This is a genomic window from Bacillus sp. FSL R5-0603 (genome assembly GCF_038050295.1).
Lineage (GTDB): Bacteria > Bacillota > Bacilli > Bacillales > Bacillaceae > Bacillus > Bacillus subtilis.
Map to the genome: position 1 here is coordinate 2,912,135 of NZ_JBBOYP010000001.1, position 57,671 is coordinate 2,969,805.

Genomic DNA, 57,671 nt, shown 5'->3' on the forward strand with positions numbered 1-57,671 from the left:
TCTCTATCAATCGCTCTCAAAAGAAAGAAGAGAGATCAAAAAAGCGGAGAAACTCGATAAACCGAGAAGTCCAAGAGTGAAAAAAGCATATTAACAAAAAAGATCTTTCCGTGCCTGCGGAAAGATCTTTTTATTTGCGATATAAGATAAGGGCGGAAAAACAGTAAAGCTGCTCGCCGTCTGGGTCGCACGCTGCCGAAACCGTATATTTGATATCAATCAGCTGCTCCTCCGATATCCCTTTTAAAAATGAATTGATTTCCGTTTGTAAGTCTTTTTCATGCTCTTCATCAAATACCGCTACCTTCAGCATTTTATCCACTCTCCTTTCTCTATCAATCTATTCCGTTTGGAACAGCGTTATGATAGAGAAATGATGATTATCTCGTTTCCGGATAAAAAGCTTTCCGTATATGGGATTCCCTCTGTGGCTCGCCGCCTTGCTGCTCCACTTTCAGCAGCACGGCATAAACAATCCGCATATGGAAGTAGCTAATAAGGCTGACGCTGAAAAAAGGGACAATGCCGGGCAGGTAAGCAAGCAAGAAAAAGAGAGCAACAGTCAGCGCAAGCATAGCAAGCGTATATTGCAAATACGCCACACTGAGCAAGAGCGAAAATTTCACATACAGACGTTTTTTCCAGTCAAAATGGACAAGCAGCGGAAACACATAAAAAAGCATGGATACGAACAAAAAGCCAAATATCATAATGGCGAAGCGCAGGATGTGCAGAAGGAAATGACTTGGATAAATGAAGGCCAAATCAATATAAATAATCACTCCGATGAGCGCCAGTACAGCGCCGAGCAGATTTGAACGAAAAAATTCACCCTTGTATTCCTGCCAAAACGTTTTGAGCACCGGAACGTTGTCCTGCCCCTGGATCCACTTCCGCATGACAGCGAATAAAGCCGTGGTCGCGGGCATGATGCCAAACACACCGAGACCGAGCAACGTAAAAAACAGCCACAGCAAGTTTGTATACGCAAATCTCATAATCCATTCGCAAAAGCGCAGCATCCGCCCCAGTGAACTATCATGTTCCATGGCGCCCCCTCCTTTTTTGCATTATACATTCTGCATCTGAAAAAGCTCTTTCATGCCAATCGGCTTCTTTTCGGCAACCGAGCGCCACATTCCCTCACCAACCGCGATGGAGTAGGCTCCAGCTTCAGCTCCGGCTAAAATATCATAGCGGCGCAGCGGGTCTTTCCCTAAAAAAAGATCCTCAAGCAAAAGCGGATCACCTCCGCCATGCCCCCCTTCATTTTTGACTACTTGTATCGTCTGCTTTGATTCAAAAAGCGGATAGTATTCGATTGTCTGCTCAGGAAAAGCAAACGGAATTCTGGAAGGTTCGTGAAATTCATTTGATTCAATACGCCCTTTTGTGCCGTTGATCGTCAGCCGGTAGCCTTCATACGGGGCCGAAAAAACAATCGAGTAGCTTAACAGTGCGCCGCCATCATATTTGACTGCCGCCACGTACGTATCCTCGATGTCAATTTCCTCGTCAAAAATACACGCGTCAGGCCTGTATGCAGTATATAAGCTAGACTGGTCTCCTGCTTCGAGATGATCATCTTTTATAGAAGCTTTAGAGGAACGGGGATGCCACCTTGAATAGTAGTGGCATTTTTCTTTAACACGGCACGTCCCGCAAAAACGCCCGTCTTCTTCGGGCAAGGGGTTCCACTCACTGTCCGGCCCATAGTAATTCAAGGCGCCATAAGCAAATACCTCTTCCGGATTTTGTCCGAGCCACCAATTAACGAGATCGAAGTGATGTGTTGATTTATGGACAGAAAGACCGCCGGAAAACTGTCTCGACCTGTTCCAGCGTTTAAAATAGCTGGCGCCATGATACGTATCAATATACCAATTTAAATCAACGGAGGTGACCCTGCCTATTTTTCCGTCCAGAATCATTTCTTTTATTTTCCGATGAAACGGGCTGTAGCGATAGTTAAACGCGACGGTGACTTTCCCTTCGCTTTTGGCCTCAGCTTCAAGCACCCGATTCGCATCCTGCACTGTTGTCACCATTGGTTTTTCAGTAATCACATCTGTATTCCACTGAAGACTTTTTACAATATATGTGACATGCGTATCGTCCCTGCCTGCCACAATGACGATATCAGGCTTTGACACGCGCATCATCTCGTCAAAAGCATCCTCGCTAAACTCGGGCACGTGGGCCAGCTCGGGAAATTTCTTTTTGCAAACGGCAAAACGTTTCGGATCGGCATCCAGCAGTCCCGTAATCTCATAATGAGTTGAAAACCGCTCCATCAGCGGTTTGATAAACATACTGAATGCTCTGCTGCTCAATCCGCAAAAGACGATGTTCTTCAATATCCTCACCTCTATCGGGCTTCAGTTAGTTGAGAAATCAGCTGCAGCGCTTCCTCTGTTTTTTCAGCATACACAGGGATAAACGCCGCCATATCGCGATTCAATCGAAAAGAATAGCCGTTCAGCTGCTTTTTCCCTTTTTCGATCTGAACGGCATAGATCGTTTTTTCTCCTGATTTTTTATTAACAGTTGTATAAGGAGATGTTTTTCCAGGAGGCAATCCATTTAACGGCTGAAAATTTTCCGGATCATCGTAAGCTTGAAACATGTCTTCAGGCACGATGAAAACATCTCCCTCATGGGCAGTAATTTCAGTCAGCAGTTTTTCCTGAAAAGCTGGAAAGATATCGACCTTCCCGGCATTCTGCTCGGCGGCCTTTTTTATTTTTTCCTCTACGCCAGCCTGCATATCAGAAAAGAGAATGACATGCATTCCGTCCGGCCTGCTTGAGCATGATGCCAAAAAGAGGACTGAGACAATCACACACAAAGCCGTACGTATACCTGTTATCATTTCTCCGCTGACCTAAAAAGAGTCTCCAGCTCTGTCATAGCTAAAATAAACGCGCCGGCTCCGTGCAGATCGTTTGTGCTTCTTTCGCGGCTGACATAATAGTCATAGAAACCTGCTGACGTTCCGACACATATGTCTTTGACGAGAAACGCTCCGTCTTCCGATGTTTCGGTTTTATGCTGAATCAAGCCTTGATACGCTTTTAGTAGTGTTGTTTCGTAAGCTCTGTCTAGATAGCCTTTATTGATTCCCTTCGCAAATGCGTACATGTACAGGCAGGATCCTGAGCTTTCCAGCCAGTTATCAGACCTGTCTCCCTTATCAACAATCTGATACCATAGCCCCGTCTCTTTGTCTTGATAGCAGCAGATGCTTTCCATCATGTTCTGCAGCGTGTTTTTCCACACATGACGGTTTGGATGCTTCTTCGGCAGCTCTTCAATCATGTCAGCAAGAGACATGACGTACCAGCCGATGGAACGTGCCCAAAATTCCGGTGAACAGCCTGTCTCTTCATTGGCCCAAGGCATTTTTTTCGCTTCATCCCAAGCGTGATAAAAAAGTCCGGTTTTTGCATCCTTCGTATGCTTTCTCATTAATGACTCATGCAGCACGACCTGATCAAACAGCTCCGGCTCCTGCTTCAGATTGGCATATTTCAGTGCGAACGGCCCCCCCATGTATAAGCCGTCAAGCCACATTTGGTAAGGATAACCGTCTTTGTGCCAAAAACCGCCCTCAGACGTCCGGTTCAGTGTTCCATATAAGCCGCGTAGCCTTTTTGCCGCTTTGACATACCGTTCATCCTTCGTCTGCTCGTATAATGGAAAAAGAATGAGACCCGCTTGAATGGCGTCCAGTTCATCTCTTCTAAATAATAGATTGCCATAATCATCGATTAAGAGATCTGCATAGGCCTTCGCATACTCAAAATACCGCTTTTCCCCGGTTGCTTCCCACAGCCGCAATACACCGCATAAGAAAACACCCTGATGGTAGTGCCAGCGGTTTGCAGGAGGCAGCTCCTCGACTGTGTACGTATTCATAATGGTGTTTGCCAATGCCTCCGCGTACGTAAGAGGCGATTTTACAGCGATTGATTGATCCATTGATCCCATCCCTTTCTTAATAAATTCCTTCCTCGCCAAATTTCTTCGCCAAACGATTCGCAAGCATGACCAAAATCAGCCCGACCGCCGCTTTAAATACGCCGACTGCTGTACTGTAGCTGAATTGGCCCTGTTTCAGCCCTGCAGTATAAACATACGTATCAAAAATTTCCGCCACTTCCCTGTTAGTCGCATTTAACAGCAGATACACATGCTCGAAGCCAAGCTCCAGCGTGTCTCCGATTTTCAAAATCAGCAAAACGACGATAACGCTTTTAATGGCGGGCAGCGTAATATGCCACATTTGCCGCAGCCGTCCCGCTCCGTCCATTTTCGCCGCTTCATACAGCTGGGGGTCAACCGCTGTAATGGCCGCCAGATAAATGATCGTCGACCAGCCCGCTTCCCTCCAGATAACCTGAAGAATATACAGGGGCCGGAACCATTCTTCGTTCAGCAGAAAATTGATTTTTTCACCGCCAAAAAACACAATCAGTTCATTAATCAAGCCTCCGTCTACCGTTAAAAGCACAAACGAAAGCGATACAACAATGACCCAAGACATAAAATGCGGGATATAAATCAGCGTCTGAACAAATTTTTTAAAGAGAGCAATCCGCACTTCGTTCAATAGAAGCGCCAGCAGTATCGGCACCGGGAAAAATATGGCCAGGTTCAAAGCAAATAACACGAGCGTGTTTTTTAACAAGAGAAAAAATGTAGGCTCAGTAAACAGCCTGATAAAATGCTTCAGCCCCACCCACTCACTGCCCAAAATGCCGAGGAACGGCTGATAATCCTGAAACGCAATCACAATTCCCCACATCGGGACATACTTAAAAAGCAAAAAATAAATACACCCTGGCAAAATCATCAAGTACAAATATTTTTGCTGAATCAGCTTGCTTAGTAAGCGCTTTCTTTTTTCTTTTTTAAAAATGACTGCATCAACAGCCGGCGCTTGCGCTTCTGCTGTTTTCATTTTTTCTTAGCCTCCTTTCACGGGTTCTTGCATTCACTGTAGCGCAGCAGGCAAAAGCCCGTCTACAATCATATGATCACATCCTGTTTTATCCCTTTATAATCAAGGGTTCAGCAGGTCCACCTGAAAAAAAGACACCGATATTAGAAAATGATTATTGACAATATCTATCAATCTTTGGATTAATTGTATTAAGGTGAAGTGGATGTTATGAAATGGGGGGTTTTATGAAAAGAAGCCAATACAAGTTTTACTACAAACTGATCACGTTTTTCTGCCTGCTCAGCACCATTCCGGTTATTTTGGTCGGATTGTTTTCGTACGAGCACTCTCAGAAAACGGCTATTTCCAACGTTTCGGAGGAAAAATTCGACACACTCCAGCAGACCCAGCAAAGCATCGAGCATATATTGAAAACCGTCGATCACTCTTTAACCCACTATGTGAGTTCGCCGCCTCTCCTTCGCACATTGTCCGAGCCTTTGCACTCAGACCAATTTCAAATCTATAACCAAGTGAACCAAGAGCTCAATTATCTGCAAAGCTTTGATACCGATCTGTCCAACATGACGTTAGTCAGTTATACGAAAAAATGGTACATGAACAATTCCGGTTTGTACCGTTTGAATACAGACACTCTTCATGAAGCAGCCTCAGCGTACACGAAACACAAAGCGAGCCGCTCCTATTGGACGCTTGAGGAAAACAATCATTTGATTTCAACCAAAGAAGGCACATCAGACAACTGTCGCTACAATATCAATTTAATTAAGCAGCTTCCTTTGAACAGCACAAATACAAAGGGATTGGCCGCCGCAAGCATCCCGAGCTGTTCGCTTGTCAAAAATATGCCTGGCTATTCAAACGCCAACAACCTGTTTATCATCGATGAAAAAGGCCGCATCATCCTTCATAACAACATGTCTGACATTGGTGAATCTCTTCATAACGACGCCTTTGTCCAACAAGTGCTGGCGCAAACCGCCAATAGCGGACAGTTTGAAACAGTTATTGACCGGATTCATTATAAAGTCACCTATCAAAAATCTGACTATAATACATGGACTTATTTTTCTCTCGTTTCCCTGCCTGAGCTAAAAAAAGAAGCCAAATCAATTGGCTGGATCACTTTTGCAGTATGCCTTATTTTGTTAACGCTTTCATTATTGTTCTCTTGGCTGGGCTCCCGCCATTTTTACAAGCCGATCAGGGTGCTTTACGAATCATTCGCAAGACATGGAGCCATACAAGAGAAACAACAGCCTCCTCAAAATGAATTTGAGTTAATTGAACAGAGCTTTAAGCAGCTGAAGGACAGAAATGACGACCTTGAAGAAACGATGAAGCAGCAGGCCACTCATCTGCAGCAATATTTTATGGTCAGGCTTATGCTCGGAAAACTGACGGATGAGGAGGTCGATAACCGCTTTGAAAGCCTCGGCTTAAAGCAAAATTGGCGGCACCTTGCCCTGCTTGTGCTCCAAATTGACACACTGAATCATACGCCTTATGAGAAAAAAGATATGGATCTGCTTTTGTTTGCCGTCAACAGCATGATTGAGCGCAACATTCCGACGGACAAACATCTTGCCCCCGCTGTAGTTGACAAACAGCAGGCGACGATTTTAATCAATCAAAGCGGGACAAAGGAAGAATTCATGGCTGAGCTGAATGAGACTGCAAGGATGATTCAGGAAAAAGCGGAAGCTGAACTGCAGCTGTCTGTCAGCATCGGCATCAGCCAGCCGTTTGATGTGCTGACAAAAGCGAAAACAGCCTATGCGGAAGGCTCAGAAGCGTTGAAATACCGGCTTAAAGCGGAAAACAAGTCGATCATCTTTTACGAAGACCTTGACCAGAAAAAAACCTTCAAAACCCATTTTCCAAAGCAGCTTCAGCATGAGCTGTTCGATGCCGTTAAAGCAGGAGACAAGGAGAAAGCGGATAAATGCCTGCACGCGATTTTGCAAGCCATTTTCACCCAGAACACCAACCCGTATCAATTTCAAATCGCCATCGCCCGTTTTTTGAACCATGTGATTGAGCTGATGCATGTGCTCGGGATCGAATTGTTTGAGCTTGAAGAAAACAAAATGCTGTATGACCAAATTTTTGAGCTGAAAACGTTCGAGGATACCGAAAACTGGCTAAAGAATGAGTTTATTGATCCGATGACAGACAAAGTGAACGCCCGCGCGGATGCCCAGTACAAAAATATTTCCGACAACATCATTCATATCATCCATCATGAGTTTGAATCCGAATTGACACTGGACGAAATCGCGCGCAGGCTGCATTACAACCCAAATTATTTAAGCAGCATTTTCAAAAAAGAAATGGGTATTTCATTCAGCGAGTATGTCTCAAGCTACCGACACCATATGGCGAAAAGCTGGCTTGCCGAAACAGACATGGCGGTCAAGGACATTGCCGAAAAGCTGAAATATAAAAACTCGCAAAATTTCATCAGATCATTTAAGAAGCTGGAGGGGATTACACCGGGAAACTACCGCCAGCAAAAAAGAAGCATGTAAAAAACCCAAAACCGCTTGCGCGTTTTGGGTTTTTCCAACATTATTTTGTTTGTTTAAATGCTTCTTCGTATTCCTGAATAATTTGTTTTCCTCCGCTTGACTCCCATTTTTCCACTTCTTTATCGAACTGGCTTTCTGTGATGTCTCCAATCATATATTTATAAGTCGCATCATCAATGATTTTCTTCAGTTCATCCCCCCGTTCCGACTCCGATGCGGAATACAGGCTTTCAGCCGGGTTTGAGACGATAATCTTTTCATTGTCCTCGGTCAGCTCCTCGTACGCCGTCCGAAGCGGATCTCCAGTGTTTTTTAAGTAGGCTTTATCAATGGCAATTAAGGCGGACAGCGGCTGAATATCAGTCTGCCAGTCTTTTACCTGACTTTCTTTGCGTGTGAACGTTTTGTCCTCACCTTTGTTGTAATGAACGCCGTCAATGCCATAAGTCATCAGGCTATAGACATCTTCTTCGGCAATTCGGTCAAAAAACGCCAAGATCCGTTTAAGCTCAGCTTCCGTTTTCACACTCGTTTTCGGGAAAGCAAACACGCCGTTATGGCCTCCTGATGCCCATACCCGCTCTTTCCCATCTGGGCCTTTTATACGGTTGACGATCTCGAGCTTCATCGATTTATCAGAGGCATGGTCGCGCAGATTGACCGCATCTACCATATTGCCAATATAAATTCCGGCTTTTCCTTGAGAAAAAAGCTCCTGCTGCTGGGTTTTGCTTGTGACGGGAAAATCCTTATTCATATACCCGTTATCACGCAGCTTTTTCATATAGTTCATCGTGTCTTTGTATTCCAGTGTCATGAAATCAGGCGTGAATTTGCCGCCCGATTCCTTCCAATCTGTCGGCATGCCTTCATACGAGCCAATCGTTTTAAACGCGCCGTAAATCAAGTCATTACGGTCTGCCAGCCCGATCGTATCATCTTTCCCATCCTTGTCCGGGTCGTCCTCCGTAAATGCTTTGGCCACTTCATAAAGCTCATCCAACGTTTTCGGGGTTTTCAAATTTAAATTGTCCAGCCAGTCCTTCCGAATGACGATCCCCTGTCTGGAAAGCGGGCGCTCTCTGTATATCCCGTAGAGCTTGCCGTCAATTGTCACATTTTTATTAATGAGTTTGTTCATTTTGTTTAAGTTGGGATAATCCTTGATATAATCGCCGATTTCCCAAAACATTCCTGACCGGAAGGCATTCATGACTGACGAATTTTTAATATCCTGGATGGTCACGATTTGCGGAAGATTGCCGGCTGCAAGCGCTGCATTCAGCCTGTCTTCTTTCACCGCGTCTGGAACCCAGGTGATGTCGAGTTCTGTATTTGTCAGCTTTTCAATTTCTTTAATCGCCCTGTCTTTCGGCGGCTGCTGGTGATACAAAATCGCCATCCAAGACAGCTTTACCTTTGAATCCGGGCCAGCTTTGCCTTCAGCCGAAGACTGATCAGCCCCTTTACAGCCCGCCAGCACTCCGCCGAGTGCCAGTACAAGCACAATCAAAAGCACCCTCCATTTGTTTCCCATCGTACCCCTCCGTTTCATATTTCTTTATCCTTTGACAGATCCCAGCAAAGCTCCTTTTGCAAAATGCTTTTGTATAAACGGATAGACAAGCAGAACCGGGATGGTCGCCACCACTATGACCGCCATTTTAATAGTTTGCTCAGGCGGCGGGCTGCCCGACCCCATTTCAGACATATCCCCCTGCATACCGCTTGATACAATGACGATTTGGCGCAGAAGCACCTGAATCGGCCATTTTGCTGAATCATTTAAGTACAAGATCGCTGTCATATACGTGTTCCAATACGTGACCGCATAAAATAGTGAAATCGTTGCGATCGCAGGAAGAGACAGCGGCAGCACAATTTTAAAGAATATGCCCAGATCATTGCACCCGTCAATTTTCGCGGACTCTTCCAAGCTTGACGGGATATTTTGAAAGAAATTTTTCAGAATGATCAGGTTAAAGGCATTAATGGCAGTCGGCAAAATAAGCGCCCAGTAAGAATCGAGCAATCCAAGCGATTTGACCACAAGGAAAGTCGGAATCATGCCGCCGCTAAACAGCATCGTAAATACGACGAGAAACATGAGCGGCTGCCGGCCGATTAAATCACGGCGGGATAACCCGTAAGCCATCAGTGACGAAAGAAACATGCTGACCGCAGTGCCTATCACTGTCACAAACACAGAAACAAGCAAACTCTTATAAATAATATCTGTTGAAAAAATGTAGCGATAAGCATCTAGCGAAAAAGTGGTCGGTATTAAAATAAATTTTTTCGACACGACTTCTTCTACTGTGGCAAAGGATGCTGCGATAACATGAATGAACGGAAGTACGCATATTAAAGCGAACATCAGCAAGAAACCATAAATCAACATATCAAACAGACGGTTTTTCAGTGAATGTGCGATAGCTCCCACCTCTCTTTGTAAGCGTTATCATATTTTGGAAACCGAGCTCAGCATGTGACGATATCGTGTCTAAAATGTAGCAAATCTGTGATTGCCATGTCTATAATCATTTGAACAGTGTCCCCGGCCGGGCGGGGGCTGCCGCGAATTGAGACCGATAACAAAAGAAAAAGAGCATAATCTTAGAAAATGATTATGCTCCGTTCTCCTCCTCGTTCAAAAGTTCAGCCGTATTGATTTGTGGCGAAAACCCAAGTTCATTCACGGCAGATTCAATGGACCATGGCCGGCCCGGATTATCAGAGACGGCGTAATAAGTGCCGTACCGGATATTGGTCTCAATAGCGGCTTTGAAAATCGACAGCAGATCGGGGTGAGAAAGCAGTGTCTTTTTCGTCCGTTCTTTTTCATGCAGCGTATCCATTTCATCTGTGACGACTGTTCCGATTCGCAGGTTGATTACTGATAGCTTATTTTCCAAATAAAACAAATGGCCGATCTGTTCAGAGGTCAGCTTTAATACACCGTACAAGTTTTTTGACAGCGGATAATCGCTTGTTGTGATTTCCCGTCCTAAGAGCGAGCGCCCGTCTTTTTCGTATACATCTGTGACATGATTACTGCTGGCGAACACGAGCTTTTGAATGCCGAGTTCCGCTGCCGCACGGCACAGATAATAGCTTGCCCTATAGAAAACATCCGTCATTTTTTCAAACTCAGCGATGTCCATAATATCGTATTTGATTTTAACAGCGAGTAAATTCAAGATGACATCCGTATCTTTTGGAATCTTCTTCAACAGCTCCTCATAATTTGCCGCGTCAGCCTGAATGGAAGAGGCTTTGCCATCGAAATGATCTTTATCAAGCACAGTCACTTCATAGTCTGAAATCAGCCCTTCAGCAAGCAGTCTCCCAATCACACCATTTCCGCCGGCGATCAGCACTTTTTTCACGATGTTCACTCCCCTTTTTTATAGATTGCCCATTTTCGGCGGGGCTGACACTTTTTTGGCACTCATATTCTTAGGCTTATTCAAAAGTCACCGGCAGCTCCTCAAGCGCCCGAAATCCAAAAAGCGGCCGATACCGCCATTCAAAATCCGCGAGCTTAAGGCTGGGCATTCGCTGCAGAAGAGTGTTAATCGCAATTTGCGCTTCTAATCGTGCCAGCGAGGACCCTAAACAAACATGATGGCCATGACCGAATGAAAGGTGCGGATTAGGACTTCTCGTAATATCGAAGACATCGGGGTTCGTGAAAATGCTTGGGTCTCGATTAGCCGCCCCTAACAAAAGATAGACTTGTTCTCCTTGACGGATCGTCACCCCGCTGATGTCAATATCCTCTGACGCAACTCTGGCTGTCATTTGCGTGGGGCTTTCATAGCGTAAACATTCCTCGACTGCGGTATCAATAAGATCTGGATTTTCTCTCAGTTTCAAAAGCTGTTCTGGATGCTGCAGCAGACAAAGGACTGAATTGCTGATGAGATTGACCGTTGTCTCATGTCCGGCGATCGCCAGCAATATGCACGTAGATGCCGCCTCCTCTTCCGTCAGCTTATCCTTTTCTCTCCCCTTCAAGAGCATGCTGATCATATCCTGTTGAGGGTGGCGTTTTCGCTTTTGAATCAGCTCTTTGAAATATGCCATAGCCTGCACAGCCATAATATTGCCCTCTGTTAATGCCTTTCTTGACCGGGTAAAATCAATCGTTTGAATGAGACTCGCAGCCCACTCCTTTAATTGCTCCCTATCTTCCTCCGGTACACCTATAATGTTAGCTATGACAAAGCTTGCTAAAGGAAAAGCAAAGTCCGAAATGACCTCCATCTTTTTTTCACCTTGCACTTGATCAAGCAAATGATGGACAGTTTCAATGATATACGGCTGATAACTCTCTGTCGCTCTCGGCGTAAACGCTCCGCTGGCAAGCGTCCGCAATCGTCTATGATCAGGCTGGTTCTGAAACAGCATCATTTGATTTTGCACATGTGAAAGGTTCTGATATTTGGTTGAGCTCTCGGGCAGCGGGGTGCGGACTTTGAATCTCGCATCTTTCAAAATAGCAGCTGTTTCTTCATATCCTGTGACATACCAGCCCGGGTATTTTAAGAAACTCCCTTTATAGATAGGATGAACAGCTCGCAATGTGTCGTAAAAAGAATATGGGTTTTTCAAAAACTCAGAAGATGCAGTTGACGATGCAATTGTCACGTGATTTTCTCCTTTCTGTTCAAAAATAAAAGCAATCGACATCATACCGATTGCTTTTATTGATTCTTTCAGCTTTTCGCACTTAAACTGGCCTTCATTTCTTCGACTGATTCAACTTCAAAGCCTAAATCACTCAGCATTTTATGATCCTCCGTCTCCTCTTGCCCTGCAGTTGTTAAGTAGTCTCCGACAAAAATGGAGTTTGCGGCGTAAAGCCCTAATGGCTGCAATGAGCGGAGATTGACCTCTCTTCCTCCGGAAATGCGAATTTCTTTTGATGGATTGATAAAACGGAACAGCGCCAGCACTTTTAAACAATACAGCGGGTTTAATTCGTTGACGCCTTCTAATGGCGTGCCATCAATTGCATGCAAAAAATTCACAGGAATGGAATCCGCGTCAAGAGCCTTCAAGCTTTTGGCGATGTCAATGACATCCTGTTTCGTCTCCTTCATCCCGATAATGGCGCCTGAACACGGAGACAGCCCCGATTCTTTTGCGATTTCAACCGTATTGACTCTGTCATCGTATGTATGTGAGGTCGTGATGTTTGAATGGTTTCTCTGTGACGTATTCAAATTATGATTATAGCGGTCTACTCCGGCATCTTTGAGACGCTTCGCCTGCTCTGGCTTCAACAGTCCGAGACACGCACAAACCTTCAGTCCATACGTCTCTTTAATTTCCTGAACCGCATCTACGACCTGATCCACTTCTCTGTTAGACGGCCCTCTGCCGCTTGCCACGATACAATATGTGCCGATATTCAGATCGTGCGCCCGCTTCGCGCCTTCAAGCAGCGTTTCCTTATTCACCATCCGGTAAGACTCAATTGGCGCTTTTGAAATCGCAGACTGTGAACAATAGCCGCAGTTTTCCGGGCAGAGCCCGGATTTCGCATTCATAATCATATTGAGCTTTACTTTTTTTCCATAAAAGTGTTTTCTGATATGAAAAGCTCCATGCATTAATAGCAAAATATCTTCATCAGGACAATGTAATATTGATAGCGCCTCTTCGTCAGTCACTTCTGCTCCAGCCAGCACCCGGTCTGCGAGTTCCATCCATTGATTCATTCTCATACCCCCACTTGATTCATCAGTAATGATAGATTGATATGGTCTTTTACCATATGTAGAACCGTTTCTTTCGTAACGTTGGCAAGCTTTGGCGTAACCCCTAAAATCGGAACACCGCATAAGCGCTCAATCATCTCAGGATTGGTTTTTTCATCTTCATCAGGAGAGTCACTTATTCCATTGATGATAATTCCGGCAATTGGAAGCCCCATGCTTTCTGCATATTTGACAGTTAAAAAGGTATGATTAATGGTTCCAAGGTGAGGACGTGCCACAATAATCATGGGAAGCTGCAACGCTTTTATGACATGACTGACCAAATAGTCCTCTCCCAATGGCACAGAAATACCGCCTGCACCTTCTACGATGAAGCATTCATGTTTTTCTCTAATCCGTCCCCAATGGCTTAAAACCTCTTCCATGGTGACAGTCTTTCCCTCAAGTTTCCCTGCAACGTATGGTGCAAGCGGCGCTTTGAAGGCAAAAGGCGTAATGTCTTCATGAGAAAGACTGGTCTGCGACATGTCTTTCAGCAGACTAGTATCACTATCTGGATGATGACGTGATATCCCACTTAAAAATGGTTTATACACCCCAACATCTCTATTATGTTCTTTCAATAAAGCAGCAAGACCGCTGGATATAACCGTTTTCCCCACTTCTGTATCTGTTCCTGTCACAAAAAAACCCCTCAAATGATGTGCAGCTCCTTTCCGATTGAATGAAATGTTTTCAGCAAATGATCAATATCACCCATACTGTGGTCAGACGTGATTGTAATTCGAATACGGCTTTCACCCGGCGCAACGGTTGGCGGCCGAATGGCAGGAGCATAAATTCCGTTGCCCTGCAGTTTTTCAGCAAATATGACCGTTTTATGGGCATCGCCAATGACTACAGGAATAATCGGTGTGTGATCTCCTTTCACCACATAACCCATATTCTTCAGACTGGTTCTGATCATGCTGATATAAAAAAATAAAAGCTGTCGTTTTTCCCTGCTGGCTTCAATGATGTTGAAAGCCTCATGAGCAGCCGCACAGCTGGCTGGCGGAATAGCGGTTTGAAAGATAAATGTTCTGGCATGGTTCAGCAAAAAGTCGATGAAGACCGCTGATCCTGCCGCAAAACCTCCTTCCGCGCCAACAGCTTTGCTTAAGGTGCCGATCACAATGTCAGGACAAACACCAAAGTATTCACTCGTTCCTCGTCCCGAATCACCCAAAACTCCTGTTGCATGGGCATCATCAACGACCACGAAGGCATGATAGCGTTGCGCAAGTGAGATGATCTGATCAAGAGGGGCAATCGTGCCATCCATGCTGAATACCCCGTCTGTTACGATAAAACGGCGCTGATAACGCTGTGTTTCATTCAGCTTGTTTTCAAGATCATTCATATCACTATGCCGATAAACAACTGTATCAGCCTTAGAAAGTCGGCAGCCGTCGATAATACTGGCATGATTGAGCTGGTCACTTAAAATGACATCTTCCTTTTCTGGCAAGGATGAAAGGACACCGACATTGGCCAAGTAACCGCTCGAAAACAGCAGGGTCGCTTCTGTCCGTTTAAAGCTGGCAATCTTCTTTTCTAGCTTTTCATGCCAGACCGAATTGCCTGTCGTTAAACGTGAACCGCTGCTTCCTGTCCCAAATTGCTGCAATGCTGTTTGGGCTGCATCGATCAAACGTCTATCGCTTGCGAGCCCTAAATAATTGTTTGAGGACCAGACCGTTTGATTTTCGCCATCAATGTTCCTCTCTGGAACCGGTGCCCCATTCATTGACCGCAGGTTACGGTGTACGCCGGCTTCCTTTGCTCTGTCTAACCGCTCGTTTAACCAAGAATCAATCTTCAAGGCTCGTAACCTCGTGGATGGCTTGTTTCATAATGGCAACCATTTCCGTGAGCTCCTCAGCAGTACTGGCGAGAGGAGGAAGAAATGCAACCACGTCCCCAAGCGGCCTTGTCAGCATTCCCAGCTCTCTCATTTTTAAGGAAACTTTGTATCCAACCCGCCGATCAGCCGGGTAAGGTTCTTTGGTTTCCTTTGACCGGACAAGCTCTGCACCGCACATAAAGCCAAGCTGCCGAATATCCCCAACATGAGGAAGAGCGTGCAGATCTTGAAGAAGAAAATGGAGCTTTTTACTTTTTTCCGCTACTTGTTCCACAATGTTTTCAGATTCAAATAATGCCAGATTTTCAAGCGCAACCGCACAGCCAAGCTGATTGCCTGTATAGGAATGGCCATGGAAAAAGGTTTTTAGGTTTTCATAATCATCATAAAATGCCTTATAGATGTCTTCAGTGGCAAACGTAACGGCAATTGGCAAATAGCCTCCTGTAATGCCTTTACCGGCAGCCATCAGATCAGGCTGGACATTCTCGTGCTCGCACGCAAACATTTTTCCTGTACGGCCAAAGCCTGTAGCGACTTCATCAACGATCATTAAGACATCGTATGTTGTACATAGCTCGCGCACCCCTGCCAAATATCCTTCCGGCATCACGATCATACCGGAAGCCCCTTGTACCATTGATTCAATGGAAAGCGCGGCAATTTCCTCGTGATGTTCCTTAAGCAGCTGTTCAAGCTCTCGGAGGCACTGATCACGGCACTCATCAGGATCACCGCTTTCAGAGCGATACACATAAGGAATCGGAGCCTTGTAACTCTCGAACATCAACGGGCCGTATACGTGGTGAAAAAGCTCAATTGAACCGACACTGACGGCGCCAATCGTATCACCGTGATACCCGTTTTTCATTGCGATGAATTTTTGTTTCTCGGGCTTCCCGATGTTCTTCCAATACTGAAACGCCATTTTTAGGGCTATTTCCATCGCTTCTGCGCCGCTGTCAGAATAAAAGACCCGCGTGAGCTTTTTTGGGCTGATGTCGATTAATGTTTCGGCAAGCTGGGTTGCTGGAACGTTGGTCATGCCCAATAACGTGGAGTGCGCAATTTTTCCGAGCTGTTTTTTTATGGCGTTATCTAGTTCTTTTTTGCGGTGTCCGTGGACATTAAGCCAAACTGATGAAAAACCGTCATAGTATTCCTTGCCGTTTATGTCTTTGACTTTGATTCCAGTCCCGCTTTCGATGATTAAGGGGTTTTCATCATAATCTTTCATTTGGGTAAATGGCAGCCAGAGGTGCTTTTTACTTTTTTCTATCAAATCATGAGTCATGATCTTCCTCCCACTCTATTAAAATAGGCTTCTTCTCCAGCTCATGTATGTATGTGGTTACATCTTTGGAGCCATCAATAAAAAAGACTCGGCAGCCCGCTTCAGTCCCATATTCTTTCATTGCTGTAATACGCTGATAGCCCATTTTCTTACCCGCAACATAGCCTGTTATGTAATCTGGATCGTCCGACCAGCATAATTCTGCAACGGCTGCCGGGTGCCGGCTTACCTTTGAAGCGAGCGCAAGGGCCTCTTTTATTCTTGAATGAGCCGGCACGTGACTGTGAAGCGCCCATTTTTCAAAATTAGCGTCCGGCCAGTCCATTCTGGAGACCCGCACCCCTTTTTCTTTTGTTTGATCCATTCGCTTGCCTGTATGAATATCAAACAACACCGCACCCCTGACATCTGACCATTCAGGGATTTGTTCATATGCTTTTTCAATCACGTCTCGTGAAACGCCTTCTTTTTCCAATAACAATCGGGCCAGCTTTTGTCCTTCTTCCGGGCAGTTCACTTCATTCGTATGCACAGGCAATGGCTGAATGGTTTTTATCGATTCATATACCTCTTCAAATTGAATTTGCATAAAATCAGGTTTTCCTCTTGAATGGGATAACCCTTTTTCTAATAAAGCATTGACTGTATGCTTCATCTCATGGAAAGGAATAAGCCGTTCTCCGCCGGATATATGCTTTCCGCCGTCTTCATGAGATCCATTCATAGAAGCCCTCATTCTGACACTATAAAAAGTTTCTTCTTGCATCATTTCTCGCCCTTTCACTGATAACTGAAGAACGTGTAGTGCTTCTCACTTTAATTGTTAACCAATCATTTTTAAAGGTTAACAATTAGAATATATTATTCTCTCCTGTTTCTGTCAATAGAAGAAAGCATCGATTTATGGCAGTTGGTGAAAAGGAAACAAAAAGACCGTTTTCACATAAAACGGTCTTTTTCGATTTCTTTTAACAGTCACAGCCACTTTTGCAAAAACCGGACAGCTTCATGCCTCATAACTGCTGTTTCGAAATGTCCCGAAGCAGAACGGACCACTCGGTAGCAATCAGAAGCTCCCTGTCCAGCATAGACAGCTGTCAATTCTTTTTCGATTTTGTCCACGCCCTCGGCCGGCGTTAACCGATCGTGTACACCAACAAGACTAAGGTGCGGGCGCGGCGCGATCAGGCCTTGGATCTCCGATGCGGAAAAATGCTTTGCAAGCGATGGGACGTAATAATAAAAGCCGTGCCTGTCAAGATTCTGTGTTTTGATCAGCACGTGATGATCCACCTGGCTGCACAAATCCACACACACCTTAATCCGGTCATCGAGCGCCGCTGTCCACCACGCCATCAAACCTCCCATAGACATGCCGATGGTTCCGATCCTGTCAGGCTGAACATCAGAGCGTGACTGCATATAGTCCAACGCACTTAAACTGTCATAAATCATCATCCCCCACATCACTTTTCCGGTGAGAAGCATTTCTTTAAATATCTCGCTTTCCGCTTTTCCCCGCCGATCTCCAAATCCCCAATGATCAATCGCAAGAACGCCGTATCCGAGTGAAGTAAGCTCATCAGAAAAAGAAGGCGTTTTCAAATAATCCGCTCCCTCAATCAGCTCACTTTTTCCCCTATCATACTGGCCCCCATGCGAATGCTGAAACAATACGGCTGGGCACGGTCCTTCTGTTTTCTTCGGCTTCACAAAATAAGCGGGCACCTTTTCATGTCCATTTAAATCGAGCAGGAGCGTTTCAACGATATTTTCTTCTCTTTCTTCAATACGTAATGTCTCAACACTGATTGGCCTCCGATCAGGCAAATCACCAAGCAATCGAAACAGTTGCTTTCTTCTTTCGGCTCTCATCCCATCACCCTTCCTAATTCGCTTACTTCACATTTACGAGACAGATCTGGGTTCCCCTTTATTTTTCCAACATAAATCACATCATTTACTAAATATTTAGTAAATATAACGAAATATTCCGAAAATAATTATTGTAACCGCTTACTTTTATATGATAGTATCAATTTATCAAAAACAGATGAGTTAATATTTTACTAAATAGATGAGAGGGATACCCATGGTTCGTATTAAAGATATCGCCTTGAAAGCTAATGTTTCCAGCGCAACTGTGTCCAGAATTTTAAATGAAGATGAGTCGCTTTCTGTTGCGGGCGAGACGAGACAAAGAGTCATCAACATCGCTGAAGAGCTTGGTTATCAAACCGTTGCCAAACGCCGAAAATCCCGCGGGCAAAAACAGCGGGCTCAGCCGCTGATCGGTGTGCTGAGCTGTCTGTCCCCTGATCAGGAAAGGCAGGACCCTTATTTTTCTTCCATTCGGAAAGGCATTGAAAAGGAATGCTTTGAACAGGAAATTTTTATTACAAATTCGATTCATCTCGGCTCATTTCAGGAACATATCTTTCGGGAATTGGATGGTGTCATTGTCATCGGCCGTGTTCATGATGAAGCGGTTAAGCATATCAGCGGAAGGCTGGAGCATGCCGTATTTATCAATCATTCACCAGATCCGCAAGCATACGATTCGATTGGAATCGATTTTGAATCGGCTTCACGCCAGGCGATTGATCACCTTTTCGACTTAGGCTACAAACGGTTAGGCTACATTGGCGGACAAGAAAAAGAGCATACGCTGAAGGACGGCCAAAGCATTCGCAGAACGATTGAAGACAAACGCCTGACCGTTTTTTTGAAATCAGTCGCCCCCCAGCCTGAGCATGTGCTGATCGGAGAATACAGCATGCGTGAGGGCTATCGCCTGATGAAGAAAGCAATCGATCAAGGCCATCTGCCGGAAGCATTCTTTATTGCCAGCGATTCTATGGCGATCGGCGCATTAAAAGCGCTGCAGGAAGCCGGACTGCAAGTGCCGCGGGATACTGCAATCGTCAGCTTTAACGGCATTGAGGAAGCTGAATTTGCCAGCACGCCTTTAACAACGGTGAAGGTATACACAGAGGAAATGGGCCGGACAGGCGTAAAACTGCTGCTTGACCGTCTCAATGGCCGAACGCTTCCTCACCATGTCACCCTGCCCACAACATTAATCGTAAGACAAAGCTGCGGATGTATAGCAAAGGAGGTGACATAAGCAAAGATTCATCACGATGATAAGGAGGAAAAGATGAAACACACTTTTGTTTTATTTCTCTCTCTTATTCTGCTTGTTCTGCCCGGGTGTTCAGCAGAGAAAAGCTCAGCAGATACCGCAAAAAAGACGTTAACCATTTATTCTACAATGTCAACCGACAGTGAAAGAGATACGTTCAGAAAACTAGCGGCAGCATTCGAAAAGGAACACAGTGACATTCATGTCAGCCTTCATTTCCCAGGCAATGACTATGAAAATATGATGCGTGTCAGAATGGCGGCCAATGATTTGCCAGATCTATTCGATACACATGGCTGGGGGAAAATCAGGTACGGAGAATATACAGCGGATCTCCGGGATATGGAATGGACTCAAGATCTTGATCCTAATTTAAACAGCATCCTCAAAAATAAAAGCGGAAAGGTGTATGCCTATCCGATCAATCAGGCAAAAGACGGTCTGGCGTATAACCGCAATATTTTAGACCGTTACGGCATTGCTCCGCCGGAAACCATGGATGACTTTATCAAAGCACTGAGAACGATTAAAGAAAAGAGCAAGGGAAGCATTGTTCCCTTCTGGTTTGCCGGCTATGACAAAAGCTCATTCGCTCAATATTACGACCAATTCGCTACACCTCTTCTCATCACAGACCCTGCCCATAATGAAAAAAAACAGCTCATCAACGGTTCTTTTAAATGGAATAAATTCACTTACTTATCAAAAATCCTCAAACAAATGCAGAAAGAAAAATTGATCAATATCGACGCCGTCACGGCAAAAAAATCACAGCTCATTGAATTAATGGCCCAAAACAAAATCGCCTTTACAATGCAAGGCGGCACACTCGGCCAAGACGTTGCCCAGATCAACCCGAACGTCAAGGTCGGCATTATCCCGACACCTGCCATCCATCCCGGTGATGACCCGATATGGATCGGCGGTGAACGCTACACCCTTGCAGCATGGAAAGATTCGCCTCAATTAAAAGAGGCAAAAGAATTTATCACATTTATGGCCCGCCCGGCCAATGCTAAACAAATGGCTGAAGCCACATCGCTTCCTTCAGGGCTGACCAATGTGAAAGCTGATATTTTCTACGCAAACGATTATGAGCATTATCAAGATGTCAAAGTCGAGCCTTACTTCGACCGTTTATACTTGCCAAACGGAATGTGGGATGTCCTGGGCACGGTCGGACAGGAGCTGGCGGCTGACATTTTGGCGCCTCAAGACATTTCGCAGAAGCTGGGAAGAGAATATAAACGACTCCGGGAGCAATCGGAAACACAGGGAGCTGAAAACAATGAGTGAGATCGCAAGGGACGTTCATGTGAAACAGGTTAAGCCAAAAAAGCAGTCCTCACTTTGGTGGATGTACATTCCTGCTTTGCTCTCCGTTCTGGTCTTTATGATTTATCCGTTTGTGAAAGGCACATTGATTACCTTTACAAACTGGAACGGCTTTTCACAAGTTTACCAATGGGTTGGATTCGCGCAATATGAAAGGCTGTTTTCTGATCCTGACACTTGGCATATCTTAAAAAACACTCTGCTTTACGGGCTTGGCAGCACCTTTTTTCAAAATGTGGTCGGGCTTCTGTACGCTCTGCTATTAAATCAAAGCATTAAAACGAAAGCGGTAACAAGAACAATTGTGTATTTGCCGGTGATGATCAGCCCGCTCATTATGGGTTACATTTGGTACTTTTTCTTCTCCTATGACGGAGGCGCGCTCAACGATTTGCTCGGGGTCTTCGGCATCAGCCCTATTAATGCGCTCGCCAGTCCATCGCTCAATCCATGGATCATTGTCATGATTAACACCTATCAATATGTCGGGATCGCTATGGTTGTCTACTTAGCCGGTCTGCAAAGCATTCCGAAAGACTACTATGAAGCGGCGCAAATGGATGGCGCGAAACAAGGCCAGCAGTTTTTTACCATCACGCTGCCGCTGTTAATGCCCTCCATTACCATTAATATGGTCATCAACATTATCGGAGGCTTAAAGCTGTTTGACGTCATTATTGCACTCACCGCTGGCGGCCCCGGAAATGCGTCACAATCCATGTCCACATTTATGTATGATTTGTATTTCAAACGGCAGGATGCCGGCTATGCCGCAACGCAAGGCATATTTATGGCATTTGTCATTTTGATCATCAGCTTTTGCGCGCTTGCGTACTTTAAAAGAAAGGAGACGGAAATGTCATGAGAGCCGCCCGTACAAAAAGCATGCGGATCATTACGCTTCTTGCAGCCATTGTGGCCTGTGCGCATTTTATTCCTTTTTATATCCTGCTGACCACTTCATTGAAAGCAAAAGGAGACTACAGTTCGAAATGGATATTTCCAGCCGACATCTCCTTTCATAATTTTTCAGAGGCGTGGGAGCGCGCTTCGCTAGGAAACTCTTTTATAAACACCATGATCATCACAGGTTTTTCTGCCTTGTTATTAATTATATTCGGCTCACTTGCCGCCTACCCGCTTGCCCGGCGGGAAACGAAACTGAATAAAGCCGTTTTTGCCTTGCTGATTTCCATTATGATCATCCCTCCGTTAACGTCCATGGTTCCTTTGTACCGAATGGTTGTGGACGCCGGAATGGTCAATACACACGCAATCGCCATTTTCATCAATACAGCGGCTTACATGCCGTTAACCGTATTCTTGTATTCAGGCTTTATCCGATCGACCATTCCAAAAGAGCTTGAAGAAGCCGCAAGAATTGACGGCGCAGGCATGCTGAAAATCTTTTTTACGATTGTGTTTCCTCTGCTGAAGCCGATCACTGCGACCATCTGTATTATTTCTTGTGTCTTTATTTGGAACGACTATCAATTTGCCATTTTCTTTTTACAAGATCAAAAGGTTCAGACATTAACAGTAGCCATGGCAGGTTTTTTCGGAGAAAACGCAAACAACCTTCATTTAGTTGCCGCAGCGGCACTTATGGCAATGCTGCCGATGGTTGTTCTGTTTTTGGCGCTGCAAAAATACTTTATTGCCGGCCTGTCTTCCGGAGCGGTAAAGGGTTAACACTAAAGGAGGAAGCAATATGAAAAAGATTACATTTATCGGTGCAGGGAGCACGATTTTCGCCAAAAATGTTTTGGGAGACTGCCTGTTAACAGAGGCACTGAATGGATTTGAGTTCGCTCTTTACGACATTGATCCCAAACGCCTGCAAGAATCCCAGCTCATGCTCGAAAATCTAAGAGACCGTTATAACCCAAGTGTGGCCATCAACAGCTATGATGACAGAAAACTCGCCTTGCAAAACGCAGGCTATGTCATCAATGCGATTCAGGTTGGAGGATACAAACCAAGCACAGTCATCGATTTCGAGATTCCTAAACGGTATGGGCTGCGCCAGACGATCGCCGATACAGTCGGCATCGGCGGGATATTCAGATCTCTCAGAACAATCCCGGTCTTATTTGATATCGCAAAAGATATGGAGGAAATGTGCCCTGATGCATGGTTCTTAAACTATACAAATCCAATGGCCACTCTTACAGGCGCCATGCTCCGCTATACCAATATCAAAACAATCGGGCTCTGCCACAGTGTTCAAGTGTGCACGAAGGATTTATTTAAAGCTCTCGAAATGGAGCATGACGGAATTGAGGAACGCATCGCAGGCATTAATCATATGGCTTGGCTTTTGGAAGTCAAAAAAGACGGCACAGATTTATATCCAGAAATCAAAAGGAGAGCGAAAGAAAAACAAAAAACAAAGCATCATGATATGGTGCGGTTTGAATTAATGGATAAGTTCGGCTATTATGTCACGGAATCGTCCGAACATAACGCAGAGTATCACCCATACTTTATTAAACGGAATTACCCTGAACTGATCAGCGAGCTGCAAATCCCGCTCGACGAATATCCGAGAAGGTGCGTCAAGCAAATTGAAAATTGGGAGAAAATGCGGGATGATATCGTCAACAATAAAAACCTTACGCACGAACGCTCAAAAGAATATGGTTCAAGAATTATAGAAGCAATGGAAACAAACGAACCATTCACCTTCGGAGGAAACGTCTTGAATACAGGGCTGATCACCAACCTTCCTTCAAAAGCGGTTGTGGAAGTGACATGCGTCGCCGACAGAAAAAAAATTACACCGTGTTTCGCCGGAGAACTGCCTGAGCAGCTTGCAGCCTTAAACCGGACGAATATTAATACACAGCTGATGACAATCGAAGCGGCTGTCACACGGAAAAAAGAAGCGGTTTACCAAGCTGCAATGCTTGATCCGCATACAAGCGCGGAGCTTTCCATGAAAGACATCATCTCCATGTGCGACGATTTATTTGCAGCACACGGCGATTGGCTTCCGGAATACAAATAAAAACTAGGGGACCGCTTCCCCCCTAGTTTTTTGGTTTTGTTTCGCCTTCCCAGGCCATCATGCCGCCTTCAACATTGACTGTTTTAAAGCCTTGCTCATCCAGGTACTTGCAGACGTTCATGCTGCGCATTCCTGAGCGGCAGATAAATACATACTCTTTGTCTTTATCAAGGGTTTCCATTTTTTCAGGAATATCCCCCATGCGAATATGAACGGCTTGCGGGATCATGCCTTCCGCTACCTCTTCATCTTCTCTGACATCAATTAAATATAATTCTTCGTCCGCCTCAATTTTTTCTTTCAAAGCGGCTGTGCTGATTTCTTTTATTTCCAAAGAAAACACTCCTATTCACAGTGATCATGTTCAGTATATCAAAGTCAGCTGAACGATTGCTATTCTGAGACTGATGAAAAAAATCCCCTTTTGGCAAAGGGGATTTTTTTTAGGCTTAGTTTGCCACAATATTGACAAGCTTCCCAGGCACCGCGATGATTTTCCGAATCGTTTTGCCTTCAAGCTGCTCTTTGACCTTTTCATCTGCTTGAGCAAGCTGTTCCAGCTGTTCTTTCGTTGCATCGGCAGGAACCTGTAATTTCGCTTTTACTTTTCCGTTCAGCTGAATAACGATTTCAACTTCATCATCCACAAGTTTTGTTTCATCATATACAGGCCAAGCTTCGTAGGCAATTGTGCCGGAATGGCCAAGCTTCTCCCAAAGCTCTTCCGCTAAGTGTGGCGCGATAGGAGAAAGAAGCTTCACGAAGCCTTCCATATATTCTTTCGGCAGTTCTGATGCTTTATAAGCTTCATTAATAAAGACCATCAGCTGGGAAATACCCGTGTTGAAACGAAGGCCTTCATAATGGTCTGTGACTTTCATGACCGTTTCATGGTAGACGCGCTCCAATGTTTCACCCGCGCCTTCAACGATTTTGCCATTAAGCTCACCGCTGTCTTCAATAAACAGGCGCCATACACGGTCAAGGAAACGGCGCGCACCATCTAATCCTGATTCAGACCAGGCGATTGAAGCATCAAGAGGTCCCATGAACATTTCGTACAATCTCAGCGTATCAGCGCCGTGAGAGGACACGATTTCGTCAGGGTTGACAACGTTCCCTTTAGATTTACTCATTTTTTCGTTATTTTCGCCGAGAATCATTCCTTGGTTGTACAGCTTTTGGAACGGTTCTTTCGTCGGCACTACGCCGATATCATAAAGGAACTTATGCCAGAAGCGGGCATACAGAAGGTGAAGCACGGCATGCTCTGCACCGCCGATATACATATCGACCGGAAGCCATTTTTCCAATTTTTCTGGTGATGCCAGCTGATCCAGATTGTGCGGATCAATATAGCGCAAGAAATACCAGCAGCTTCCCGCCCATTGCGGCATTGTATTCGTTTCTCTTCTTCCTTTTTTCCCTGTCTCAGGGTCTGTGACTTCCACCCACTCTTTAATGTTCGCAAGCGGTGATTCGCCCGTTCCGCTCGGTTTGATTTCATCCGTTTTCGGCAAAATCAGCGGCAGCTCCTCTTCAGGGACAGCTGTTGACGTTCCGTCTTCCCAATGAATGACCGGAATCGGCTCGCCCCAATAACGCTGGCGGCTGAAGAGCCAGTCACGAAGACGGTACGTCACTTTCTTCTCACCGTTTTTCGTTTCTTCCAGCCAAGCGATCACTTTCTCAATCGCTTCCTGTTTGTGAAGGCCGTTCAGGAAATCAGAGTTCACGTGCTCGCCGTCGCCAGTATAAGCTGCTTCCTCAACGTTCCCGCCTTTTACGACTTCCTTCACCGGAAGGCCGAATGTTTTGGCGAATTCAAAATCACGCTCGTCGTGGCCTGGAACTGCCATGACAGCACCTGTTCCGTATGATGCAAGAACATAATCTGCAATCCAAATCGGCAGTTTTTCTCCGTTTACAGGATTGATCGCATACGCTCCTGTGAATACGCCTGTCTTTGTTTTCGCAAGATCTGTGCGTTCTAGGTCACTCTTTGATTGAATTTCTTTGATATAAGCTTCAACAGCTTCTTTTTGCTCAGCCGTTGTGATGTTTTCCACCAATGCGTGTTCCGGGGCAAGTACAGTGTATGTAGCGCCAAACAGCGTATCTGGTCTTGTTGTAAACACCGTAAAGGATTCATCATGTCCATCTATAGCAAAATGAACGTGAGCGCCTTCCGAACGGCCGATCCAGTTGCGCTGCATATCTTTAATGCTTTCCGGCCAATCAAGCTCTTCCAAGTCCTCAAGGAGCCTGTCCGCATAAGCGGTGATTTTCAGCATCCACTGCTTCATTGGGCGTCTCTCTACCGGATGGCCGCCGCGTTCGCTCTTGCCGTCAATGACTTCTTCGTTGGCAAGAACAGTACCGAGCGCAGGGCACCAGTTTACAGGCACTTCATCAACGTAAGCAAGGCCTTTTTCGTATAGCTTTAAGAAAATCCATTGCGTCCATTTATAGTATTCAGGGTCAGTCGTATTGATTTCGCGATCCCAGTCATATGAGAAGCCAAGCGCTTGAATTTGGCGGCGGAAGTTATCGATATTCTGCTTCGTAAACACAGCGGGGTCGTTCCCTGTGTCAAGCGCGTATTGTTCAGCTGGCAGGCCGAATGCGTCCCAGCCCATTGGATGAAGGACATCATAGCCCTGCATGCGCTTCATGCGGGACAGAATATCCGTAGCTGTGTATCCTTCAGGATGGCCGACGTGCAACCCAGCTCCAGACGGATAAGGGAACATGTCCAGCGCGTAAAATTTTTGTTTTTCATTATTATCAAGAGTGGCAAAAGTTTTGTTTTCAAGCCAATATGTTTGCCATTTCTTTTCTATCTCTTTGTGCTGAAAACTCAAAGTAAAAACCTCCTTCTGATTGAATACGGCGTGTATGGTTCAAGTATTGACGGGAAGGAGAGGATTATATTCAGAATATTCCCAAACTAAAAAAAACTCCCTCATCCCAAAAAGGGACGAGAGACTTTCGTTTTCCCGCGGTACCACCCTCGTTAGCGCGGCATACGCCGCACTCACTTGATACTTTTAACGCAGTTATGCGTCAGCGGCTTTTCACCGCTGCAACTCTGAGGTGAGTTCGGAAACAAACTTGATTGACTTTCACCAGCCGTCAACTCTCTGCAACAATATCTGTTTCTTACTGCTCCTCTTCATTGTTCTTATCGCAACCGTAATCTAACTGTATTTTATAGAATTCTGTTCATAAGTGCAAGCAGGTTTGTATACAATGGGAATGTACCCTGAACGGGCGAAGATTGAGGACAATTATTCGGGTGGAGTTTTGGTTTGACGTTTGGACTCGGCCGGTTCGCCGCCGCTGTTCAGTTCTCTCACAAAGTCAAAACTTCTGAGAACAGCTTCACCGCCGTAGCCTGAGATAATGGATAAGATGACAAGTTGAATTCCTGAATCGGGGTCAGCGGATAATACAAGTAAAATGGAAGCTGTCATTCCGATAAACCAATCTTCCAAAAATCCAAGGTAGATAAACCGCTTCGTCATTCTGGGCTTCTCCAGCCTGCCTCTCTTTTTCACATGACCGAGAATCCCCATGATTCCTCCAATTACACAAGCAATAAGTACCTGATGCAGCATCTTCATCATCACCTTCCTAAAGCCCTTATTTCGTAAAGCGACTTCAGGCCATCCAGCCCCCTTAAACGATTCCGATGATTTTCGATATCTACATACCGGCAAATCTGTAAAAAGCTTGTTTCTTCCATTATATGTGAACACATGATCGGTAAGCTTGATGCATTGGATTCATTTTTCACCCAGTGACATTTACCTAGTCACCTATTTAGCATGTAGAAAACCTTTCCGTTCATATGTTCATATTCTGTTCTTATTTTTAGTGTATACGAGGACAAGCCCTAATGACAAACAACAAACTGCACTTGCTTGAATCAGAACATGTGTTGTGCTACGGTTACTGTAGAATTCATTTTAAAAAAGGGGAATATCAGGCTTTCGCATAGCAAGCTGACGGCCTAAGGGGGATTTATATGGCTAGTTTTCAATCATTTGGGATACCAGGACAGCTGGAAGTCATCAAAAAAGCGCTTGATCACGTGCGAGTCGGTGTGGTAATTACAGATCCCGCACTTGAAGATAATCCTATTGTCTATGTAAATCAAGGCTTTGTTCAAATGACCGGCTACGAAACCGAGGAAATTTTAGGAAAGAACTGCCGCTTCTTACAGGGAAAACACACAGATCCTGCAGAAGTGGACAACATCAGAACCGCTTTACAAAATAAAGAACCGGTCACCGTTCAGATCCAAAACTACAAAAAAGACGGAACGATGTTCTGGAATGAATTAAATATTGATCCAATGGAAATAGAGGATAAAACGTATTTTGTCGGAATTCAGAAAGACATCACCAAGCAAAAAGAGTATGAAAAGCTTCTCGAGGATTCCCTCACGGAAATTACTGCACTTTCAACTCCTATTGTCCCGATTCGCAATGGCATTTCAGCTCTTCCGCTAGTCGGAAATCTGACAGAGGAGCGATTTAATTCCATTGTTTGCACATTGACGAATATCTTATCAACATCCAAAGATGATTATTTGATCATTGATTTATCCGGATTGGCCCAAGTGAACGAACAAACGGCCGACCAAATTTTCAAGCTGAGCCATTTGCTGAAATTGACCGGAACTGAGTTAATCATTACCGGCATTAAGCCTGAATTGGCCATGAAAATGAATAAACTAGATGCCAATTTTTCGTCGCTGAAAACATATTCAAATGTAAAGGATGCCGTTAAAGTGCTTCCGGTTATGTAAAAAGATCCCGCTCATCCGGCGGGATCTTTCAGATTGTTGACAAAATCCTAAAATGGTTTTCATTTTAGGATTTTGTCATCTTTTCAGCGTGATTGAAAACCCTTGAAGTCTAGGAAGGACGAGCATAGGAGCGGAGCGAATGTTCTAATTCGTGAGCACCGAAGCGCAGGCCTGACAACGAATGCGAGGGTTTGTCGACACGCTGAAAGATCCCGCTCACCCAGCGGGATCTTTTATTTATGAAGAGATTGATGCCTGCTTATTTGTTTCTTTAGCTGATTTTAGCCGTTTGTCATATAGAAGCGTTGTGGCAATACTGATCAGCAGCAATACCAACAGAGATAAAACAAGGGCCTTAATGCCGTAATGATCGACAAGCACTCCTCCGAACAGGGGACCAATCATTCTGCCGCCTGTCGCCGCACTGTTGACAAAGCCTTGATAAAAGCCTTCTTTCCCTTTAGGGGCAAGCTGATTGGCAATTGTCGGCACAGCAGGCCAAACAAGCATTTCTCCGATCGTCAGGATCACCATCGCAGCGAGAAACATCGGAAATTGCTTTGCAGTCAGCAGCATGCTGAAAGACACAATAAAAATGATAAAGCCGATGACCATTTGCGCTTTTAGCGACTCGGCCCATTTTTTCACCACAAAACCGACAAGCGGCTGGCCAAGCACAATGAGAATTCCGTTAACCGTCCACAGCACGCTGTATAAGGAAAGAGATATTCCAATGCTTTGTGTGTACGAAGCAATTGTGGTGGACCATTGAGAATAAGCCAGCCATCCGAGTACATAGCCTCCGCTTAAAATGATGAGCGCGGCAAATTTTGCTTTGCTGTTCACAGCATCATAATCAAGCACGGATGTTTGGGATGCATCGCCCGTCTGAATATTTCGAAATCCGAAATATACAATAAAGAAAAAGACCAGATACAGCGCGGCATTCGCCAAAAATACATATGAAAACGAGAAAGATGCCACGACACCGCCAAGCGCTGAACCGACGGCCACACCCGCGTTTTGCGCGACATATATCGCATTAAATGCCTTCCTCCCCCCTTCAGGCCATACTGATCCCGCCATTGCGTAGCTGGCCGGAAAAACAACACCGGAGCCAAAGCCCACAATCGTCAGCAGCACAATATAGGCTGGCCAATCATGAAAAAAGACAAGACCCATCAGGCTTGCTAACGTAATGGCTATCCCAAGCATAATCGATTTAAAACCGCCGATTTTATCAAACAAAAAACCTCCGCATAAATTACCAGCCACACTGGCGCCGGAATTCAGCATCAGGACAAGTCCGGCTACTGTTAACGACTTTCCTAAATGATTATGGATATAAATCGTATTCAGCGGCCATAAAAAAGAAGCACCCGTCACATTGATAAACATTCCAATGACTAAAATTTTAAGAGCACGCGGCATACTCATCCCCCTTTCTTACCTAAAAAAGCTCATGAAAAAAACGAAACCTAAAACGGCTCCGTACGAATCCAGTTATCATAGCACATTCATTCTATCTGTCTCTCTCACAGTTTTCAACTGATGAGCGTGAAAAAATCTAACAAATATTGTTTGAAAAATGTAAAATAAATAGAAAAAGGGGTCATATTATGGAAATGGTATTAGCATTCTTAGGTTTTCTGGCATGTCTCATTTCACTGGGCTATGGATTATATCACCTTGTCAGATATGTACTGAAAAAGGAAAAACGTTTCTCCAAGAGACTTTTTTGGCCGCTTTTCATTGGAGGCCTTGTGCTGCTCTTTACCGGGGCAGCATTGGCAGAACCTGACACTTCCGCAGCAAATGCCGAGAAAGAATATTCAGCGCTAAACGCCGAATATAAAAACCTCACAAAAGAGCATGAAGAACTTGAGAAAGAATATAAATCTATCAGCTCTGAAGCAAAGAAATTAAAAGACAACAAAGAAGATCAAGACAAGCTTGAGAAGCTTAAAAACGAAAATAGCGATCTAAAAAAGACTCAGAAATCATTAAAAGCTGAGATTAAAGAGCTTCAAGAAAATCAAAAGCAGCTCAAAGAAGATGCAAAAACAGCAAAGGCTGAAAACGAAACACTCCGACAAGATAAAACAAAGCTTGAAAATCAATTAAAAGAGACGGAAAGACAAACCGCCAGTTCTCATGTAGACACTGGAAGTTCTTCAAGCAATACGAGTGAAAGTGATGAAACCAAAACAGCTGACAAAGCAGAAGGCTGTAATATCAAAGGAAGCAAAAACGGCATCTACCACACGCCAGGCAGTACATACTACGACCGGACAACCGATCCGGCTGAAATGTTTTGCTCAGTTGAAGAAGCTGAAGCCGCCGGTTATCGGGCGCCAAAACGATAAACAAAAAGCTCCAGAATGTCTGGAGCTTTTTCTATTTCACAACGACGATTTAATGACCTTCTTATAATAAAGAACTGACAGAAAACCAAAAATGGAGTAGAGCGCAGTATATAACACCATCACCATAATCATAGGCGCCCATACCTCTGATCCGAATAAGAACCAGCCGGATTGGACGGCAAAGTAACTGTGGAAGAGGCCGACAACGAGCGGAATGCCGAAGTTGTACATTTGTTTGATGCGTATCCCCTTTATCAAGTCGCCCTGCGTAAAACCGAGTTTTCTTAAAATCGTATAGCTCGGTTTTTCATCTTCACTTTCACCCATTTGTTTAAAATAAAGGATACAACCTGATGTAATCAGGAACGTTAACCCTAAGAAGCCGACGATGAACATCACCATACCAAACAGTGATTTTTGCGCAGCGCTTGTATCCAGTCTTGATAAATGCTCGTTTTTCTTGTTCACCTGTTGAAAAAGCTCATTTGCTTTTTCCATTTGATCGTCATGTTTCACATTGACGCCGATAAAGGTAGATTGCGCCAGCTGAATGCGGGGGTCCTTATCCTTGTTCAGCTGTTTAAACAGGCTGTCATCCACAATGACAGCGGGCATGCCCCCGCTTGTAAACGTGTAGGATACAAGAAACTCTTCTCTTAATCCTTTATATTTTAATGGCTGCGTCTCATGTTTGCTTTTTATTTTAATAACACCAGAGTCCTTGAAAACCATTATTTTTTGCAGCAAGTCGGTGTATCCTGAGAAAACGGCTTCTCCAGCCGCCACATCGACTCCTTTTACATCTTTGTCGCTAACAACAGCAAGCTGCATATTGCTGGGATCGCCCTGCATCTCTTTCGGAGTTCCATCCATAATATTTGCAATGTCAACATTTGCTTGCAGGACAGGTGTTGCCTTTTTTACAAACGAGATGTTGCTTTCCCTCAATCTGTTTTCAAATAACGTGGCATCTTTCTCATTCATGAATGAAAAATCAGCCGCTACATTTTGTTCAGCGGTCTTTTCTGACGAGTAATACGAGATGTAAGCAAGAGATAACAGCCCGATGGCGAGCGCTGAAACGGTTGTAATAATCGTCAGCAGCAAGGCGTTCGATTTCATTCTGAACATGATCGATGACAGTGACAGGACCTCAGAAATATTTAAGTAGCCGCCCTTGCTTTTTCGAATGATATTCGAGATAAACGTAACTGATCCTTTATAAAACAAAAACGTCCCGATAATGACGCTCCCCAGAATGAAGCTCATCGCAACAAACAGTTCATTAATGGTCTTAAATTTTCCGCCAAACAGCTCAGAAGACACATAGTATCCTGTCAAAATCAACACGATGCCTAAAGCGCCGATTATCATTTGGAAAAATGATATTTTCTTTACTTTGTCTTCAGTGGAGGACGTTACTTTAAACAAAGATAAAATACTCTGTTTTTTGATAAACGTATAATTCATGATCATGATCAAAAGGTAAATGCCGCAGAACACAATGACCGTTTGGACCAAGGCCTGCTCAGAAAAATGCAGTTTCGCATCCGCTTTGACATCGACAATTTTGAACAGAATCATCAAGACAAGCTTCGATATCGAAAACCCGGCCGCTACCCCGATCGCTAATGAACCGAAATACAGCATGACATTTTCTGCACTTAAGATGCGAAAAATTTTATGCTTCGTCATTCCAATTAATTGAAACAGCCCAATTTCTTTACTCCGTCTCTTAATAAAAATCGTATTGGCATATAAAATGAAGATCGCCACTACAGCCACAAGCAAAATCGAAGCGGTTTTAATAGCCGCGGCTCCCTTGATTGAAGCCTTCACTTCGTTAATTGCTGGGTCATACTGCAGCGTGACAAAGGCGAAATAAAGCGCCACACTAAAGATGAGCGCAAACACATACAAATAGTAATTCCGGAGATTCTTTTTCAAATTTCGCAGGATGAGCTGATTAATGTTCATGCTGCACCCCGCCTAACACGCCTTGCGTTTTCATAATATCCTGGAAAAACGTTTGCCTGTCCTGGCCCCCTTTATTCAGCTGTGTATACATTTGCCCGTCCTTAATAAAAATGACTCTGCCGCAGTAGCTGGCCGCGACAGGATCATGGGTGACCATAATAATCGTGGCGTTGCGTTTTTGGTTGAGCTGGCTCAGCTTATTTAATAGATCAGAGGCCGATTTCGAATCAAGCGCGCCGGTCGGTTCATCAGCAAAAATAATGCTCGGGTCATGAATAAACGCTCTTCCGGCGGATGTTCTCTGCTTCTGGCCGCCGGAAATTTCATTCGGGTACTTATCCCGCAATTCATATATTCCCAGTTCCTTTGCAACTTCCTCAAACTTGCGATTGGCTTCCTTTTTTGATAGTTTCGTGATCGATAAAGGCAGAAGGATATTCTCTTTCACTGTCAATGTGTCTAACAAATTGTAATCCTGAAAGATAAAGCCTAAATGCTGTTTTCTAAATTCAGCCAGCTGCTTTTCCTTCATAGCCGTCATGTCATTTCCATTAATATGAATGGTTCCGTGACTGACCTGATCGATTGAGGACAGAACGTTGAGCAAAGTGGTTTTTCCCGACCCGGAAGCACCCATAATACTGACGAATTCGCCCTTTTCAATGTGAAGATCAATGCCCTTCAGCACTTCCTGTTTATTCAGCTTGTTTCCATAACTTTTTCGAATTTTATTCGCTTCTAAAATCACCATTTACGCAGTCTCCTTTATATTGGATAATCTCATTATAAAAAGGAATGCCGGGCTTTTCCTTCGATACGGCGAACAAAAAAGAAAAGCATGTGACATTTTCGTCACACGCTTATGACATGTTCAAATTGATTCCGTCTTGGAAAGGTTAATGTAAAAACTGTCCCCGCACCGAACTCCGACTCAACATCAATAAGGATCAATAACGGCGCCGCTGCTTTTTTTGCCAAGTACAGCCCCATGCCAGTTGACGCTTGATCATGGTGATCCGTTGTGGATGTAAACCCTTTATCAAAAATACGCGGTACATCTTTTGGATCAATGCCCCTGCCACAGTCTTTCACTTGGAGCTGCGTCTGTTCCCCTTTTTGAAAGCTTTTGATCTCGATTTCAGAGGCTGCGCTGTATTTCACCGCGTTTGTCAGCAGCTGCCTGATGATAAACGCCAGCCATTTTGCATCGCTCAGCACTTCTTTGGCCTCGAGCTGTATGTCAAAACCGATCCCTTTTTGGATACACCACGATTGTAAATCTTTGATTTCTTTAAAGATCAAAGGCTGAAGCTGAATGAATTCTACAGACAGATCGTTTTCAATAAATGATATCCGTTTTTGATGAAGCTGCTGATCAAGAAGCAGGTGAATACGCAGCCATTCATATGACAGCTGGGATTTCAGTGCTTTTTCTTCCATTCTATCAATGATTAAATGCATCGCTGTTAATGGGGTTTTGACCTCATGGATCCATGCCATCAGCTCATCTTTTTCATTTTCCAATGCTAAGCGATGCCGTGCTGCGGTCTGCTTCAAGTGTTCTGTTTGCCCGGCAATGCTTCTTTCAACCATTGCTTCAAACGGCGTTTCCGGTTCATTTATGGCTGTCACATCGAGATTGTTCTCCCATGTTTTCAAGCTTTTATAAAACGCTGTTTCTTTCCGATAGCGGAACCAAAGGAATATGATAAAAAACAAGATGCACAAATACACCATATAAAGTACATTCCCAAATGATATGGAAGGATCGACAAAAGCAATGAACAGCATCAAAGCCTGCTGCAACAAAAACGCTGCAATCCAGCTCCGCCTTTCGATAAGGAATGCTTTAATCATAGAACTTGTCCTCTTCCTTCGCGATGTAGCCCTGGCCCACCTTTGTCTCGATATATGCACCAAGCTGCAGGACGTCCAGTTTTTTTCGCAGGCGATTGACATTGACGGTCAGCGTATTATCACTAACAAAACGCTCATCGTTCCACAAGCTTCTGATCAGCTCTTCCCGGCTGACGATCTTGTTTTTTTGCTCTATTAATTGTTTTAGAATGAACATTTCATTTTTGGTCAGTTCAACAGATCCTTTGTCATTGCTGACGAGGTTCTGCTCCGCGTCTACAGCAGCGCCGCACCACGTTTTAATCGTATTCGGCTCCGTATTATAATGGTGCACACGCCGGAACATCGCTTGGATTTTCGCGATCAGCACATCAAAATGAAATGGCTTTTGAATAAAGTCATCTGCCCCGAGCTGCATGGACATCACCATATCAGCAGGATGATCCCGGGAGGATAAAAAGAGAATCGGAACATTTGACCGGGAGCGGATCAGCCGGCACCAATGAAAGCCGTCAAATTTAGGCAGCTGTACATCAATAATGACACAATCAGGATTAACTGCCGCAAATTCCTGCAGCACCTGACTGAAATCCTGAATGCCGTATACATCATAGGACCATCCCGTTAAACGATCCTTGATTTCATGAAACAGCGATTCATCATCTTCAATCAGCAAAAGTTTAAACAATCAACTCACCGCACTTTTTCCTTTTTTATCAAGTGTATAGCAAAACGCTATCATGCGCTATAGAAAAAGCCGGCTGTCTCAGCCGGCTCGTTCGCATTATAGTTCTCTTCTCAACGCTGTCAGCACGTTGGTTTTTGTTGCTTTTCTCGCCGGGTTCATTCCGGAAATGACTGCGACCCCTCCGCAAATCACAACGGCAATGATCACAAGACTCGCCGGGATGTAGGAGAATGTGTAATTCAAGTCGCCCGCATCGCTTCCGCTTGTGGCCGCAAGAATCATCGGAACGGCCAGGTTGACAAGGTAGCTCACGCCGTAAGAAATGATAATCCCAATCACACAGCCTAAAATTCCGATATACGCGCTTTCCATCAAGAACATTCGGCGAATGATTGACGGGCTCGCCCCAATCGCTTTCATAATGCCGATCTCTTGCGTTCTCTCTGTCACCGCCATCGTCATCGTGTTAAAAATGCCGATCGCTGAAATGATAACTGCGATACATCCGACAAAGATCAGTCCGATTTTGAAGACCATGAAGAAGGTATTGGCTCCCTCAAGTTCGGTAGTCACTGATGTGACATAGTACCCGTCATCTGTTAGATCATTTGTCAGCTGTTCCACATTCTCAAACTTATCAGCAAAAACGCCAATGTTCGTTTCAACATTTCCGCCTTTGAAATCTAAGAATTCCGAAAAATCTTTTTTGAATTGATCACTGATAAAAATGTTTGAGTCCTCCATCCAGTCTTGAGATGGTTTTTTTGTAATACCGACAATTTTAAAGTCATATGTTTTTGTTTTTGTAACATCCCCTGTTTTAGGATCTGTCTTCGATACACTTAGTTCTATTGTTTTATTCAGAATATCTTTCGTATAGCCCTTTGGTTCTTTTATATCTTCTGGATTTCCTTTTGCTTCTTCGATTTTTTTATTATATTCTTCCGATTCTTTTTTCGTCAATAATCTCTTTGCGAAGTCGTATCCTACTACGATTTCATTTTCCGACTTTGCGACTCTTCCCTTTTCCAATTCCATATTGGCCTTTAATTCATCATTCATATTAGTAAAAATGAGATTTGAGCTTTCATTTGTACGATTGCCTAAAGTAGCTTTGTTTGGTTCATACACTTGCGTTCTTTCTACAACTGACCTTACGTGATCATACTTCTCTAAATCAGCTTTTTTAATCGGCTTGTCTCCTTCCTTGCCCATTACGCTGACTTTCGTTACAATCTGCTGGCTCATTGTCATATCTGTAATCGTCTTTTGAATCCCAAATCCAACGGACGACAGCACAACCAAAAACGCACACGCCATTGTTGTCGCCAGAATCGTCATAAAGACGCGAAGCCTGTTTTTCTTCATATTTCTTCTGATAAAATGAACCTGATCCTTAAACCTCAACGGTAATTCCTCCTTTTAGCACACCATCATGAAGCTGAAATTTTGAATGTCCGATAGAAGCGACTTCATCATCGTGAGTAATGATCACAAATGTAATGCCACGCTCACGATTCAGCTGCTGGATCAATTCCAGCACTTCATGTTCCGTTTCTGAATCAAGGCTTCCCGTCGGCTCATCCGCTAAGATAATCGAAGGATTTAAAATCAACGCTCGAGCAATACTGACACGCTGCTGCTGGCCGCCTGACAGTTCATTCGGATAATGAGCGGCGTGGTTTTCCAGACCGACGCGTTTCAGCATGTCCTGCACCTTTTGCTTCCGCTCAGAGGGCTTGATTCCTTTTAACGCCAGCGGCATTTCAACATTCTCATACGTCGTTAAACCCGGGATGAGCTGAAAGCTTTGGAAAATAAACCCGAAATGATCAAGCCGAAATTGCGCCCATTCCTTTTCATTAAACCCCGTAACATCAGTGCCATTAATGACAATCCGCCCTTTTGTCGGCGATATGTAGCCGGAAATCAAATTCAAAAGCGTTGATTTCCCTGAGCCGCTTCGCCCGACAATACAGGCGATCTCACCTTTCGCCACACGTAATGAAACATCCTTCAATACTGGAACTTCATTCTCACGGCCCTTTTTTCCGATCGTGAAAGAATGGTCGATATGCTGAACATCAATCATATGTTCTCTCTCCCTTACAAAAGTTTCGTTTTTTTATAAATCGCAAAATAACTAATCAAGAAACCGATTACCGCGCCTGCAGCCATGCCAATGAGATAGCCTGCAAAGCTCTCGCTGGCCGTAAAACCAAAATAGCCAAAGCCTAAAATACCAATGATGATGACGACCAATTGCACCGGACGATCCAATGCTTTCCACAAAAAGAAATATCCGTTTCGTTCATTTGACAGTTTGATGAAGCTGATGTAACCGATGATATAAAATATACCGCTCCAGGCTGCCGGAAAGAAAAGATATTGAGCTGAATCCATTACCCATTCGGGATTAACAAACATAATTGGGATAATATACTGAAGCCAATCAGGTATATCAGTATTTAAAAACGCGACATTATGTCCAAATATAATCTCTAAATTTTCGGCCGGTAAAGCAATCAATAGAAAAGGCAAGATAGTGACAGTAAATGAAACCAGCAGCTGCGAAAAAATATTTCCTGTTAAAGCACCTGCGGCCATGACTAGCGAATACGCCATTAAGCTGATAAGCATCATCCCTATACTAAGATGATGAAAATAAATCACTTTTTCCGGCTTCAAAAGCAAAATCAGGAAAACAGACAAAACATAACCTATGAGTTGCGGCACCACAATCACCATTCCGCCGGTAAAGAACTTCGTATTATATATCTGTCCGCGTGTATAAGGAAGACTAAATGTAAAATCAAACAAGCCCTTGCTTCGTTCAATTCCAAGCTGGCTGACCGCTAAAACGACACCCCAAATCCAGAACACTGAGATAAATGTACCGTTTAAATAGTTAATCGAAAATACGCAGTTTCCGACCCACTCGTTCTGATGATCAACGCAGCCTTGATATGAGATGTACGTATTTAAAACGGTAAAAGGATTGCTAAGCATAAGTACGAAAAAAACCGTGGTTAGCAGAGCTTTATTTTGCTTCCACTCTTTATAAAATAGCCCGGAATCTGGCACACCACTTCCCTCCAAACCGAAAGTATTCCTTAATGTTTCATTTTCTTATTAATAGCGAAGTAGCTCACAAAGAATCCAACAACTGCCCCAATGATCATTCCTAAAATATAACCAATCATTGATTGTCCGGCAGAGTATCCAAACAAACCAAATCCAAGAATACCAAAAGCCATAACCAGAATTTGCACCGGACGGTCTAATCTGTTCCATAAGAAAAAGTGTCCGTTTCGTTCACTTGGAAGCTTTTTGAAGCTTATCAAACCAACCAAGTAAAACAGAATGCTCATGGCAGCTGGAATCATTAAAATATATTTACTATGGATAAGCCAGTCACTATCAACATAACCAATGGGCACAAGATATAATAAATTGCTTGTCAGAGAGAAATACGCCTCAGGGGAAGGGAACATTTCCCATATACTCACGCCAAAAACAACTTCAAAGTTTCCAAGCGGTAATGCGACAATTAAATATGGCAATGCCGCAGCAGCAAATGCCGTTAATAACTGGGCAAAAACACTCCCCGTTAATGCACCAGCAGCCATCAACAAACAATAAGCCATAAAACTAATCACAATTACTCCAACGCTGCTGTGTTCAAAAAAGTAGACGTGTTCAGGGCTATAAACAAGAATTAGTAGCCACGCAAGTAAAAAGCCAATCAATTGTGACATCACAATCACAATGCCCCCTAACCAAAATTTCGTCTGGAAAATTTGGCTTCTGTTATACGGGAGGCTTAATATAAAATCCATCGTGCCTTTCGAACGCTCCATTCCGAGGAAGCAGACCGCCAAAATGACCCCCGGCACCCAGTTGATATCTATTAGATTGCTCCTATGATAATTCACAATAAATTCACAATATTGCGGGTCTTGATGAGCCAGACACCCTTGATAAGACAAATACGTATTAACAATAGAAAGCGGATTTGCCAGCACTAAAAACACAATACTCAGCAAAATCACCACTTGATTCTGTTTCCACTCTCGATAGAGGAGACCTCGGTCTACCATCTCCGCTTCCCTCCAAACTTCGCAATGAACACTTCTTCCAGGTTGACAGGAAGCTCATTCCATACTTTTGGCTTCAGCTCTCTCAAAAAGCTCTTTTTCTCCTCATCGCTTTTCGGAATCAGCACTGTGTAAAACACGCCGGCCTGATCGAGCATCGGAATGTTTTGCTCTCTGATGGCCAAATTGACATCTGTATCGAAAGCCATTTGAATTTTAATGTATTCTTCTTTTAACTCATCAAGATCCATGACGTTGGTCAGGCTGTTATCTTCAAGAAAACCAATTCGGTTGCACATCCGCTCTATGTCTTCAAGCCGGTGGGACGTAATCAGGATACTCGTATCACGCTCTGCCACTTCATCGACCATCAGCTGCAACACATCATGCCTTGTCACCGCGTCTATTCCATCCGTCGGCTCATCCAGGAGAATCAGCGCCGGTCTCGCCGCAAACGACAGAACGAGCGACAGCTGTTTTTTCAAGCCTGTCGACAGCTCACGGTATTTTTTCGTTTCCGGAATTTCGTATCTGTTCATCAGTTCATTCGCGTACGTGACATCAAATTTCGGATATATCCTTCTCAGGATATCGACAAGCTGCTTGTATGTATACTTGTCGTAAAACGGATTTTGAACAGGCATGTAGATGATATTTTGTTTGACTTTCGGGTGCTTTTTGATTTCTACGCCGTCAAATAAAATCGTTCCGCTGTCAGCGAAAATGATTTGCTGGATTAAGCGAAGCATCGTCGTTTTGCCCGATCCATTGCGTCCAAGCAATCCAAAGATTTCTCCTTTTTCGATTGTTAATGAAACATCTTTTAATACTTGATTGCCGTCAATCGCTTTTGACAGCTGCCGCAGTTCAATCATTTTTTTTGCCTCCCTTCACATCAGCACTGATTTCCTTTATCCATTCGTGCAGTTTTTCCAGCTCAACCCCTGCATAGTGTGCATCGATGATGAGCTGTTTGAGTTGCTCTTTAATCATCGTCATCTTCCCTTCAACCAGTGTCGTTTTTGCATTCTCCGATATATAGGTCCCTCTGCCCCGCAGCGTCTCAATAATCCCCTCTCGCTCAAGCTCTTTATACGCTTTGCTGACAGTGTTCGGATTCGCAATAATGATCGTTGCCAATTCTCTGACAGAAGGAAGCTTATCACCAGGCTTCATGATCCCTTTCAAACAAAGCTCTTTCATTTGCTGTATAATTTGTTCGTAAATGGGTGTTGAGCTTCTTGGATCGATTTGAATCATTTACTTCCCTACTTTCTATACGATCTGAACCTTTTATAGATAAAAATGGTCAATTATACTTTTTTGCCATTCAAAACCGATCATCACAAGAACAAGAAAAAAAGAACAAGCGATCACAGATGCCGCAATCAGCATTGGCACGTTACGTTTGTTTCGTTTTTTATGTTTCATAACTGCCTCCCTTAATGTCAATATATAAATGATTTTATATTAGTGTCTACAGTGTATTACTTCAATTAGTACACTTAATACAATAAATACTTTGACTCACAAAGTCAATCCTTTTTTTACAAAAAAACGGACCCTTTTAAAAGGGTCCGTTTTCCTACACATCAAGAGGGTGCTGCAGGATCATATTATTTTGCAAAGATTGAAGCTGAAGTCTCATTCTGTACAGCTGTTCTCTCTGCTGATCATTTGACGACAGCCATAGTTTATTCAAGGCATTTACCGCATCTTCTAGCTGCATTTGTGCATCACTATATTCTTGATCGTTATAATGCTCTTGTTTAGAAGCGATTTTCAGCTGTTCTTCAGCATAATCATAGGCCTGCATACATTGCTGGAGATGTTCATCTACTGATTGTCTTGTTGCCACAGTAACCCCTCCTCTTGGTAATGGAAATTATCCATCATTCATATTGTAGCCTCATCTGACTTTATTCAATAAAGTAATTTATGGTCGATATTCATTTGTTCTCTTGTGTAATGCGTGCTACAATTTTAGGATGCAATCGTACGCAAGGAGGCACATGAATTGTGATGCAGAACAATCCTTTTCCTTATTCAAATACGGAAAAACGCTATCATACATTGAATTATCATCTCAGAGAACATTTCGGCCATAAGGTGTTTAAAGTAGCGCTTGACGGCGGTTTTGACTGTCCGAATCGGGACGGCACCGTAGCCCACGGAGGCTGTACGTTTTGCAGCGCAGCAGGCTCCGGCGATTTTGCCGGGAACCGGGCCGATGATTTAATTACGCAATTCCATGACATCAAAAACCGCATGCACGAAAAATGGAAGGACGGTAAGTACATCGCTTATTTCCAGGCTTTCACAAACACTCACGCCCCGGTTGAGGTGCTTCGTGAGAAATTCGAATCCGTCCTCGCCTTAGTTGATGTGGTCGGCATTTCGATCGCCACACGCCCGGACTGTCTGCCTGATGATGTCGTTGATTACTTGGCAGAGCTGAATGAACGTACCTATTTGTGGGTGGAGCTTGGGCTTCAAACAGTTCATGAACGGACTGCACTTCTGATCAACCGCGCACATGATTTTAACTGCTATGTGGAAGGCGTCAATAAATTAAGAAAACACGGCATACGTGTCTGCTCGCATATTATCAACGGGCTGCCTTTGGAAGACCGGGACATGATGATGGATACGGCAAAGGCCGTCGCAGATTTGGACGTCCAGGGCATTAAAATCCATCTGCTTCACCTACTGAAAGGCACGCCAATGGTCAAGCAATATGAAAAGGGGAAGCTGGAATTTCTTTCTCAAGATGATTATGTGCAGCTCGTCTGCGATCAGCTTGAGATCATTCCGCCTGAAATGATCGTCCACCGCATTACAGGTGACGGACCGATTGAGTTGATGATCGGGCCAATGTGGAGCGTCAACAAATGGGAAGTGCTTGGCGCCATTAATAAAGAGCTAGAAAATCGAGGCAGCTATCAAGGAAAGTTCTTTCAACGGCTTGAGGAGGAATCAGCGCTATGATTTTGAAGAAAATTCTTCCCTACAGCAAAGAACTGCTGAAAATGGCCGCGGGAGAAGGAGATATTGTCGTAGATGCGACAATGGGCAACGGACATGATACACAGTTTTTAGCGGAGCTTGTTGGTGAAAACGGTCATGTGTACGCATTCGACATCCAAGAATCAGCCGTGGCCAATACAAAGGAACGGCTCGGTGACATGTATCAAGCGCGAACAACGTTATTTCACAAAAGCCATGATAAAATCGCTGAATCCCTCCCGCCTGAAACACATGGCAAAGTGGCGGCCGCGGTATTTAACCTCGGCTATTTGCCGGGCGGGGACAAATCAATTACGACAAACGGCAGTTCTACGATCAAAGCAATTGAACAGCTTCTCGGCATCATGAAAGACGAAGGTCTGATTGTTCTCGTCGTCTATCATGGCCACCCGGAAGGCAAAGCTGAAAAAAACGACGTGCTCGAGTTTTGCCGGGACTTGGACCAGCAAACAGCCCGTGTATTATCATACGGATTTATCAATCAGCAAAATGACCCGCCATTTATTGTCGCCATCGAAAAAAAAGCTCAGATCAGCAAATGATTTGAGCTTTTTTCTTTGAGTTTTTCATCCAGGACATTTTTTGAAATTTCCGGTAGGCTCTGCCGTTGATATAAAAGAAAAGGGAGGTTTTTCCGCTGGCTTTGATCAGCTTCTTTGCGAGCCGGCCCATTTCCTTTTGGCCTGCCACTTTATCATCTGACAAATAAACGCCAAGCAAGCCGCGATTGATTAAACGATGGAAGTTTTCATGCGGAATGCCTTGTAAATGCTCGTCGGCTTTATGGATAAAGTGTTCAAGCCGATTCATCATCTCTTCATGAGACTGATAATATGAGCAGAAATTCAAGTCTCCTTCCAGCAAGTCCTCCTCTTGATCAATCAAATAATCAAGAAGAATATGAAGACCCTGTATGTAAGGAAAATAACTGTCGCGGATTTTTTTAGCGGTGCTTTCTGTGAAATCAGGCTGGAACGAATACGCAACCAGACAGAAAATGCCTAACGTTGAGCCTGCACAGGCTGAAAATTCATACCATTCCATCTCAGGCAGCTCTGATTCATATTGAGTAAACCACTTTTCAAGCCGCGGAACACGCTCATGCTCAATAACGTGCTTATGCACCTGCAAATCGCAATAATAGCCGCACAGTTCAAGCAGATAAGGTTTAATCATGTCATAGTGCTCAATGGAACCAAGGACACGCTGGCACGTTTTGACCAGTTCGTGCAGATATCCGCTGTCATCCTGTTCTTCCCTGAATTGATAATAGTTTTGCAGTTCCGCCCCCACTGTCAGTGCGTCCTGCATTGAGGCATGGAGCATCCGAAAATCCTGCGGGTCCAGCGAGGTGCTGCGGTCACACAGATTGTCCAAATAATCACTAATCGTTTGATACGCGATGATAAACTCGACACATTTCTGTTTTTGGCTGCCTGACAATAAGGCCAGTATGCCGCCGCCTTCACAGTGAAACGTTTTGTCCCGAATACTTGCGGTTGCCTGTGCTTTCAATTCACTGTTATGAATCGATTCAGATTTTTGCTTCCATATGTCCAGCTCTTGATGAACGAGCGGAAAAATATCTCGATATACCTTTGCCATCAATCCAAAAGGATGTTCCGGTACTGTCAACACATGCACCCCCTACTAGTTCAAATATATTGATCAGTAAACGCTCTTGCTGCTTTAAAAACATCTTCTCTCTCGGGTTCATTGAAGATCTCATGGTAAAGCCCTTCCCACTCTCTGTATGCTTTATTATGAGAAGCAACACCATTAAACCACTTGATGACCATCGTTTTGTCAACAAGCTTGTCATCACCGGCTTGCATCACAAGAAGCGGAACTTTCAAAAATGCCTCTGTCGGCACCATTGCCGATTCAATTGTCTTTAAAAGCTCTCTGTACCATCTGACAGAAACTTTCCTGACGTATAACGAATCATTTTGGTCAGCCTCGATGACGTCCTCATTGCGCGTCGCCATATCAATTGATAATCCCGAATCAACCTTAAGTGACGGAGCGATGACATTCAGGCCTTTTGATGCAAGATCAAGCGCTTTATTCACTTTAATTTGCAGTCCGAGACACGGTGATGATAAAATTATTCCCGTAATCCTGGGATTTCTTTGCTGTTTAACCCATTCAATCGCGACCAGACCGCCCATGCTGTGACCTAGAAGAAAAACCGGCAGATCAAAGGTTCGCGCTTTATCTATCCAAGCATCTACTTCATCAATGTATTCTTGAAACGAGCGAATATGCCCTCTCGCTCTTGTCGTTGTTCCCTGTCCAGGCAAATCGCCCATGACAACGTGATAACCCGAGGACCGCCACATTTCAATCAGCCATTTATATCGTCCGTGATATTCACTTGCTCCGTGAATGATTACAATCACTGCAACAGGTCTGTCTGCTTTCCAGGTCCACATGCTCTTCACCTCATACGAAATTTAAATAGAGAAAGAAGGATGAATCTTATGATCTACCCTTATAAGGAACACAAGCCAGATATCCACCCAACAGCCTTTATAGCTGATAATGCAACAATTACCGGTGATGTCGTGATCGGAGAACAGTCCAGCATTTGGTTTTCTGTTGTCATAAGGGGAGATGTTGCGCCGACCAGAATCGGAAACAGAGTCAATATCCAAGATTTAAGCTGCCTCCATCAAAGCCCGAACAAGACGCTGCTCATTGAAGATGACGCCACGATAGGCCATCAGGTTACACTTCATAGCGCTGTTATCCGCAAGAACGCCTTAATCGGGATGGGCTCAATCATTTTAGACGGAGCCGAAATTGGCGAAGGCGCTTTTATTGGTGCCGGCAGTCTTGTCCCGCCCGGAAAAATCATTCCGCCTGGCCATCTCGCCTTTGGCCGCCCTGCAAAAGTCATCCGCCCTTTGACGGAAGAAGACCGAAAAGATATGCAAAGAATACGGTCAGAATATGTAGAAAAGGGCCAATATTATAAATTTCTTCAACAAACATAAGACCTGCTTCGTCTTACTTTACCATTTTTCAAATTATATTTGAAAGCAATAACCATCGTTAACCCGGACGTCATAACAGTTCGGGTTTCGATTTTTCCATAAAACGTTCACATATGGCATGAAACGTATGACTTTTATCTTATCACAAAACTGTAAACAGCCTCTGCAAACACACATACCTATTCTTTCCTGTTCTCTATTTTCTATGAGCACACACAAAAAGAGCCCACTGGGAGCTCTTTTTGTCAGCTGATATTTCGTTCGCTGGCAGCTGCTGCATTTTTTTTGTGAAACCCTTTTCCATAGTACACAGCCAGCAAGATGAGAAACCATATCGGCCCGATAATCACGGCTACTCTTGTATCAGGGCTGTAAGCCATAAGAATGACGACAAATGCTAGAAATGCCAATGACACATAAGACGTAAACGGAAAGAAAGGCATTTTGTACTTTAATTGTTTCTTTTCTTCCGGCTTTAAACTTTTCCTGTATTTTATTTGAGAAAGCAAAATGATTGCCCACGTCCAAATCGCTCCGAACGTCGCAATACTTGTAACCCAAGTAAATACCTTCGCAGGGACAACATAGTTTAACAGCACTCCGACTAATAAAGCCCCCGCTGAAGCCAGAACAGCTTTACCCGGGATGCCGCCTTTCGTCAGCTGACCGTATGCTTGTGGCGCCTCTTTCTGTTCCGCCAAGTTAAACAGCATCCGCCCTGTGCTGAAAATACCGCTGTTGCATGAAGACAGCGCGGCAGTCAACACGACAAAGTTAATGATACCTGCGGCCGATGGAATGCCCACTTTTTGAAATGTGAGAACAAATGGACTTCCTTGAGAGCCAATTTCCTGCCACGGATAAATAGACATAATGACAAATAAAGCGCCTACATAAAAAATCAAAATCCGCCAAAATACTGTATCGATTGCTTTGGCTAACGATTTTTGCGGGTTTTTCACTTCGCCAGCCGTCACCCCGATCATTTCAATCCCTAAATAGGCGAACATGACCATTTGAAGAGACAATAGAACCCCTTTTAAACCATGAGGGAAAAATCCTCCGTTGTTCCACAAATTGCTGATTCCAGTTGCAATGCCCCCATTGCCGACTCCTGCAATAATCATCAATAAACCGACAGTAATCATGGATAAGATCGCAACAATTTTAATCAATGCGAACCAAAATTCCAGCTCGCCGTAAGCTTTGACAGCCAGGAAATTAACACCCGTCATAATGACCAGCGCCGATAATGCCCAAATCCAGTTTGGCACGTCCGGAAACCAGAACCCCATATAGATGCCGACAGCAGTAATTTCGGCCATACAGGTGACAACCCATAAAAACCAGTAGTTCCACCCTGTTAAATAGCCTGCAAGCGGTCCCAAATAATCACGCGCATACCTGCTGAAGGAGCCTGCGACCGGTTTTTGAATGGCCATTTCCCCAAGCGCTCTCATAATAAAAAACATGACCAGGCCGCTTGCGGCATACGCTACCAAAATACCAGGCCCTGCTAATTGAATAGCTGATGCGGAGCCGAGGAACAACCCTACTCCTATAGCAGCTCCTAAAGACATTAAAGAAATATGCCTTTCTTCTAATCCGCGGTGCAGCTCTTGTTTTTGTTTTTGCATGCTTTCTTCTCCCCTAGAAAAAAATATCATTAAATCATTTTTCTGAATATTCCGTATAGATCGGGTAAATCAATGATGATGGAGAAATAAAAGGATAACAACAAGGCTTTCGACTACTCGAAAGCCTTGTTGTCTGTTACACAAAGATGACTTCTTTAGGCTGATGGCTCAGCTCTTCAGGCATATACCGTTTTTCAATATTGATGCTGTGCCAGATCATAAAGATCAGTACAGTCCAGATTTTACGGCTGTTATCAGCCTTGTCCGCACAATGGTCTTCAAGAAGCTGAAGGACATAATCCTTATGGATATAAGCATCCGTTTGGCTTTCCTGAATAATATTCCGCACCCATTCGTTCATTTCATTTTTCAGCCAATAACGGATCGGTACAGGGAAACCAAGCTTTTTGCGGTTTAATACGTGCTCAGGCACAATTCCTTCAGCGGCTTTGCGAAGAAGATACTTCGTCGTGCCGTTCTTCGTTTTCAGCTCATCAGGAATTTTTGAAGCGACGTCGAATACGACTTTATCCAAGAACGGCACACGCAGTTCCAAAGAATTCGCCATCGTCATTTTATCCGCCTTTAACAAAATGTCGCCGCGCATCCAAGTGTGGATATCGACATACTGCATTTTGTTGATATCGCTGTACGAGCTGCTTTCTGTAAAGTAAGTCTTCGTCACATCGCGATATGAAAGGTTCGGATTATAATGCTTCAACAGCTGCTTTTTGACAGACTCTTCAAAGATTTTCGCGTTACCGATATAACGATCCTGAAGCGGAGTACAGCCGCGCTCAAGCAGGCTCTTTCCTCTCATACCTTCAGGCATAACGGCAGCAACGTGCAGAAGCATCTTTTTCAGGCCGGACGGAATCCGTTCAAACGGTTTAAGCGAAAGCGGTTCACGGTAAATGTTATATCCGCCGAAGAGCTCATCCGCTCCTTCACCTGATAAAGCAACCGTTACATGTTTTTTTGCTTCTTTTGCAACAAAGTACAACGGAATCGCTGCCGGATCAGCAAGCGGGTCATCAAAATGCCATACGATCTTCGGAAGCTCATTCATGTATTCCTCAGGCGAAATGACTTTGCTGATATTTTCGATGCCCAGCGCCGCTGCCGTTTCTTTCGCTACATCAACCTCACTGAAGCCCTGCTGTTCAAAGCCGACAGAGAATGTTTTTAAGCTTGGATGAAATTCCTTCGCAACAGACACAATAAAGGAAGAATCAATCCCGCCAGACAGGAACGAACCGACAGGAACGTCACTTCTCATATGAACGTTTACAGAGTCATAGATCGCGTCTCGGACTTCTTTCACAAGCTTGTCTTCTTCAGTCTGAACCGGCTTGAAGTTTGCTTTGAAATACGTTTTGAATGTGATATCGCCGTCCGGGCGGATTGTGAATTGTGAACCCGGCTCTACTTTTTTCACATGGGCATCAAGCGTGCTTGGTTCAGGAACAAATTGGAAAGACATGTACTGCTGCAATGCCTCTTTATCTATTTCAATATCATTCTGAGCAACCATTAAACTTTTTCTCTCTGAGGCAAAATAAACCTGATCATTGATTGTTGTGTAGTACAACGGTTTAATGCCGAATGGATCTCTTGCTCCATAAAGCACATGATCGTTTTTATTCCAAATCAGAAAGGCAAACATACCGCGCAGTTTGGACGCCGCTTCTTCTTTATAGTGACGGTAAGTCGCAAGAAGAACCTCTGTGTCCGAATCCGTGTTGAATGTGTACCCCTTTGCTTCAAGTTCTTCTCTCAGTTCAATATAGTTATAGATTTCTCCGTTAAAGATAATCCAATATGTTTCATCTTCATATGATAAAGGCTGTCCGCCATTTTCTACATCAATAATGCTGAGCCGTCTGAATCCGAAGCCGACGTGCTCATCATGGAAATATCCATCACTGTCAGGACCGCGGTGAACGATCATTTGGTTCATTTGTTTGATTAGTTCTTCTTGATCAGCGGTTTGAGCTAACGGATGCTTGTTAAAAACCCCGACAAATCCACACATAGTATTGCCTCCATAATTAAAATTGTCATCATTGAACCCCTATTTATAGACGCTGTGAATAGTATTTGGTTTCACAGTTATGTAAAAAAATAAACATGAATACAACGATAAAAAAGGGAAAGCCGCTTAACCAGTAAGCGGCTATAAAATTATTCTCCTAACGCTTCTTTACGCAGCTGCTCCGCTTTGTCTGTACGTTCCCAAGGAAGGTCAACATCGTGACGTCCAAAGTGGCCGTACGCAGCAGTTTGTTTGTAGATCGGACGGCGCAAATCAAGCATTTTGATAATGCCGGCAGGTCGTAAATCAAAGTTATTGCGAACAACTTCAATCAATTTTTCCTCAGAAGCTTTTCCGGAACCGAATGTGTTGATTGAGATTGACACAGGCTGTGCAACACCGATCGCGTAAGCAAGCTGTACTTCGCAAGAATCAGCAAGCTCAGCCGCAACGATGTTTTTCGCAACGTATCTTGCCGCATAAGCTGCAGAACGGTCTACCTTCGTCGCGTCCTTACCTGAGAACGCGCCTCCGCCGTGGCGTGCATAGCCGCCGTACGTATCAACGATGATTTTGCGTCCTGTAAGTCCCGCATCCCCTTGAGGCCCTCCGATTACGAAACGTCCTGTAGGGTTGATGAAATATTTTGTTTCTTCATCAATCAGCTCTTCAGGAACAACCGGATTGATGACATGTTCTTTAATGTTGCGCTGAATTTGCTCAAGTGTAATTTCAGGGTGATGCTGAGTTGAAATCACAATCGCGTCAATGCGGACTGGTTTGTTATTTTCATCGTACTCAACCGTTACCTGTGTTTTGCCGTCAGGGCGAAGGTACGGAAGAATATCTTCTTTACGGACTTCACTTAGGCGGCGGGCTAATTTATGGGCAAGTGAAATTGGAAGAGGCATAAGCTCTTTCGTTTCGTTGCACGCATAACCGAACATTAATCCTTGGTCACCCGCACCAATCGCTTCAATTTCTTCGTCGCTCATTGTGCCTTCACGGGCTTCAAGCGCTTGGTCTACGCCCATCGCGATATCAGCAGACTGCTCATCAATTGATGTTAAAACCGCACAAGTTTCCGCATCAAATCCGTATTTTGCACGTGTGTATCCGATTTCTTTAATGGTTTGGCGAACCGTTTTCGGAATGTCAACATACGTAGAAGTTGTGATCTCTCCGCTTACAAGAACCAAACCTGTTGTCACAGATGTTTCACAAGCAACACGCGCGTTAGGGTCTTTCTTTAAAATTTCATCTAAAATGCTGTCAGAAATCTGGTCACAGATTTTATCCGGATGCCCCTCCGTAACAGATTCTGATGTAAATAAACGACGATTTTTACTCATGATTTGCTTCCTCCTGCACAAGGCCTCCCGAAAGACCTTGTATATATGATACGGAACTCGCTCCCTCTTATACAATGTACAGTTATATTAGAGAATGTTAATTGGCATATTTATGAAATAAAAAAACCTTTTCCATCGAGGAAAGGGTTTGGTCTTTGTGCCTTTCACTCTTATCGCTCAAGGAATCATACAACCTTGCAACAGGTTAGCACCTTGGTTGTCTCACTCAGTTGAACATAATAAATAACAGAGAAACCGGTTGCTGGGCTTCATAGGGCCTGTCCCTCCGCCAGCTCGGGATAAGAGTATCCGCTCAATGAAATATCTTATCGTAAAAGGGTTTGCAATGTCAATATGATTCAGAAGAAATAGGCACCTATATTGAGGGAAAACAATGGAAATGCACACACAAAAAATAATAAATAGTATAGACTATTTGAAAATATATGTTATACTAATTCACAATTAGCAAAACACAAAAAACGATAAAGGAAGGTTTCATATGAACTCAGTTGATTTGACCGCTGATTTACAAGCCTTATTAACATGTCCAAATGTGCGTCATAATTTATCAGCAGCACAGCTAACAGAAAAAGTCCTCTCCCGAAACGAAGGCATTTTAACATCAACAGGTGCTGTTCGCGCGACAACAGGCGCTTACACAGGACGCTCACCTAAAGATAAATTCATCGTGGAGGAAGAAAGCACGAAAAATAAGATCGATTGGGGCCCGGTGAATCAGCCGATTTCAGAAGAAGCGTTTGAGCGGCTGTACACGAAAGTTGTCAGCTATTTAAAGGAGCGAGATGAACTGTTTGTTTTCGAAGGATTTGCCGGAGCAGACGAGAAATACAGGCTGCCGATTACTGTCGTAAATGAGTTCGCATGGCACAATTTATTTGCGCGGCAGCTGTTTATCCGTCCGGAAGGAAATGATAAGAAAACCGTTGAGCAGCCGTTCACTATTCTGTCTGCTCCGCATTTCAAAGCAGATCCAAATACAGACGGCACTCATTCCGAAACGTTCATTATTGTCTCTTTTGAAAAGCGGACGATCTTAATCGGCGGAACTGAGTATGCCGGTGAAATGAAGAAGTCCATTTTCTCCATTATGAATTTCCTGCTGCCTGAAAGAGATATTTTATCTATGCACTGCTCCGCCAATGTCGGTGAAAAAGGCGATGTCGCCCTTTTCTTCGGACTGTCAGGAACAGGCAAGACCACCCTGTCGGCAGATGCTGACCGCAAGCTGATCGGTGACGATGAACATGGCTGGTCTGATACAGGTGTCTTTAATATTGAAGGCGGGTGCTACGCTAAGTGCATTCATTTAAGCGAGGAAAAGGAGCCGCAAATCTTTAACGCGATCCGCTTCGGGTCTGTTCTGGAAAATGTCGTTGTTGATGAAGATACACGCGAAGCCAATTATGATGATTCCTTCTATACTGAAAACACGCGGGCAGCTTACCCGATTCATATGATTGACAACATCGTCACTCCAAGCATGGCCGGCCATCCGTCAGCAATTGTATTTTTGACGGCTGATGCCTTCGGAGTCCTGCCGCCGATCAGCAAACTGACGAAGGAGCAGGCGATGTACCATTTCTTGAGCGGTTACACGAGTAAGCTTGCCGGAACCGAACGTGGTGTAACGTCTCCTGAAACGACGTTCTCTACATGCTTCGGCTCACCGTTCCTGCCGCTTCCTGCCCACGTCTATGCTGAAATGCTCGGCAAAAAGATCGATGAACACGGCGCAGACGTTTTCTTAGTCAATACCGGCTGGACCGGGGGCGGCTACGGCACAGGCGAACGAATGAAGCTTTCTTACACGAGAGCAATGGTCAAAGCAGCGATTGAAGGCAAATTAGAGGATGCTGAAATGATAACTGACGATATTTTCGGCCTGCACATTCCGGCCCATGTTCCTGGCGTTCCTGATCATATCCTTCAGCCTGAAAACACGTGGACCAACAAGGAAGAATACAAAGAAAAAGCAGTCTACCTTGCAAATGAATTCAAAGAGAACTTTAAAAAGTTCGCACATACCGATGCCATCGCCCAGGCAGGCGGCCCTCTCGTATAAAAAACAAAAGCCAAGAGCAATTGTGCTCTTGGCTTGTTTTAATTGACGGAATGCAAAGAAGTCAGCTTGTATGTAATGATGGTCCGGCCTTCTTCCCATTGAAGCTTCTGCACTTCAGCTGTGCCTGACTTTTCGCCAAACTTTGTTTTGCGTACATCCATTGGAATCTCCATCGGATATACTCGGTATCCGTCCTTCTCTAACGTGAATATATTTTCATCTATGCGAACTTCTTTTCCTTTTGTCACAATCAGTGTATTAAATTCAACAGGCATTCCCAAAGTGAAATCCCCTTTCGTTCTCTTTTTTCTTTATCATAACATATTTCACTGTCAGCGGTTTTTCATCCATTGTGTGAGCTGCCGCACGATACGCCGGTTTTCTTTTGGCGGGAAATAATGTGTGAATGTACTGTAGTACCACGTCTCCACCGACTTATGCAGTTGTTTTAGGTTCTCTTCTAATAAATAGGAATGCTGAATCGAAACATTTTGGTCTTTTTCTCCATGGATTAACAGCACGGGAGCCTGAATTTTGTTTACTTGGTCAAACGGTGTCCTCCATTGATATTCCTCAGGCACCTTTTTCGGTGTTCCGCCGATGACTCTTTTCATCATTCGCCGCAAATCCTGCCGCTCCTCGTATGTAAGAATCATATCACTGACGCCACCCCAGGAAACAAATGAAGCTGCCTGCCCGCCCATTTCGATCGCAGTGAGCATTCCCATAATTCCACCGCGGGAAAAACCGAAGATGTGGATTCTATCCTTCTTGACATTTGGGTGCTGCTGAAGCAGGCGAAAAGCAGAAAATGCATCCTCCCTGTCTTCTCCGGCAAAATCCTCATTGCCTTCTCCTCCTTGATTGCCTCTGTAAAAAGGAGCAAACACCACAAACCCTTGGGATGCAAACTGGATAATCCGGCCCGGCCGAACCATGCCCACGCTTTTAATCCCGCCGCGCAAATATAAAAATCCGTCATATTGTCCCGGTTCCGCCGGCTCAGCCAGAAGCCCCTTAACCCGTAATCCATTTGACAGATAGCAGATCGTATACAAACGCACATGCTGGCTTGGCGACGGAAATCTTCTTTTCTCTACAATCAAAACAGCCGCCTCCTTTTTTTTTCTATATGCTTTCCTTACTCCAAAATTACATCCGGAGAACCTGGTTAGGCATTCACACATTTTTATACCCATCATACGATATGTAAAGCAAAAAAGGATATTAACTTGATGCGAAATAAGGAGGTTGTCTATGTGAACAGATGGTTAAGGCTGGGCTTCGCCTGTGTCGGCAGTATCTTTCTGATGTTCGCCCTGGCGGCTTGCAAGCAGGAAGAAACGCTCACCAAAGTCAAAGTAGCTGAAGTGACCCATTCAATTTTTTACGCACCTTTATATGTTGCTGAGTCTAAAGGTTTTTTTAAGGAAGAAGGGCTTGATGTCGATGTGAATACGACCTGGGGCGGAGACAAAACGATGACATCGCTTCTTTCCAACGGCTCCGACATCGCGCTTGTCGGGTCAGAAACATCTATTTATGTCGAAGCGCAAGGGGCTAAAGATCCCGTCATTAATTTCGCCCAGCTGACTCAGACAGACGGAACGTTTCTTGTCGCGAGAGAAGATGTTGAACACTTCGACTGGGATCAGCTGAAAGGAAAAACGTTTCTCGGTCAGCGAAAAGGCGGCATGCCGCAAATGGTCGGCGAGTATGTGCTGAACAAACATAAGATTGACCCGCATAAGGATATAGACCTCATCCAGAACATAGACTTCGCCAATATTGCCAATGCGTTTGCTTCTGGAACCGGTGAGTATGTACAACTCTTTGAACCGCAGGCTTCTCTCTTTGAGAAAAAAGGCATCGGCCATATCGTGGCTTCATTCGGAGAAGAATCAGGAGAGGTTCCTTATACGACTTTTATGGCGAAACAAAGCTATTTGAAGAAAAATGAAGACACAGCCGTCAAGTTTACAAAAGCCATTTATAAGGCGCAGCAGTGGGTTGAAAATCATTCTGCGAAGGACATCACAGATGCCATTAAAGATGAATTTGATGATACCGACCCAGACGTCATCGAAACATCCATTGAACGCTATAAAAAACAGCATTCATATTCGCCAGACCCTCTGCTTAACGAAAAAGAATGGGAGCTTCTCCAAACCATTATGGATCAATCGGGAGAACTGCCGAAACACATTCCATACAATCAGCTTGTAAATAAAGAAATTGCTGAAAAAGTCACCTCGGAGAAATAGGAGGCGCCATCTATGTCTTTCTTACATGTCGACCATGTAACCCATACTTATTTTTCTATTAAAGAAAAAACAACTGCTGTGCGGGATATTCATTTCGATGCCGAAAAAGGCGATTTCATCTCATTTCTCGGCCCAAGCGGCTGCGGAAAAACAACACTGCTTTCCATTATTGCCGGTTTGATTGAGCCATCAGAAGGCAGAGTTCTGATTGAAGGCCGTGAGCCGAATCAAAAAGAACATAATATTGGCTATATGCTTCAGCAGGATTACTTATTTCCCTGGAAATCTATCGAGGAAAATGTGCTTCTCGGTTTAAAAATCGCCGACACGCTGACAGAAGAAAGCAAAGCCGCTGCACTCGGTCTATTGCCGGAGTTCGGCCTCATAGATGTGGAGAAAAAATATCCGAAAGAGCTGTCAGGCGGGATGCGCCAGCGGGCTGCGCTTGCAAGAACACTTGCGCCTAACCCTAGTCTGCTTTTGCTGGATGAGCCATTTTCCGCGCTTGATTTTCAGACAAAGCTGTCTTTGGAAAACCTGGTATTCCGCACATTAAAGGAATATCAAAAAACAGCAGTGCTTGTCACTCATGATATAGGGGAAGCGATAGCGATGAGCGATACGATCTATTTATTTTCAAATCAGCCGGGCACCATCCATCAGATTTTTACCATTCCTAAGGAATTGGCCGCGATGTTGCCTTTTGACGCCCGTCAGGAACCTTCCTTCCAGACACTGTTTCAAACGATATGGAAGGAGCTGAATTCTCTTGAGAAACAGCAAAGAAACCATTGATCTGCTTCACGAGCAGTATCAATTCAAACAGAAAAAGGAAAAGTGGAAGGTTCATTCCTTTCAGCTTGCCATATTTATTCTCTTTTTCTCGGGCTGGGAAACCTCCAGCAGGCAGGGCTGGATCGATCCGCTGATCTTCAGCTCTCCCTCAGCTGTGTGGCGATTATTGCTGGAGAAACTTGGTGACGGTTCTTTACTGTCACACATCGGCGTCACTTTATTTGAAACGGTGCTTGGCTTTTTGCTTGGGACGCTTATGGGCACGTGCCTTGCCGCTTTGTTATGGTGGTCTAACCGACTTGCCAGAATTTTAGATCCGTATCTTGTGATTTTGAATGCAATGCCGAAAGTGGCCCTAGGCCCGATCCTGATTGTCGCGCTCGGTCCCAGTTTTATCAGCATCATTGCGATGGGAGCCATCATCAGCGTCATTATCACAACCATCGTTGTCTACACCGCCTTCCAGGAGGTCGACGAAAACTATACGAAAGTCATGAAAACATTCGGCGCAAAAAAGTGGGTTATTTTTAAAGAAGTCATACTGCCTGCATCCTCCCCCGCGATTATTTCAACACTAAAAGTGAACGTCGGTTTATCATGGGTTGGCGTCATTGTAGGGGAATTCCTCGTTTCGAAGGTCGGATTAGGATATATGATTATTTACGGATTCCAAGTCTTCAATTTTACACTCGTCTTCTTAAGCCTGCTGATCATCGCCATCTTCGCCACTCTGATGTATCAGGGCGTCGAGCTGCTGGAAAAGAAATGGACGAAGGGGAGGACATAAAAAACCCGGCACATGTGCCGGGTTTTTTATTCAATCCATCCAGATTCTTTCAGTTTTTTCAAACTGATCGGAAGTACGGAATCCTTCATAATAAAGCTGAATTTTTTATTGCGGGAAAGGTTCTCCGGCAGCTCGTGAAACAAAACCGGGCCTTTCGTTTCAAAGTAATCAGCCTGCTTTTCAAGCTTTTCTATATCTGCAAAATATATATTTTTTACAATCACTTTTTCTTTTCCGAGAACTTTATACTGTCCGAGATACTTGAGGCTTTTGACTCTCGCGCCCGTCTCTTCCTTTACTTCCCGGAGCGCAGCCTCTTCTGCGCACTCCATCGGCTCTACTTTCCCGCCTGGAAACTCATAGCCTCTGTCCTCATGTTCTGTTAAAAGCCATTTGCCGCCAAAACGGCAAATCACCCAGACATGCTTCGGGCTGTCCGAGAAAGGCTGATCGTCAAAGGAAAGCTGAACAGTATTCTGATAATAATCTTTAAACTCGTACATGTTTATCCCTCAAATCCGTTCCTAGCTATCTTCCATACATCATACCACAGTTACGTTTCTTCGGAAGCCTTTTATCAAAAAATAAGGGAAACCCAGCACGCCGTCAGGTTCTGCATGCAGACTAGCTCGTACAGTTTTTTTGCGATACTTTTGCCGAAAAGTGCGACCGACGCTCTGGGCTTTATTATGACCCGCGAACAGGGAAAAGTTACGGTTTGCGCTTAAATTTATTTTTTAACGTTTCTAAAAGATCGACAAGCATCTGAGGAACCGGTATGCCAAGAGAACTGGCTGTCACAACAATTTGCACAGATTCATAAAGAATATAAAACATAATAGCCAAGTCACGAATTGATCCCTCTGTATTCAGCAGCTGATCAAAAAAGTGGCATACAGAGATCAGAGCCAGCGTGACTAATTTTTTGACAAGCCGGGCAAATACCTTTTTAAATGACAGTTTGTGAATAAT

General features: G+C 44.2%; 57 protein-coding genes, 1 riboswitch and 1 other annotated feature (2 of these 59 running past the window's edge). Of the genes, 16 read left to right on the plus strand and 41 right to left on the minus strand.

Annotated elements, in window-relative coordinates; all coding sequences use genetic code 11:
- Positions 1–94 carry the 3' portion of a glycine betaine transporter OpuD gene (gene opuD / locus NYE56_RS15030; RefSeq protein WP_015384403.1) on the plus strand. The gene continues 1,445 nt to the left of window position 1, outside the view, so 94 of the gene's 1,539 nt are visible here — the last part of the coding sequence; its start codon lies beyond the left edge, outside the window; the stop codon is at positions 92–94.
- A 36-nt stretch (positions 95–130) separates the two neighbouring features.
- Here opuD and NYE56_RS15035 read toward each other — a convergent pair whose 3' ends face one another.
- The 6 genes from NYE56_RS15035 to rmgP all read right to left on the minus strand — a co-directional run bounded on the left by NYE56_RS15035 (position 131) and on the right by rmgP (position 4,963).
- The gene (locus tag NYE56_RS15035) at positions 131–313 is read right to left on the minus strand and encodes a sporulation protein Cse60 (RefSeq protein WP_003223398.1); all 183 of its coding nucleotides are present in this window, start codon (positions 311–313) and stop codon (positions 131–133) included.
- Positions 314–380: 67 nt separating this feature from the next.
- Entirely contained in the window at positions 381–1,049 is a 669-nt protein-coding gene (locus tag NYE56_RS15040; RefSeq protein ID WP_341284036.1) for a YesL family protein, read from the minus strand.
- A 21-nt stretch (positions 1,050–1,070) separates the two neighbouring features.
- Positions 1,071–2,357 (minus strand): Gfo/Idh/MocA family protein, encoded by a 1,287-nt coding sequence (locus NYE56_RS15045; protein ID WP_160244721.1) that lies wholly within the window; start codon positions 2,355–2,357, stop codon positions 1,071–1,073.
- Positions 2,358–2,368: 11 nt separating this feature from the next.
- A complete protein-coding gene (rmgS, locus tag NYE56_RS15050; protein WP_326210316.1) occupies positions 2,369–2,872 on the minus strand; it encodes a rhamnogalaturonan transport/degradation protein RmgS in 504 nt (167 codons plus the stop codon).
- On the minus strand, positions 2,869–3,990 hold the full coding sequence (gene rmgQ, locus NYE56_RS15055; protein WP_160245030.1) for an unsaturated rhamnogalacturonyl hydrolase: 1,122 nt from the start codon (positions 3,988–3,990) through the stop codon (positions 2,869–2,871). Before rmgQ ends, rmgS begins: the two co-directional genes overlap by 4 nt.
- Before the next feature lie 7 nt (positions 3,991–3,997).
- Complete coding sequence (gene rmgP, locus NYE56_RS15060; protein ID WP_014665041.1) at positions 3,998–4,963, minus strand: polygalacturonan/rhamnogalacturonan ABC transporter permease; 966 nt, start codon at positions 4,961–4,963, stop codon at positions 3,998–4,000.
- Positions 4,964–5,178: 215 nt separating this feature from the next.
- Here rmgP and NYE56_RS15065 point away from each other — a divergent pair, with 215 nt between their 5' ends.
- Positions 5,179–7,497 carry a helix-turn-helix domain-containing protein gene (locus NYE56_RS15065; RefSeq protein WP_341284037.1) on the plus strand — a complete coding sequence of 773 codons (2,319 nt, stop codon included), beginning with the start codon at positions 5,179–5,181 and terminating at the stop codon, positions 7,495–7,497.
- A 40-nt stretch (positions 7,498–7,537) separates the two neighbouring features.
- On the opposite strand, the gene NYE56_RS15070 is transcribed toward NYE56_RS15065, so the two are convergent.
- From NYE56_RS15070 to NYE56_RS15115, 10 genes are all read right to left on the minus strand, one after another.
- Positions 7,538–9,034 carry an extracellular solute-binding protein gene (locus tag NYE56_RS15070; RefSeq protein ID WP_341284038.1) on the minus strand — a complete coding sequence of 499 codons (1,497 nt, stop codon included), beginning with the start codon at positions 9,032–9,034 and terminating at the stop codon, positions 7,538–7,540.
- A gap of 24 nt (positions 9,035–9,058) precedes the next feature.
- Positions 9,059–9,919 (minus strand): carbohydrate ABC transporter permease, encoded by an 861-nt coding sequence (locus NYE56_RS15075; RefSeq protein WP_010886597.1) that lies wholly within the window; start codon positions 9,917–9,919, stop codon positions 9,059–9,061.
- 205 nt (positions 9,920–10,124) lie between these two features.
- Positions 10,125–10,886 carry an NAD-dependent epimerase/dehydratase family protein gene (locus NYE56_RS15080; RefSeq protein WP_041351158.1) on the minus strand — a complete coding sequence of 254 codons (762 nt, stop codon included), beginning with the start codon at positions 10,884–10,886 and terminating at the stop codon, positions 10,125–10,127.
- Between the two features lie 76 nt (positions 10,887–10,962).
- Positions 10,963–12,150 (minus strand): biotin biosynthesis cytochrome P450, encoded by a 1,188-nt coding sequence (gene bioI / locus NYE56_RS15085; protein ID WP_341284039.1) that lies wholly within the window; start codon positions 12,148–12,150, stop codon positions 10,963–10,965.
- Positions 12,151–12,218: 68 nt separating this feature from the next.
- Positions 12,219–13,226, minus strand: a complete 1,008-nt coding sequence (bioB, locus tag NYE56_RS15090; RefSeq protein ID WP_015251417.1) for a biotin synthase BioB — start codon at positions 13,224–13,226, stop codon at positions 12,219–12,221.
- 2 nt (positions 13,227–13,228) lie between these two features.
- Positions 13,229–13,924: a dethiobiotin synthase gene (gene bioD, locus NYE56_RS15095; protein WP_024572242.1), complete on the minus strand. Its 696-nt coding sequence runs from the start codon at positions 13,922–13,924 to the stop codon at positions 13,229–13,231.
- A complete protein-coding gene (bioF, locus tag NYE56_RS15100) occupies positions 13,921–15,090 on the minus strand; it encodes an 8-amino-7-oxononanoate synthase (protein ID WP_341284040.1) in 1,170 nt (389 codons plus the stop codon). Before bioF ends, bioD begins: the two co-directional genes overlap by 4 nt.
- Positions 15,080–16,426 (minus strand): adenosylmethionine--8-amino-7-oxononanoate transaminase, encoded by a 1,347-nt coding sequence (gene bioA, locus NYE56_RS15105; RefSeq protein ID WP_160244713.1) that lies wholly within the window; start codon positions 16,424–16,426, stop codon positions 15,080–15,082. Before bioA ends, bioF begins: the two co-directional genes overlap by 11 nt.
- On the minus strand, positions 16,416–17,192 hold the full coding sequence (gene bioW / locus NYE56_RS15110) for a 6-carboxyhexanoate--CoA ligase (protein ID WP_160245029.1): 777 nt from the start codon (positions 17,190–17,192) through the stop codon (positions 16,416–16,418). Before bioW ends, bioA begins: the two co-directional genes overlap by 11 nt.
- Positions 17,193–17,401: 209 nt before the next feature.
- Complete coding sequence (locus NYE56_RS15115; RefSeq protein WP_017695465.1) at positions 17,402–18,301, minus strand: dienelactone hydrolase family protein; 900 nt, start codon at positions 18,299–18,301, stop codon at positions 17,402–17,404.
- Positions 18,302–18,518: 217 nt separating this feature from the next.
- Here NYE56_RS15115 and NYE56_RS15120 point away from each other — a divergent pair, with 217 nt between their 5' ends.
- Genes NYE56_RS15120 through melA form a run of 5 tightly spaced genes read left to right on the plus strand, consistent with a single transcriptional unit; the run spans position 18,519 to position 23,916 of the window.
- Entirely contained in the window at positions 18,519–19,553 is a 1,035-nt protein-coding gene (locus NYE56_RS15120; protein ID WP_123372878.1) for a LacI family DNA-binding transcriptional regulator, read from the plus strand.
- Between the two features lie 33 nt (positions 19,554–19,586).
- Entirely contained in the window at positions 19,587–20,867 is a 1,281-nt protein-coding gene (locus NYE56_RS15125; protein ID WP_341284041.1) for an ABC transporter substrate-binding protein, read from the plus strand.
- Positions 20,860–21,771 (plus strand): carbohydrate ABC transporter permease, encoded by a 912-nt coding sequence (locus NYE56_RS15130; protein ID WP_015251409.1) that lies wholly within the window; start codon positions 20,860–20,862, stop codon positions 21,769–21,771. Before NYE56_RS15125 ends, NYE56_RS15130 begins: the two co-directional genes overlap by 8 nt.
- Positions 21,768–22,598: a carbohydrate ABC transporter permease gene (locus NYE56_RS15135; RefSeq protein WP_014480612.1), complete on the plus strand. Its 831-nt coding sequence runs from the start codon at positions 21,768–21,770 to the stop codon at positions 22,596–22,598. Before NYE56_RS15130 ends, NYE56_RS15135 begins: the two co-directional genes overlap by 4 nt.
- Before the next feature lie 19 nt (positions 22,599–22,617).
- Complete coding sequence (gene melA / locus NYE56_RS15140) at positions 22,618–23,916, plus strand: alpha-galactosidase MelA (protein ID WP_341284042.1); 1,299 nt, start codon at positions 22,618–22,620, stop codon at positions 23,914–23,916.
- A gap of 22 nt (positions 23,917–23,938) precedes the next feature.
- Here melA and NYE56_RS15145 read toward each other — a convergent pair whose 3' ends face one another.
- The 3 genes from NYE56_RS15145 to NYE56_RS15155 form a co-directional block, all read right to left on the minus strand.
- The gene (locus NYE56_RS15145) at positions 23,939–24,250 is read right to left on the minus strand and encodes a rhodanese-like domain-containing protein (RefSeq protein WP_004398993.1); all 312 of its coding nucleotides are present in this window, start codon (positions 24,248–24,250) and stop codon (positions 23,939–23,941) included.
- Positions 24,251–24,365: 115 nt separating this feature from the next.
- Positions 24,366–26,780 (minus strand): leucine--tRNA ligase, encoded by a 2,415-nt coding sequence (leuS, locus tag NYE56_RS15150; protein ID WP_341284043.1) that lies wholly within the window; start codon positions 26,778–26,780, stop codon positions 24,366–24,368.
- A 109-nt stretch (positions 26,781–26,889) separates the two neighbouring features.
- Positions 26,890–27,104: a binding site (T-box leader), on the minus strand.
- A 102-nt stretch (positions 27,105–27,206) separates the two neighbouring features.
- Positions 27,207–27,542 (minus strand): DUF4257 domain-containing protein, encoded by a 336-nt coding sequence (locus NYE56_RS15155; RefSeq protein ID WP_003246114.1) that lies wholly within the window; start codon positions 27,540–27,542, stop codon positions 27,207–27,209.
- A 404-nt stretch (positions 27,543–27,946) separates the two neighbouring features.
- Here NYE56_RS15155 and NYE56_RS15160 point away from each other — a divergent pair, with 404 nt between their 5' ends.
- Positions 27,947–28,732, plus strand: coding sequence for a blue-light photoreceptor (locus NYE56_RS15160; protein ID WP_268555635.1), 786 nt, complete (start codon positions 27,947–27,949; stop codon positions 28,730–28,732).
- A gap of 237 nt (positions 28,733–28,969) precedes the next feature.
- Here NYE56_RS15160 and NYE56_RS15165 read toward each other — a convergent pair whose 3' ends face one another.
- Entirely contained in the window at positions 28,970–30,163 is a 1,194-nt protein-coding gene (locus NYE56_RS15165) for an MDR family MFS transporter (RefSeq protein WP_341284044.1), read from the minus strand.
- Between the two features lie 188 nt (positions 30,164–30,351).
- On the opposite strand from NYE56_RS15165, the gene NYE56_RS15170 reads away from it, so the two are divergent.
- Positions 30,352–31,098, plus strand: coding sequence for an LMBR1 domain-containing protein (locus tag NYE56_RS15170; protein ID WP_341284045.1), 747 nt, complete (start codon positions 30,352–30,354; stop codon positions 31,096–31,098).
- Between the two features lie 36 nt (positions 31,099–31,134).
- Here NYE56_RS15170 and bceB read toward each other — a convergent pair whose 3' ends face one another.
- The 12 genes from bceB to NYE56_RS15230 all read right to left on the minus strand — a co-directional run bounded on the left by bceB (position 31,135) and on the right by NYE56_RS15230 (position 41,575).
- Positions 31,135–33,075, minus strand: a complete 1,941-nt coding sequence (gene bceB / locus NYE56_RS15175) for a bacitracin ABC transporter permease BceB (RefSeq protein ID WP_341284046.1) — start codon at positions 33,073–33,075, stop codon at positions 31,135–31,137.
- Positions 33,065–33,826 (minus strand): bacitracin ABC transporter ATP-binding protein BceA, encoded by a 762-nt coding sequence (gene bceA, locus NYE56_RS15180; RefSeq protein WP_103803281.1) that lies wholly within the window; start codon positions 33,824–33,826, stop codon positions 33,065–33,067. Before bceA ends, bceB begins: the two co-directional genes overlap by 11 nt.
- Positions 33,827–33,927: 101 nt before the next feature.
- A complete protein-coding gene (gene bceS, locus NYE56_RS15185) occupies positions 33,928–34,932 on the minus strand; it encodes a two-component sensor histidine kinase BceS (RefSeq protein ID WP_341284047.1) in 1,005 nt (334 codons plus the stop codon).
- Positions 34,925–35,620: a two-component response regulator BceR gene (gene bceR / locus NYE56_RS15190; protein ID WP_015483587.1), complete on the minus strand. Its 696-nt coding sequence runs from the start codon at positions 35,618–35,620 to the stop codon at positions 34,925–34,927. Before bceR ends, bceS begins: the two co-directional genes overlap by 8 nt.
- A 96-nt stretch (positions 35,621–35,716) precedes the next feature.
- Positions 35,717–37,027, minus strand: a complete 1,311-nt coding sequence (gene ytrF / locus NYE56_RS15195) for an ABC transporter permease YtrF (RefSeq protein ID WP_015251399.1) — start codon at positions 37,025–37,027, stop codon at positions 35,717–35,719.
- On the minus strand, positions 37,017–37,712 hold the full coding sequence (gene ytrE, locus NYE56_RS15200; RefSeq protein WP_014477726.1) for an ABC transporter ATP-binding protein YtrE: 696 nt from the start codon (positions 37,710–37,712) through the stop codon (positions 37,017–37,019). The genes ytrF and ytrE overlap by 11 nt, the downstream gene beginning before the upstream one ends.
- A 14-nt stretch (positions 37,713–37,726) precedes the next feature.
- A complete protein-coding gene (locus NYE56_RS15205) occupies positions 37,727–38,704 on the minus strand; it encodes an ABC transporter permease (protein WP_187953823.1) in 978 nt (325 codons plus the stop codon).
- Between the two features lie 29 nt (positions 38,705–38,733).
- Positions 38,734–39,720: an ABC transporter permease YtrC gene (gene ytrC / locus NYE56_RS15210; protein ID WP_029318287.1), complete on the minus strand. Its 987-nt coding sequence runs from the start codon at positions 39,718–39,720 to the stop codon at positions 38,734–38,736.
- Positions 39,714–40,592, minus strand: a complete 879-nt coding sequence (gene ytrB / locus NYE56_RS15215) for an ABC transporter ATP-binding protein YtrB (protein WP_004398506.1) — start codon at positions 40,590–40,592, stop codon at positions 39,714–39,716. Before ytrB ends, ytrC begins: the two co-directional genes overlap by 7 nt.
- Positions 40,585–40,977, minus strand: coding sequence for a GntR family transcriptional regulator YtrA (gene ytrA, locus NYE56_RS15220; protein ID WP_003229121.1), 393 nt, complete (start codon positions 40,975–40,977; stop codon positions 40,585–40,587). Before ytrA ends, ytrB begins: the two co-directional genes overlap by 8 nt.
- 33 nt (positions 40,978–41,010) lie before the next feature.
- The gene (locus NYE56_RS15225; RefSeq protein ID WP_003229119.1) at positions 41,011–41,148 is read right to left on the minus strand and encodes a hypothetical protein; all 138 of its coding nucleotides are present in this window, start codon (positions 41,146–41,148) and stop codon (positions 41,011–41,013) included.
- A 154-nt stretch (positions 41,149–41,302) separates the two neighbouring features.
- On the minus strand, positions 41,303–41,575 hold the full coding sequence (locus NYE56_RS15230) for a YtzC family protein (protein ID WP_003229117.1): 273 nt from the start codon (positions 41,573–41,575) through the stop codon (positions 41,303–41,305).
- 161 nt (positions 41,576–41,736) lie between these two features.
- Between NYE56_RS15230 and NYE56_RS15235 the strand changes: the two genes are divergently transcribed.
- Together NYE56_RS15235 and NYE56_RS15240 are read left to right on the plus strand one after the other, a co-directional pair.
- Positions 41,737–42,705: a TIGR01212 family radical SAM protein gene (locus tag NYE56_RS15235; RefSeq protein WP_341284048.1), complete on the plus strand. Its 969-nt coding sequence runs from the start codon at positions 41,737–41,739 to the stop codon at positions 42,703–42,705.
- Positions 42,702–43,286: a tRNA (mnm(5)s(2)U34)-methyltransferase gene (locus NYE56_RS15240; RefSeq protein ID WP_123372863.1), complete on the plus strand. Its 585-nt coding sequence runs from the start codon at positions 42,702–42,704 to the stop codon at positions 43,284–43,286. The genes NYE56_RS15235 and NYE56_RS15240 overlap by 4 nt, the downstream gene beginning before the upstream one ends.
- Here the strand turns inward: NYE56_RS15240 and tbcS are convergent.
- Complete coding sequence (gene tbcS, locus NYE56_RS15245) at positions 43,276–44,379, minus strand: tetraprenyl-beta-curcumene synthase (protein ID WP_033882168.1); 1,104 nt, start codon at positions 44,377–44,379, stop codon at positions 43,276–43,278. The genes NYE56_RS15240 and tbcS overlap by 11 nt on opposite strands.
- A gap of 20 nt (positions 44,380–44,399) precedes the next feature.
- Positions 44,400–45,179 carry a phospholipase YtpA gene (gene ytpA / locus NYE56_RS15250; protein WP_004398545.1) on the minus strand — a complete coding sequence of 260 codons (780 nt, stop codon included), beginning with the start codon at positions 45,177–45,179 and terminating at the stop codon, positions 44,400–44,402.
- Positions 45,180–45,227: 48 nt separating this feature from the next.
- On the opposite strand from ytpA, the gene NYE56_RS15255 reads away from it, so the two are divergent.
- Positions 45,228–45,743 (plus strand): gamma carbonic anhydrase, encoded by a 516-nt coding sequence (locus NYE56_RS15255; protein ID WP_004399093.1) that lies wholly within the window; start codon positions 45,228–45,230, stop codon positions 45,741–45,743.
- A gap of 245 nt (positions 45,744–45,988) precedes the next feature.
- Here the strand turns inward: NYE56_RS15255 and alaP are convergent, their stop codons facing one another.
- From alaP to metK, 3 genes are all read right to left on the minus strand, one after another.
- On the minus strand, positions 45,989–47,380 hold the full coding sequence (gene alaP, locus NYE56_RS15260; RefSeq protein WP_341284049.1) for an alanine permease AlaP: 1,392 nt from the start codon (positions 47,378–47,380) through the stop codon (positions 45,989–45,991).
- A gap of 136 nt (positions 47,381–47,516) precedes the next feature.
- On the minus strand, positions 47,517–49,415 hold the full coding sequence (gene asnB / locus NYE56_RS15265) for an asparagine synthase (glutamine-hydrolyzing) (RefSeq protein WP_341284050.1): 1,899 nt from the start codon (positions 49,413–49,415) through the stop codon (positions 47,517–47,519).
- 149 nt (positions 49,416–49,564) lie between these two features.
- Entirely contained in the window at positions 49,565–50,767 is a 1,203-nt protein-coding gene (gene metK / locus NYE56_RS15270) for a methionine adenosyltransferase (RefSeq protein WP_003229102.1), read from the minus strand.
- Between the two features lie 167 nt (positions 50,768–50,934).
- Positions 50,935–51,073, minus strand: a riboswitch (SAM riboswitch).
- Between the two features lie 196 nt (positions 51,074–51,269).
- Here metK and pckA point away from each other — a divergent pair.
- Complete coding sequence (gene pckA / locus NYE56_RS15275; RefSeq protein WP_341284051.1) at positions 51,270–52,853, plus strand: phosphoenolpyruvate carboxykinase (ATP); 1,584 nt, start codon at positions 51,270–51,272, stop codon at positions 52,851–52,853.
- A gap of 38 nt (positions 52,854–52,891) precedes the next feature.
- Here the strand turns inward: pckA and NYE56_RS15280 are convergent, their stop codons facing one another.
- The gene (locus NYE56_RS15280) at positions 52,892–53,134 is read right to left on the minus strand and encodes a DUF2584 domain-containing protein (RefSeq protein WP_004398611.1); all 243 of its coding nucleotides are present in this window, start codon (positions 53,132–53,134) and stop codon (positions 52,892–52,894) included.
- 51 nt (positions 53,135–53,185) lie between these two features.
- Positions 53,186–53,959, minus strand: a complete 774-nt coding sequence (locus NYE56_RS15285) for an alpha/beta hydrolase family protein (protein ID WP_341284052.1) — start codon at positions 53,957–53,959, stop codon at positions 53,186–53,188.
- Between the two features lie 153 nt (positions 53,960–54,112).
- Here NYE56_RS15285 and NYE56_RS15290 point away from each other — a divergent pair, with 153 nt between their 5' ends.
- Genes NYE56_RS15290 through NYE56_RS15300 form a run of 3 tightly spaced genes read left to right on the plus strand, consistent with a single transcriptional unit; the run spans position 54,113 to position 56,699 of the window.
- A complete protein-coding gene (locus tag NYE56_RS15290) occupies positions 54,113–55,117 on the plus strand; it encodes an ABC transporter substrate-binding protein (RefSeq protein WP_047183069.1) in 1,005 nt (334 codons plus the stop codon).
- 12 nt (positions 55,118–55,129) lie between these two features.
- Entirely contained in the window at positions 55,130–55,912 is a 783-nt protein-coding gene (locus tag NYE56_RS15295; RefSeq protein WP_227057906.1) for an ABC transporter ATP-binding protein, read from the plus strand.
- Positions 55,887–56,699 carry an ABC transporter permease gene (locus tag NYE56_RS15300; RefSeq protein ID WP_123372858.1) on the plus strand — a complete coding sequence of 271 codons (813 nt, stop codon included), beginning with the start codon at positions 55,887–55,889 and terminating at the stop codon, positions 56,697–56,699. Before NYE56_RS15295 ends, NYE56_RS15300 begins: the two co-directional genes overlap by 26 nt.
- A 26-nt stretch (positions 56,700–56,725) precedes the next feature.
- Here the strand turns inward: NYE56_RS15300 and ytkD are convergent, their stop codons facing one another.
- Positions 56,726–57,202, minus strand: coding sequence for an RNA deprotection pyrophosphohydrolase (gene ytkD, locus NYE56_RS15305; RefSeq protein WP_003229087.1), 477 nt, complete (start codon positions 57,200–57,202; stop codon positions 56,726–56,728).
- 208 nt (positions 57,203–57,410) lie between these two features.
- A protein-coding gene (locus NYE56_RS15310; protein ID WP_076458298.1) for a phage holin family protein crosses the window boundary here: on the minus strand, positions 57,411–57,671 show its 3' portion. The gene runs 144 nt beyond the window's last position; the window shows 261 of its 405 coding nt (coding positions 145–405); its start codon lies off the right edge, out of view; the stop codon is at positions 57,411–57,413.

What these genes read in the sequence shown, in the direction of transcription:
- NYE56_RS15035 (WP_003223398.1), bottom strand. Translation starts at nt 313, where the DNA reads ATGCTGAAGGTAGCGGTATTTGATGAAGAGCATGAAAAAGACTTACAA.
- NYE56_RS15040 (WP_341284036.1), bottom strand. Translation starts at nt 1,049, where the DNA reads ATGGAACATGATAGTTCACTGGGGCGGATGCTGCGCTTTTGCGAATGG.
- rmgS (WP_326210316.1), bottom strand. Translation starts at nt 2,872, where the DNA reads ATGATAACAGGTATACGTACGGCTTTGTGTGTGATTGTCTCAGTCCTC.
- rmgQ (WP_160245030.1), bottom strand. Translation starts at nt 3,990, where the DNA reads ATGGGATCAATGGATCAATCAATCGCTGTAAAATCGCCTCTTACGTAC.
- rmgP (WP_014665041.1), bottom strand. Translation starts at nt 4,963, where the DNA reads ATGAAAACAGCAGAAGCGCAAGCGCCGGCTGTTGATGCAGTCATTTTT.
- NYE56_RS15065 (WP_341284037.1), top strand. Translation starts at nt 5,179, where the DNA reads ATGGGGGGTTTTATGAAAAGAAGCCAATACAAGTTTTACTACAAACTG.
- NYE56_RS15070 (WP_341284038.1), bottom strand. Translation starts at nt 9,034, where the DNA reads ATGGGAAACAAATGGAGGGTGCTTTTGATTGTGCTTGTACTGGCACTC.
- bioB (WP_015251417.1), bottom strand. Translation starts at nt 13,226, where the DNA reads ATGAATCAATGGATGGAACTCGCAGACCGGGTGCTGGCTGGAGCAGAA.
- bioA (WP_160244713.1), bottom strand. Translation starts at nt 16,426, where the DNA reads ATGACTCATGATTTGATAGAAAAAAGTAAAAAGCACCTCTGGCTGCCA.
- bioW (WP_160245029.1), bottom strand. Translation starts at nt 17,192, where the DNA reads ATGCAAGAAGAAACTTTTTATAGTGTCAGAATGAGGGCTTCTATGAAT.
- NYE56_RS15115 (WP_017695465.1), bottom strand. Translation starts at nt 18,301, where the DNA reads ATGAGAGCCGAAAGAAGAAAGCAACTGTTTCGATTGCTTGGTGATTTG.
- NYE56_RS15120 (WP_123372878.1), top strand. Translation starts at nt 18,519, where the DNA reads ATGGTTCGTATTAAAGATATCGCCTTGAAAGCTAATGTTTCCAGCGCA.
- NYE56_RS15125 (WP_341284041.1), top strand. Translation starts at nt 19,587, where the DNA reads ATGAAACACACTTTTGTTTTATTTCTCTCTCTTATTCTGCTTGTTCTG.
- NYE56_RS15130 (WP_015251409.1), top strand. Translation starts at nt 20,860, where the DNA reads ATGAGTGAGATCGCAAGGGACGTTCATGTGAAACAGGTTAAGCCAAAA.
- NYE56_RS15135 (WP_014480612.1), top strand. Translation starts at nt 21,768, where the DNA reads ATGAGAGCCGCCCGTACAAAAAGCATGCGGATCATTACGCTTCTTGCA.
- melA (WP_341284042.1), top strand. Translation starts at nt 22,618, where the DNA reads ATGAAAAAGATTACATTTATCGGTGCAGGGAGCACGATTTTCGCCAAA.
- NYE56_RS15155 (WP_003246114.1), bottom strand. Translation starts at nt 27,542, where the DNA reads ATGAAGATGCTGCATCAGGTACTTATTGCTTGTGTAATTGGAGGAATC.
- NYE56_RS15160 (WP_268555635.1), top strand. Translation starts at nt 27,947, where the DNA reads ATGGCTAGTTTTCAATCATTTGGGATACCAGGACAGCTGGAAGTCATC.
- NYE56_RS15165 (WP_341284044.1), bottom strand. Translation starts at nt 30,163, where the DNA reads ATGCCGCGTGCTCTTAAAATTTTAGTCATTGGAATGTTTATCAATGTG.
- NYE56_RS15170 (WP_341284045.1), top strand. Translation starts at nt 30,352, where the DNA reads ATGGAAATGGTATTAGCATTCTTAGGTTTTCTGGCATGTCTCATTTCA.
- bceB (WP_341284046.1), bottom strand. Translation starts at nt 33,075, where the DNA reads ATGAACATTAATCAGCTCATCCTGCGAAATTTGAAAAAGAATCTCCGG.
- bceA (WP_103803281.1), bottom strand. Translation starts at nt 33,826, where the DNA reads ATGGTGATTTTAGAAGCGAATAAAATTCGAAAAAGTTATGGAAACAAG.
- bceS (WP_341284047.1), bottom strand. Translation starts at nt 34,932, where the DNA reads ATGATTAAAGCATTCCTTATCGAAAGGCGGAGCTGGATTGCAGCGTTT.
- ytrE (WP_014477726.1), bottom strand. Translation starts at nt 37,712, where the DNA reads ATGATTGATGTTCAGCATATCGACCATTCTTTCACGATCGGAAAAAAG.
- ytrC (WP_029318287.1), bottom strand. Translation starts at nt 39,720, where the DNA reads ATGGTAGACCGAGGTCTCCTCTATCGAGAGTGGAAACAGAATCAAGTG.
- ytrB (WP_004398506.1), bottom strand. Translation starts at nt 40,592, where the DNA reads ATGATTGAACTGCGGCAGCTGTCAAAAGCGATTGACGGCAATCAAGTA.
- ytrA (WP_003229121.1), bottom strand. Translation starts at nt 40,977, where the DNA reads ATGATTCAAATCGATCCAAGAAGCTCAACACCCATTTACGAACAAATT.
- NYE56_RS15225 (WP_003229119.1), bottom strand. Translation starts at nt 41,148, where the DNA reads ATGAAACATAAAAAACGAAACAAACGTAACGTGCCAATGCTGATTGCG.
- NYE56_RS15240 (WP_123372863.1), top strand. Translation starts at nt 42,702, where the DNA reads ATGATTTTGAAGAAAATTCTTCCCTACAGCAAAGAACTGCTGAAAATG.
- ytpA (WP_004398545.1), bottom strand. Translation starts at nt 45,179, where the DNA reads ATGTGGACCTGGAAAGCAGACAGACCTGTTGCAGTGATTGTAATCATT.
- NYE56_RS15255 (WP_004399093.1), top strand. Translation starts at nt 45,228, where the DNA reads ATGATCTACCCTTATAAGGAACACAAGCCAGATATCCACCCAACAGCC.
- alaP (WP_341284049.1), bottom strand. Translation starts at nt 47,380, where the DNA reads ATGCAAAAACAAAAACAAGAGCTGCACCGCGGATTAGAAGAAAGGCAT.
- asnB (WP_341284050.1), bottom strand. Translation starts at nt 49,415, where the DNA reads ATGTGTGGATTTGTCGGGGTTTTTAACAAGCATCCGTTAGCTCAAACC.
- metK (WP_003229102.1), bottom strand. Translation starts at nt 50,767, where the DNA reads ATGAGTAAAAATCGTCGTTTATTTACATCAGAATCTGTTACGGAGGGG.
- pckA (WP_341284051.1), top strand. Translation starts at nt 51,270, where the DNA reads ATGAACTCAGTTGATTTGACCGCTGATTTACAAGCCTTATTAACATGT.
- NYE56_RS15295 (WP_227057906.1), top strand. Translation starts at nt 55,130, where the DNA reads ATGTCTTTCTTACATGTCGACCATGTAACCCATACTTATTTTTCTATT.
- ytkD (WP_003229087.1), bottom strand. Translation starts at nt 57,202, where the DNA reads ATGTACGAGTTTAAAGATTATTATCAGAATACTGTTCAGCTTTCCTTT.